Source organism: Halomonas sp. AOP25-F1-15 (assembly GCF_052378675.1).
GTDB lineage: Bacteria > Pseudomonadota > Gammaproteobacteria > Pseudomonadales > Halomonadaceae > Vreelandella > Vreelandella casei.
Map to the genome: position 1 here is coordinate 111,190 of NZ_JBQSXV010000002.1, position 57,522 is coordinate 168,711.

50 protein-coding genes and 2 tRNA genes (2 of these 52 cut by a window edge) are annotated in these 57,522 nt (G+C 54.3%); 27 read left to right on the top strand and 25 right to left on the bottom strand.

Annotated features, from left to right (window positions below; translation table 11 throughout):
• From ACT3TF_RS03895 to ACT3TF_RS03910, 4 genes are all read left to right on the top strand, one after another.
• Nucleotides 1-1,160, top strand: partial view of a TolC family outer membrane protein gene (locus ACT3TF_RS03895; protein ID WP_096281482.1) — the 3' portion only. Its footprint begins 328 nt before the window's first position; only the last 1,160 of its 1,488 coding nucleotides appear in the window; its start codon lies off the left edge, out of view; it ends in the stop codon at nt 1,158-1,160.
• 77 nt (nt 1,161-1,237) lie between these two features.
• Nucleotides 1,238-2,506 carry an efflux RND transporter periplasmic adaptor subunit gene (locus ACT3TF_RS03900; RefSeq protein ID WP_096281480.1) on the top strand — a complete coding sequence of 423 codons (1,269 nt, stop codon included), beginning with the start codon at nt 1,238-1,240 and terminating at the stop codon, nt 2,504-2,506.
• Entirely contained in the window at nt 2,506-5,694 is a 3,189-nt protein-coding gene (locus ACT3TF_RS03905) for an efflux RND transporter permease subunit (protein WP_096281477.1), read from the top strand. Before ACT3TF_RS03900 ends, ACT3TF_RS03905 begins: the two co-directional genes overlap by 1 nt.
• A 163-nt stretch (nt 5,695-5,857) precedes the next feature.
• Nucleotides 5,858-6,544 carry a hypothetical protein gene (locus tag ACT3TF_RS03910; protein ID WP_441684568.1) on the top strand — a complete coding sequence of 229 codons (687 nt, stop codon included), beginning with the start codon at nt 5,858-5,860 and terminating at the stop codon, nt 6,542-6,544.
• Nucleotides 6,545-6,584: 40 nt separating this feature from the next.
• Here ACT3TF_RS03910 and ACT3TF_RS03915 read toward each other — a convergent pair whose 3' ends face one another.
• Nucleotides 6,585-6,785: an alpha/beta fold hydrolase gene (locus ACT3TF_RS03915; RefSeq protein WP_444671623.1), complete on the bottom strand. Its 201-nt coding sequence runs from the start codon at nt 6,783-6,785 to the stop codon at nt 6,585-6,587.
• A 19-nt stretch (nt 6,786-6,804) separates the two neighbouring features.
• Nucleotides 6,805-7,416 (bottom strand): TetR family transcriptional regulator, encoded by a 612-nt coding sequence (locus ACT3TF_RS03920; RefSeq protein ID WP_441684565.1) that lies wholly within the window; start codon nt 7,414-7,416, stop codon nt 6,805-6,807.
• Nucleotides 7,417-7,628: 212 nt separating this feature from the next.
• Here ACT3TF_RS03920 and ACT3TF_RS03925 point away from each other — a divergent pair, with 212 nt between their 5' ends.
• Together ACT3TF_RS03925 and ACT3TF_RS03930 are read left to right on the top strand one after the other, a co-directional pair.
• On the top strand, nt 7,629-8,663 hold the full coding sequence (locus ACT3TF_RS03925; RefSeq protein ID WP_444671624.1) for a succinylglutamate desuccinylase/aspartoacylase family protein: 1,035 nt from the start codon (nt 7,629-7,631) through the stop codon (nt 8,661-8,663).
• A 201-nt stretch (nt 8,664-8,864) separates the two neighbouring features.
• Complete coding sequence (locus tag ACT3TF_RS03930) at nt 8,865-10,325, top strand: catalase (RefSeq protein ID WP_096281469.1); 1,461 nt, start codon at nt 8,865-8,867, stop codon at nt 10,323-10,325.
• 38 nt (nt 10,326-10,363) lie between these two features.
• On the opposite strand, the gene dusA is transcribed toward ACT3TF_RS03930, so the two are convergent.
• Both dusA and ACT3TF_RS03940 read right to left on the bottom strand, forming a co-directional pair.
• Nucleotides 10,364-11,401 (bottom strand): tRNA dihydrouridine(20/20a) synthase DusA, encoded by a 1,038-nt coding sequence (dusA, locus tag ACT3TF_RS03935; RefSeq protein ID WP_444671625.1) that lies wholly within the window; start codon nt 11,399-11,401, stop codon nt 10,364-10,366.
• Nucleotides 11,402-11,728: 327 nt separating this feature from the next.
• The gene (locus tag ACT3TF_RS03940; RefSeq protein WP_441684560.1) at nt 11,729-12,166 is read right to left on the bottom strand and encodes a DUF2501 domain-containing protein; all 438 of its coding nucleotides are present in this window, start codon (nt 12,164-12,166) and stop codon (nt 11,729-11,731) included.
• Between the two features lie 106 nt (nt 12,167-12,272).
• Here ACT3TF_RS03940 and ACT3TF_RS03945 point away from each other — a divergent pair, with 106 nt between their 5' ends.
• Nucleotides 12,273-12,401, top strand: coding sequence for a hypothetical protein (locus tag ACT3TF_RS03945; protein WP_255249108.1), 129 nt, complete (start codon nt 12,273-12,275; stop codon nt 12,399-12,401).
• 100 nt (nt 12,402-12,501) lie between these two features.
• On the opposite strand, the gene ACT3TF_RS03950 is transcribed toward ACT3TF_RS03945, so the two are convergent.
• Entirely contained in the window at nt 12,502-13,308 is an 807-nt protein-coding gene (locus tag ACT3TF_RS03950; protein WP_096281463.1) for a sulfite exporter TauE/SafE family protein, read from the bottom strand.
• Between the two features lie 147 nt (nt 13,309-13,455).
• Between ACT3TF_RS03950 and ACT3TF_RS03955 the strand changes: the two genes are divergently transcribed.
• Nucleotides 13,456-14,040, top strand: a complete 585-nt coding sequence (locus ACT3TF_RS03955; protein ID WP_441684556.1) for a hypothetical protein — start codon at nt 13,456-13,458, stop codon at nt 14,038-14,040.
• A gap of 5 nt (nt 14,041-14,045) precedes the next feature.
• Here the strand turns inward: ACT3TF_RS03955 and ACT3TF_RS03960 are convergent, their stop codons facing one another.
• Entirely contained in the window at nt 14,046-14,570 is a 525-nt protein-coding gene (locus ACT3TF_RS03960) for a helix-turn-helix domain-containing protein (RefSeq protein WP_096281458.1), read from the bottom strand.
• Between the two features lie 283 nt (nt 14,571-14,853).
• Between ACT3TF_RS03960 and gltX the strand changes: the two genes are divergently transcribed.
• From gltX to ACT3TF_RS03975, 3 genes are all read left to right on the top strand, one after another.
• Entirely contained in the window at nt 14,854-16,335 is a 1,482-nt protein-coding gene (gltX, locus tag ACT3TF_RS03965) for a glutamate--tRNA ligase (RefSeq protein WP_096281456.1), read from the top strand.
• Nucleotides 16,336-16,464: 129 nt separating this feature from the next.
• A tRNA-Ala gene (locus ACT3TF_RS03970) sits at nt 16,465-16,540 on the top strand.
• Nucleotides 16,541-16,567: 27 nt separating this feature from the next.
• A tRNA-Glu gene (locus ACT3TF_RS03975) sits at nt 16,568-16,643 on the top strand.
• A 677-nt stretch (nt 16,644-17,320) separates the two neighbouring features.
• Here the strand turns inward: ACT3TF_RS03975 and gltA are convergent.
• Nucleotides 17,321-18,607: a citrate synthase gene (gene gltA / locus ACT3TF_RS03980; RefSeq protein WP_096281452.1), complete on the bottom strand. Its 1,287-nt coding sequence runs from the start codon at nt 18,605-18,607 to the stop codon at nt 17,321-17,323.
• Nucleotides 18,608-19,108: 501 nt separating this feature from the next.
• On the opposite strand from gltA, the gene sdhC reads away from it, so the two are divergent.
• The 9 genes from sdhC to sucD all read left to right on the top strand — a co-directional run bounded on the left by sdhC (nt 19,109) and on the right by sucD (nt 31,011).
• Nucleotides 19,109-19,486 (top strand): succinate dehydrogenase, cytochrome b556 subunit, encoded by a 378-nt coding sequence (gene sdhC / locus ACT3TF_RS03985; RefSeq protein WP_217990287.1) that lies wholly within the window; start codon nt 19,109-19,111, stop codon nt 19,484-19,486.
• A complete protein-coding gene (sdhD, locus tag ACT3TF_RS03990) occupies nt 19,480-19,827 on the top strand; it encodes a succinate dehydrogenase, hydrophobic membrane anchor protein (protein WP_096281448.1) in 348 nt (115 codons plus the stop codon). The genes sdhC and sdhD overlap by 7 nt, the downstream gene beginning before the upstream one ends.
• 3 nt (nt 19,828-19,830) lie before the next feature.
• A complete protein-coding gene (gene sdhA / locus ACT3TF_RS03995; RefSeq protein ID WP_427046949.1) occupies nt 19,831-21,603 on the top strand; it encodes a succinate dehydrogenase flavoprotein subunit in 1,773 nt (590 codons plus the stop codon).
• 27 nt (nt 21,604-21,630) lie between these two features.
• Nucleotides 21,631-22,341 (top strand): succinate dehydrogenase iron-sulfur subunit, encoded by a 711-nt coding sequence (locus ACT3TF_RS04000; RefSeq protein ID WP_096281444.1) that lies wholly within the window; start codon nt 21,631-21,633, stop codon nt 22,339-22,341.
• Between the two features lie 395 nt (nt 22,342-22,736).
• Entirely contained in the window at nt 22,737-25,571 is a 2,835-nt protein-coding gene (locus ACT3TF_RS04005; RefSeq protein ID WP_096282398.1) for a 2-oxoglutarate dehydrogenase E1 component, read from the top strand.
• Nucleotides 25,572-25,609: 38 nt separating this feature from the next.
• Entirely contained in the window at nt 25,610-27,229 is a 1,620-nt protein-coding gene (gene odhB, locus ACT3TF_RS04010) for a 2-oxoglutarate dehydrogenase complex dihydrolipoyllysine-residue succinyltransferase (protein ID WP_444671626.1), read from the top strand.
• Between the two features lie 126 nt (nt 27,230-27,355).
• Nucleotides 27,356-28,795, top strand: a complete 1,440-nt coding sequence (lpdA, locus tag ACT3TF_RS04015; protein ID WP_096281440.1) for a dihydrolipoyl dehydrogenase — start codon at nt 27,356-27,358, stop codon at nt 28,793-28,795.
• 177 nt (nt 28,796-28,972) lie between these two features.
• Complete coding sequence (sucC, locus tag ACT3TF_RS04020; RefSeq protein ID WP_008958560.1) at nt 28,973-30,139, top strand: ADP-forming succinate--CoA ligase subunit beta; 1,167 nt, start codon at nt 28,973-28,975, stop codon at nt 30,137-30,139.
• Entirely contained in the window at nt 30,139-31,011 is an 873-nt protein-coding gene (sucD, locus tag ACT3TF_RS04025; protein WP_193063408.1) for a succinate--CoA ligase subunit alpha, read from the top strand. The genes sucC and sucD overlap by 1 nt, the downstream gene beginning before the upstream one ends.
• A gap of 116 nt (nt 31,012-31,127) precedes the next feature.
• Here sucD and ACT3TF_RS04030 read toward each other — a convergent pair whose 3' ends face one another.
• On the bottom strand, nt 31,128-33,068 hold the full coding sequence (locus ACT3TF_RS04030; RefSeq protein ID WP_444671627.1) for an exoribonuclease II: 1,941 nt from the start codon (nt 33,066-33,068) through the stop codon (nt 31,128-31,130).
• A 161-nt stretch (nt 33,069-33,229) separates the two neighbouring features.
• Here ACT3TF_RS04030 and ACT3TF_RS04035 point away from each other — a divergent pair, with 161 nt between their 5' ends.
• Nucleotides 33,230-34,027, top strand: coding sequence for an HAD family hydrolase (locus tag ACT3TF_RS04035; RefSeq protein WP_444671628.1), 798 nt, complete (start codon nt 33,230-33,232; stop codon nt 34,025-34,027).
• Between the two features lie 54 nt (nt 34,028-34,081).
• On the opposite strand, the gene ACT3TF_RS04040 is transcribed toward ACT3TF_RS04035, so the two are convergent.
• From ACT3TF_RS04040 to ACT3TF_RS04055, 4 genes are all read right to left on the bottom strand, one after another.
• Nucleotides 34,082-35,722, bottom strand: coding sequence for a BCCT family transporter (locus ACT3TF_RS04040; protein ID WP_444671629.1), 1,641 nt, complete (start codon nt 35,720-35,722; stop codon nt 34,082-34,084).
• A gap of 106 nt (nt 35,723-35,828) precedes the next feature.
• Nucleotides 35,829-36,866, bottom strand: a complete 1,038-nt coding sequence (locus tag ACT3TF_RS04045) for a YcjF family protein (RefSeq protein ID WP_444624658.1) — start codon at nt 36,864-36,866, stop codon at nt 35,829-35,831.
• Nucleotides 36,863-38,251, bottom strand: a complete 1,389-nt coding sequence (locus ACT3TF_RS04050) for a YcjX family protein (RefSeq protein ID WP_193063402.1) — start codon at nt 38,249-38,251, stop codon at nt 36,863-36,865. Before ACT3TF_RS04050 ends, ACT3TF_RS04045 begins: the two co-directional genes overlap by 4 nt.
• Before the next feature lie 256 nt (nt 38,252-38,507).
• Complete coding sequence (locus ACT3TF_RS04055; RefSeq protein ID WP_444624660.1) at nt 38,508-39,377, bottom strand: D-hexose-6-phosphate mutarotase; 870 nt, start codon at nt 39,375-39,377, stop codon at nt 38,508-38,510.
• 138 nt (nt 39,378-39,515) lie between these two features.
• Here ACT3TF_RS04055 and ACT3TF_RS04060 point away from each other — a divergent pair, with 138 nt between their 5' ends.
• The 4 genes from ACT3TF_RS04060 (at nt 39,516) to ACT3TF_RS04075 (ending at nt 44,342) form a co-directional block, all read left to right on the top strand.
• The gene (locus tag ACT3TF_RS04060) at nt 39,516-39,758 is read left to right on the top strand and encodes a GlsB/YeaQ/YmgE family stress response membrane protein (RefSeq protein WP_096281423.1); all 243 of its coding nucleotides are present in this window, start codon (nt 39,516-39,518) and stop codon (nt 39,756-39,758) included.
• 175 nt (nt 39,759-39,933) lie between these two features.
• Nucleotides 39,934-42,399 carry a DUF1266 domain-containing protein gene (locus ACT3TF_RS04065; RefSeq protein ID WP_444671630.1) on the top strand — a complete coding sequence of 822 codons (2,466 nt, stop codon included), beginning with the start codon at nt 39,934-39,936 and terminating at the stop codon, nt 42,397-42,399.
• A gap of 200 nt (nt 42,400-42,599) precedes the next feature.
• The gene (locus tag ACT3TF_RS04070) at nt 42,600-43,121 is read left to right on the top strand and encodes a C40 family peptidase (RefSeq protein ID WP_096281419.1); all 522 of its coding nucleotides are present in this window, start codon (nt 42,600-42,602) and stop codon (nt 43,119-43,121) included.
• Between the two features lie 30 nt (nt 43,122-43,151).
• A complete protein-coding gene (locus ACT3TF_RS04075; protein ID WP_427046957.1) occupies nt 43,152-44,342 on the top strand; it encodes an MFS transporter in 1,191 nt (396 codons plus the stop codon).
• Here ACT3TF_RS04075 and ACT3TF_RS04080 read toward each other — a convergent pair.
• The 5 genes from ACT3TF_RS04080 to ACT3TF_RS04100 are packed head-to-tail and all read right to left on the bottom strand — an operon-like array spanning nt 44,335 to nt 49,230.
• A complete protein-coding gene (locus tag ACT3TF_RS04080; RefSeq protein WP_444671631.1) occupies nt 44,335-44,952 on the bottom strand; it encodes an ABC transporter ATP-binding protein in 618 nt (205 codons plus the stop codon). The two genes, ACT3TF_RS04075 and ACT3TF_RS04080, sit on opposite strands and share 8 nt — an antisense overlap.
• Nucleotides 44,945-45,814, bottom strand: coding sequence for an ATP-binding cassette domain-containing protein (locus ACT3TF_RS04085; RefSeq protein WP_096281412.1), 870 nt, complete (start codon nt 45,812-45,814; stop codon nt 44,945-44,947). The genes ACT3TF_RS04080 and ACT3TF_RS04085 overlap by 8 nt, the downstream gene beginning before the upstream one ends.
• A gap of 34 nt (nt 45,815-45,848) precedes the next feature.
• Nucleotides 45,849-46,649 carry an ABC transporter permease gene (locus tag ACT3TF_RS04090; RefSeq protein WP_096281410.1) on the bottom strand — a complete coding sequence of 267 codons (801 nt, stop codon included), beginning with the start codon at nt 46,647-46,649 and terminating at the stop codon, nt 45,849-45,851.
• A complete protein-coding gene (locus ACT3TF_RS04095; protein WP_444671632.1) occupies nt 46,646-47,662 on the bottom strand; it encodes an ABC transporter permease in 1,017 nt (338 codons plus the stop codon). Before ACT3TF_RS04095 ends, ACT3TF_RS04090 begins: the two co-directional genes overlap by 4 nt.
• Complete coding sequence (locus ACT3TF_RS04100; RefSeq protein WP_444671633.1) at nt 47,641-49,230, bottom strand: ABC transporter substrate-binding protein; 1,590 nt, start codon at nt 49,228-49,230, stop codon at nt 47,641-47,643. The genes ACT3TF_RS04095 and ACT3TF_RS04100 overlap by 22 nt, the downstream gene beginning before the upstream one ends.
• A gap of 98 nt (nt 49,231-49,328) precedes the next feature.
• Between ACT3TF_RS04100 and nikR the strand changes: the two genes are divergently transcribed.
• The gene (nikR, locus tag ACT3TF_RS04105; RefSeq protein ID WP_096281404.1) at nt 49,329-49,739 is read left to right on the top strand and encodes a nickel-responsive transcriptional regulator NikR; all 411 of its coding nucleotides are present in this window, start codon (nt 49,329-49,331) and stop codon (nt 49,737-49,739) included.
• A gap of 77 nt (nt 49,740-49,816) precedes the next feature.
• Here the strand turns inward: nikR and ACT3TF_RS04110 are convergent, their stop codons facing one another.
• The gene (locus ACT3TF_RS04110) at nt 49,817-50,299 is read right to left on the bottom strand and encodes an FKBP-type peptidyl-prolyl cis-trans isomerase (RefSeq protein ID WP_096281402.1); all 483 of its coding nucleotides are present in this window, start codon (nt 50,297-50,299) and stop codon (nt 49,817-49,819) included.
• Between the two features lie 175 nt (nt 50,300-50,474).
• Here ACT3TF_RS04110 and ACT3TF_RS04115 point away from each other — a divergent pair, with 175 nt between their 5' ends.
• On the top strand, nt 50,475-50,756 hold the full coding sequence (locus tag ACT3TF_RS04115; protein WP_096281400.1) for a hypothetical protein: 282 nt from the start codon (nt 50,475-50,477) through the stop codon (nt 50,754-50,756).
• Between the two features lie 128 nt (nt 50,757-50,884).
• Here the strand turns inward: ACT3TF_RS04115 and ACT3TF_RS04120 are convergent, their stop codons facing one another.
• The 7 genes from ACT3TF_RS04120 to mnmA form a co-directional block, all read right to left on the bottom strand.
• On the bottom strand, nt 50,885-51,355 hold the full coding sequence (locus tag ACT3TF_RS04120) for an outer membrane lipoprotein (RefSeq protein WP_096281398.1): 471 nt from the start codon (nt 51,353-51,355) through the stop codon (nt 50,885-50,887).
• Between the two features lie 344 nt (nt 51,356-51,699).
• Entirely contained in the window at nt 51,700-53,298 is a 1,599-nt protein-coding gene (locus ACT3TF_RS04125; protein WP_096281396.1) for an isocitrate lyase, read from the bottom strand.
• Between the two features lie 262 nt (nt 53,299-53,560).
• Entirely contained in the window at nt 53,561-53,986 is a 426-nt protein-coding gene (locus ACT3TF_RS04130) for a GNAT family N-acetyltransferase (RefSeq protein WP_096281394.1), read from the bottom strand.
• Nucleotides 53,986-55,173 (bottom strand): cupin domain-containing protein, encoded by a 1,188-nt coding sequence (locus tag ACT3TF_RS04135; protein WP_096281392.1) that lies wholly within the window; start codon nt 55,171-55,173, stop codon nt 53,986-53,988. The genes ACT3TF_RS04130 and ACT3TF_RS04135 overlap by 1 nt, the downstream gene beginning before the upstream one ends.
• Nucleotides 55,174-55,220: 47 nt before the next feature.
• Nucleotides 55,221-56,606, bottom strand: a complete 1,386-nt coding sequence (purB, locus tag ACT3TF_RS04140) for an adenylosuccinate lyase (protein ID WP_444671634.1) — start codon at nt 56,604-56,606, stop codon at nt 55,221-55,223.
• A gap of 96 nt (nt 56,607-56,702) precedes the next feature.
• On the bottom strand, nt 56,703-57,344 hold the full coding sequence (hflD, locus tag ACT3TF_RS04145) for a high frequency lysogenization protein HflD (protein WP_427046960.1): 642 nt from the start codon (nt 57,342-57,344) through the stop codon (nt 56,703-56,705).
• Nucleotides 57,341-57,522 carry the final stretch of a tRNA 2-thiouridine(34) synthase MnmA gene (gene mnmA / locus ACT3TF_RS04150; RefSeq protein ID WP_441685606.1) on the bottom strand. Its footprint extends 991 nt past the window's final position, so the window shows 182 of its 1,173 coding nt (coding positions 992-1,173); its start codon lies off the right edge, out of view; it ends in the stop codon at nt 57,341-57,343. The genes hflD and mnmA overlap by 4 nt, the downstream gene beginning before the upstream one ends.

Sequence of the window (57,522 nt, forward strand, 5' to 3'; positions counted from 1 at the left end):
GTGCGAGTGATGACCGTTACAACACGGTGTCGCTTCAGCTTGAAGCCACTCAGGCGCTATTTGATGAAGTGACTCGCCAACAGTTTACTCAGGCCGAACGACAAATTGATCAGCAGGTTTATCTGCTGGCAGCCACTGAACAACAGCTGTTGATTGATGTGGCTAGTGCCTATTTCGAAATTCTGCGCGCTTACGAAGTATTAGAGGCGCGTTTTGCTCAAGAGCGGGCGATTGGGCGTCAATTGGAGCAAGCCGGTGAGCAGTTCGAAGTGGGCTTGATTGCGATTACCGAAGTAGAAGAGGCGCGCGCTACATTCGATCAGTCACGTGCGGATCGCATTGCCGCAGAAAGCAGTCTGCAGGTGGCTTTTGAAGCGTTAGAGCAGCTTACCGGCCAGCGCTATGCCAGTATCGACGCGCTGGGAGACAGTATGCCGATTGCGCTTCCTGAGCCCAGCAGTCGCGACTATTGGGTAGAGCAAGCCATTGAGCGCAACCCGCAAGTATTAGCGCAGCAGGCAGGCATTGAAATTTCACGCAGTGGTGTGGACATTGCCCGGGCTGGACGTTTGCCAACTGTTCAGGCGTTTGGTAACTATCAATTCGCTGATAACGATATTGACGGCACTACCGGCTACGATTCGTCTAGCCAGGTGGGGGTGAGTGCCAACCTACCTCTTTATACCGGCGGCAGCACGAGCGCCAGGATTCGCCAAGGGACCTACCAACTGGAGAGCAGCCAGTATGATTTCGAGTCCCAGCGTCGGATGTCTATCCAGCAAGTGCGCTCGCTCTATACCCAAGTCAGTAATGATGTAGAAACGGTTGAAGCGCGTCAGCAGGCCATTGTGTCGAACCAAAGCGCGCTAGAAGCAACCCGCGCGGGCTATGAGGTGGGCACTCGTAATATTGTGGATGTGCTGAATGCTGAGCAGAACTTGTACAACGCTATCGCTAATTATGCTGAATCTCGCTACAGCTATGTGGTGAATTTGCTCTCGCTGCGTCAGCAGTCGGGGCTATTGGATGTGGATGCCATTGAAGACCTCAATAATTGGCTAACGGGCGATGAAGTGAACTTTACCTTGCCCGAAAGCGGCGGTGATGACCGCTACCAGCGCGCACTCGACATTGGTGCACCGCCCCAGCCTGGCCGGTAATAACGCCAGGTCGAACGTGAATTAGGCGCGAACCTGCTATCAGTCGATCTTAAAAAGATACATGGGAATTGAAACGTATGAAGAAAATGATTCACTCAAACAGAGCGAGTCTGGTGACGCTGGTAGCCGCGCTGGCACTTGCTGCCTGTGGTCAAGAACAGGCTGAGGCCCCGGAGCAGAGTCAGCAAGAGGCGCCTGCGCATAAAGTGGCAGTGGCAGAGATGGCTCGTCAAGATATAGCGCTGAATAAATCGTATCCTTCGCTGTTACGCAGCGATAACGAAGTCACTCTCGTCGCGCGAGTGAATGGTTCTCTGGAAGAGCGTCATTTCGAACCCGGGCAAATGGTAGAAAAAGGCGACCGTCTTTATACCATTGAGCCGGATCTTTATCAGGCCACCGTCAATCAGCGCGAAGCCGATTTACAAAGTGCGCAGGCTCAACTGTCTCGCGCTCAGCGTGATGCCCAGCGTTTTGAGCAACTGCTGAGCCAAAACTCGGTGAGTCGTCAGCAGTATGACCAAGCGTTAGCCGACCAGCGCGTTGCCCAGGCAAGCGTGGCACAAGCAGAAGCGGTATTGACCAGCGCCAATCTAGACCTAGGCTATTCCCAGGTGACCGCGCCCGTCTCGGGCATGATCGGCTTGAGTCAGATCAACGTGGGCAATGTGGTGACGTCTGGCACGGAGCTTGCCACCATCACACCCCTGGACCCGCTAGAGGTGCGCTTTCAACTGCCCCAGCGCGATGCTTTTGAGCTGCGTCGGCAGTTGAGCCAGGGCGGTGATCCTTCTGATATCCGCGCCCGGTTAAGCATTCCCGGTGTGAGCGGTGGCACTGACTCTGAGCTTGAAGGGCACTTAGACTTTCTTGGTTCGCGAGTGGATAGCGGTACGAGCACGGTACAAGCATCCGCCACGTTCGAGAATCCTGAGGCTACCGTACTACCAGGTCAGTTTGTACGCGTTAGCATTGAGGGCTTAAAGCGCTTTGATGTTATGGCCGTGCCTGAAATTGCCGTTACTCAGGGCTTAATGGGCCCGCAGGTACTGGTGTTGGATGACGAGAACAAGGCTCGCGCACAAACGATCTCCTTAGGTGAAGTGGCAGGCCCGTGGCAGCTGATTCGCGAAGGGGTTGAGCCAGGTGATCGAGTGATTGTCGGTGATCCTGCCGGTTTATCACCGGGTATGGCGATTGACCCGCAGCCGTTCGATGGTGATGCGGCAGCCGTTGTTGAAGATGTTGAGCAGCAAGAAGCACAAGAGCAGGCTGAAGCAGCACAAGCAATGGAAGCGGGTGCTGCCGATGGACAGCCCGCTGAAGGAGAAGAGGGTGCGCAATAATGAACTTCTCTAACTTCTTCATCAGCCGCCCGATATTTGCCACGGTACTGGCAATTATCGTGACGCTGGTAGGCGTTATGTCCATGCGAGTGCTGCCTATTGAGCAGTACCCTAGCGTGGTGCCGCCTACCGTGTCGGTGCAGGCGCAGTTTCCTGGTGCCGACGCAGAAACCGTTGCCCAAACGGTCGCGGCACCGCTAGCAGAGGCTATAAACGGCGTTGAGGACATGCTGTACATGACCTCAAACAGCGCTGATAACGGCATTATGAGCCTGAGTATTGCGTTCAATATCGGCACCGATGGCGACATTAATACCATTAACGTCAATAACCGTGTGCAGGGTGCGCTGTCGCAATTACCCGAGGCCGTGCAGCAGCAAGGCGTTACCGTCGAGCTGCGTTCAGACTCTATTTTGATGTTTATTGCGTTGACCTCACCCAATGGGGACTACAACAACGTCTATATGCAGAACTACGCCACGCTCAATATTCTGGATGAACTGCGCCAAGTGCCGGGTGTGGGTAATGCGGAAGTGCTGGGTGGCGGTGAGTTTGCCATGCGTATTTGGATGGACCCAGACAAGCTGGCTCAGTACGACATGACGCCTAGTGAAGTGGCCAGCGCTATTAGGTCGCAAAATACAGAAATCCCAGCGGGTAGCTTGGCATCCACGCCCCAAGGCGAGCCGCGTGCTTATACGTATACGATTACCGCAGGCGGCCGACTGAATAATGTGGACGACTTCCGCAATATTTACTTGCGCACCAATAGCGATGGTTCGTCACTGCGCTTGGAAGACGTGGCACGTATCGAACTCGGGGCGTCTTTCTACGGTATTGACGCGCGCCTGAACGGCTCTACGATGACGCCGATTATCATCAACCAGCAGCCTGGAGCCAATGCATTAGCGACAGCTAATGGTGTGCGCACCACTATGGATGAGCTCGAGAGCCGTTTCCCACCAGGGCTTGAGTATGTCGCGCCTTATGACACTACGTTGTTTATTGATGCCTCGGTCGAGACGGTTCTACACACGTTTATTGAAGCCTTTCTGATCGTTATCGTCATTCTGTTTATATTCTTACAGAACTGGCGCTTTACCGTGATTGCGATGTCGGTGGTGCCGGTCGCCGTGGTAGGTACTTTTGCCGGTTTCTATCTACTTGGTTTCTCAATCAATCTACTGACGCTGTTCGCGCTGGTGCTATCGATAGGTATCGTGGTTGATGACGCCATCTTGGTGGTTGAAAACGTCGAACGTGTACTCAGTGAAGAAGAAGATATAAGCGTTCGCGATGCTACCATCCGAGCAATGAGAGAGGTCGGAGGGCCGGTCATTGCGACATCGCTGATTATGGCTGCCGTGTTTATCCCCGTTGCTTTCCTGGGCGGATTTACCGGGCAGATTTATCAGCAGTTTGCGATTACCGTGGCCATTTCCGTCGCGCTATCGGCAGTCATGGCGCTGACCTTTACGCCGGCGCTCTCTGCGATCTTTATCAAGCACAAAATCGCAGGGGCGGGTGAGTCTAAATTTAAACGTGCCTTGAATACGCCTTTGCGCCTGTTTGATCGCATGTTCGCCGGTATCACTGCCGCTTACATGTGGGTGGTGAAAGGTTTGGTGCGTCTATGGGTGTTGGCATTAGCGCTCACGGTGCTGGTCGGCGTTGGCTCTTACTGGCTTTACGCCAATACGCCTTCAACGCTGGTGCCAGAAACCGATCAGGGTATCGTGTTGGTGAGCGTGTCGCTGCCGGATGCCGCGTCGCTTGATCGTACCCAGCGTTACATGGAAAAGCTCAGTGCTGAAATTGAAGCGATTCCGGGCGTTGAGTATTCCTCAGCTATTGCGGGTTACGACATTCTGTCGAGCGCAGTGAATACGGCTCGAGGGATCATTTTCGTCAACATGAGCACTTGGTCTGAGCGTGATCTGACGGCCAGTGGCCTTGTCGGGCAAATCATGCAGCTGGGGGCGAGTATTGACGGTGGCTCTGCCATGGCGTTTAACGTGCCGCCGATTATGGGTCTCTCGACGACCGGCGGTTTTACCGGTTACCTGCAGTCGTTTGATGGTGCATCAACGCGGGAGTTGTATGATGCATCGCTGCAAATTATGCAGAAGGCCAATGAACATCCTGCTTTAAACCAAGTGTTTTCAACGTTCAACGTTAACGTGCCTTCGTACCGCGCGAACATTGATCAGCAGAAGGCCTTGAGTTACGGCGTGTCACTGGGGGATATTAACTCAGCACTAGGCAATACGTTTGGTAACGGTTTTGTGAACTACTTTAGCTATCAAAACCGTAATTTCCAGGTGTACCTGCAAAACGAAGATGACTTCCGTAAGACGCCAGATGACGTTAGCAGCGTGTATGTGCGCGGCGGTAACGGCGAGCGTATACCGCTTTCCGAATTCGTCGAACTTGAGCGCCAAACGGGGGCTGCCGTGGTATCTCGCTTCGGTGTTTATGCAGGCGCCCAGTTCCAGGGTAATCCTGCGCCCGGCTACAGTTCTGCTCAAGCGATTGAAGCGATGGATTCAATCGTACAAGAGACGCTAGGCACTAACTGGGGGATGGGCTGGACCGGTACTGCTTATCAGGAGGCCAATCTAGGTAATGCGGCTACTATGGCGATCGTGTTTGGTATGCTGATGGTGTTCTTGATACTCGCGGCCCAGTATGAAAGCTGGTCACTGCCGCTGGCGGTACTAACGGCGACGCCTTTTGCTTTCCTTGGCAGTATCGGGGGCATTGTACTGCGTGGCCTAGACACCAGCGTGTATGTGCAAATAGGCATGCTGGTGGTCATAGGGCTGGCGGCGAAGAACGCTATCTTGATCGTCGAGTTCGCTGAACTTCAGCGTAAAGAGCATGGTAAATCAATCCGCGAAGCGGCGATTATTGCGGCAGAACTGCGTTTCCGCCCGATTGTTATGACCTCGCTAGCGTTCATCTTTGGTACTCTGCCGCTGGCGCTAGCCACCGGCGCCAGCGATGTGAGCAGTCACCACATTGGTACCACGGTTGCAATGGGTATGCTTTCTGTCGCAACGCTGGGCAGCCTGTTTATTCCGAGCTTTTACGCCATGATTGCGACAGCGTCGGATTGGCTAGGCCGTAAGACGCGAGGGCATAAGCACGAACCCTCCAAGCCAGCGCTTGAGCACAATCAAGACTAATTAGCCCCCTGAACGATGGGTAAGCAATAAACGGGCGTCACTTTCGGGTGATGCCCGTTTTTTTATCTGACGAAAATAGCCTGAAAAGTGGTACTAAAAAGCTAATGTAGACTAAGCTTTAAATAATAATACATCGCCGGCTAAGTATCGGAGGAGCGCCACTATGGAACATGTACTGCACGCTGCCATGCAATTTCCGAGCATTGTGCTCGTTGTCTTACTCGGGTTACTGGCGTTCTACTGGCTATTAGTGCTGATTCGAGTAGCCCCGCTAGATTTATTTGAACGTGATAGCTTAAAAGAAGACCACCTCGCCAGCACGCTGGTCTCGCTAGGCTTTGCCGGTGTGCCTGCCATACTGGCATTGAGCGTTATTTTGGCTATTTCAGCGGCGCTCACGTTGACGATAGAGCTATTAGTCTTGCGCTGGCTGCCACTTGGCTTAATACGTATTCCGGTGGGCGTACTGGTGTTGTGGTTGTCAATGGTCGCTGCTTCCCCTATCGCCGCATCGATTTGCCACGCGCTACACCGTGGGTTGCACCGCTATCGTCCGTTTACTCGCCGGTGCTTGTTGGGAGAAACCGTGGTGGTGACTGAGCGCCAAGGCCGCGGTGAGTTGGCATTTGCAGTGATTGATAATGAGCCGAACAGCGCAGTAACGCTGCATAGCAAAGAGGGGGCGTTGCCACTTCAAGGCGAGCGTCGTGTGCTGGTGAAGTACCTGCCCTCAGAGGGCGCTTATCGGAGCGTGTCAGAGCAAGACTACCTAGAAACACGCGTTCATTTGAACAAGCTGCGGCTCAACCGAAAAAAACGCCACTCGGCGCCGTACTCTACTTCGCATTGATAGCAAACAGCTGGGCGCATTGCCTACAAGCGTCGCTCAGCTATTGCCACCACTTCCGCCACTGCTGGGTTAGCCACTGAGTGATAGTAGGGCTAACCTTGGTCGCTTGAGTTTGCTTGTTGGGTACTACATCAGCCTTTGCAGTCCGTATTAAAAAGCGCTCAATGGGCATGACCTGTTCAGGTCGGTCTAGCATGGGGGCGTGCCCGCAGTTAGGTACGCTGAGTGTCACCAGCTGCATTAAGAGTGGCGTTAAATAATTAGCGCTGCATCATGCGGATGGAAGTGTCGATCATTTCTCCACCGCGTTCCCGAATAGAATAAGCACCGGGGTTGCGTAGCCAGTCGTGGAAGAGACCACCTAGCATTGACTGCATCAGCCGCGTGGCAACGGCTGGCGAGAGGTCTTCACGCAACAGCTGCTGCTGTTGAGCGATTTCAAACACTGACAGCATTTCATCGAAACACTCGTTACCAATTTTATCCTGCATTTCGAGCGGGTTGATATCACTGAAGAACTCGCAGCGATGCAGCAAGATGGACAGTATGCGTTGATATGAGGGCTGTTCAATACGAGCCAAGCCGGCATGGCAGGCTAAGCGGATGGACTCAAGGGGCGATTTTCCCGCCTCGGTTTTCTCCACTTCTTCCATGAGCGATTGAAAGGGCATGCGGACTTGTTCGACAAGCGCCATGAACAAATCGCCCTTATTTTTAAAATGCCAATAAACAGCGCCTCGAGTAAGGCCTGCATGGCGAGCAATTTGTTCTAGTGATGTGCGTGCCACGCCTTTGGCAAAAAACACCTCTTCGGCAGCCTCTAACAGTGCTTCCCGAGTGGCAGCAGCTTCAGCTTTAGTTTTTCTTGCCATGGCGCGCAACCTTATGATCGAAACGTAATGGTCACATTTTAACCTAAGCTGGCTGATATTTACATTCAAAACTGTATGGATAATTCAGCTATCGCATAGAGAGAAGGGTTAGGCTCGTTATTTTGCAGCGTCAGGCGTATAAAAAGGCAATGGAATGGATCCGTATTCACTGAGACAGCGTGAAGCATCATCGTTAAAACAGGACTTTAAGCATGCCGCGAGCACCTTTTCAACTGGGCGAGCACACCATTATGCCCGGCCAGCGTTTACAAATAGATGTGCCAGTCGCGCGTTTATATACCCATACGCCGCTTCATATCCCTGTGGAGGTCGTGCACGGGCGCAAGGATGGCCCTGTTTTGCTGGTTTGCGGTGGTATTCATGGCGACGAAATCAACGGCGTGGAAATTGTTCGCCGGGTACTGCGCGCCAAAGCGATTAATGGCATTCGTGGCACACTGATCGCAGTGCCGGTGGTCAATGTATTTGGTTTCTTACAGCAAACGCGCTATTTGCCTGATCGGCGTGATCTTAACCGCTGCTTTCCGGGCAGTGAGTCAGGCTCGTTAGGTGCTCGGATTGCCGCTTTATTTCGCGAACAAATTGTTGATCACGCCACGCATATTATTGATCTGCATACCGGGGCGATTCACCGTACGAACCTGCCGCAAATTCGTGCACAGCTGCGCCCAGGCAGTGAAACCGAGCGCATGGCAGATGCTTTTGGCGCTCCCGTGGTGCTTAACGCTGAGCTGCGCGAAGGTAGCCTACGCCACTACGCGCAGAGCCGTGGTATTCCAGTATTAACCTATGAAGCCGGTGAAGCGCTGCGCTTTGATGAGTGGGCGATTGCACCCGGTGCCCGCGGTGTACTGCGCGTTATGCGGCGTTTAGGCATGTTGGCCGGTGAGCAGCGCCGCCGCACGCCAGCGCCTGCTGAACTGGCCAACGGCTCAAGCTGGGCAAGGGCGCCTATCGACGGTATTTTGCGCCCCAAGGTGCGCCTAGGCGCGCGCGTTGCCAAAGGTGAGGTGCTGGGCAAAGTGGCCGACCCTTTTGGCAATGAAGAGGGCGAAGTACGCGCGGTGGCAGATGGAATTGTGATTGGGATGAGCCGCTTGCCGCTGGCTAACGAAGGTGAAGCGCTATTTCATATTGCCCGTTTCGATGAAATTGAGGAGGCTGAAACGGCCATCGAAAGCTTTAACTCAAGCTTGGTGCCGCCCACGGATTCTTTTTCTTTTTAGCTGCCTATACATAAAAGCTATTGGTTTGATAGAGAAGTGATAGCCGCCATACATGGAAAGTTGGCGGCTGATTGGCTATACCTAAGGGTGGGCTTTGTTAGCGGCTACATTGATAACAATGAAAATTAATAGCCAAGCTTTCATCGTACTCGAACGAGTGGCGGTCAAACGCCACGTCTACCGTGACATGGAGGAAAAGCGATGACGAGCGATAAACCTAAGCACACCACAACGGATGCGGGCATACCGGTTAGCAGTGACGAACATTCGCTCTCAGTCGGGCAAGATGGCCCTATTGTGATGCACGACCACGCCCTGATGGAGCAAATGGCGGCGTTTAACCGTGAAATGATCCCTGACCGTCAGCCGCATGCCAAGGGCAGTGGTGCCTTTGGGCATTTTGAAGTCACCCACGATGTTAGCAAATACACCAAAGCCAAGTTTCTGCAGAAAGGCACTAAAACCGATGTGCTGATCCGCTTTTCGACGGTAGCAGGTGAAAGCGGTAGCCCTGATACATGGCGTGATCCACGCGGTTTTTCGGTGAAGTTTTATACCGAGGAAGGCAATTTCGACATGGTGGGTAATAACACCCCCGTGTTTTTTGTGCGTGATCCCATGAAGTTTCAGCACTTCATTCACTCACAAAAACGTCGCGCCGATAACGGCCTGCGTGACCATGATATGCAGTGGGATTTTTGGACGTTGTCACCTGAATCGGCTCACCAGGTAGCTTGGTTAATGGGAGACCGTGGCGTGCCTGCGACATGGCGGCATATGAATGGCTATTCTAGCCATACCTATATGTGGGTTAATAATGAAAGTGAGCGGTTCTGGGTGAAGTATCACTTCAAAACCGACCAGGGCATCAAGTGCATGACCCAGGAACAAGCGGATAAAATGGCCGGCACCGACGCCGACTATCATCGCCGTGATCTATTTGAAGCCATTCAACGTGGCGAGCACCCCACCTGGACACTGCAAATGCAGATCATGCCCTTTGAGGATGCCAAAACCTATCGCTATAACCCCTTTGATCTCACCAAGGTGTGGCCCCACGACGACTATCCATTGATGGAAGTGGGTAAGTTAACCCTTAACCAAAACCCCACCGACTTCCATACCCAAATCAATCAGGCCGCGTTCGAGCCTAACAACATGGTGCCGGGCACCGGCCTTTCACCCGACAAGATGTTGCTGGCGCGTTCTATCTCGTATGCCGATGCACATCGGGCGCGTTTGGGCGTTAACTACAAGCATATCCCCGTCAATATGCCCATAAGCCCAGTCAATAGCTATACCCAGGGTGGTGCCATGCGTATGCATCACGCGACAGACCCTGTCTATGCGCCGAACAGCAAAGGTGGCCCTAAAGCCGATGTTGAGCGTTTTCCAGAAGATGCCGTATGGGCCACCAGCGGTGAGTTGGTACGTGCAGCTTATACCCTGCGCAAAGACGATGATGACTGGGGTCAGCCCGGTACGTTAGTTCGCGATGTAATGGATGATGCCGCGCGTGATCGTTTAGTGTCCAACGTCGTTGGGCATCTTTCAGGCGGCGTCAGCGAGCCAGTGCTTGAGCGTGCGTTTGAGTATTGGCGCAATATCGACCAAGACGTAGGTGATCGCATCGCTAAAGGCGTGAAAGGCGGCCAGCCGTAATGCTGTAAATACTCGGCCCGCCGCCTGAACGTTGGTCGCTAAACAGGCATGGGGGCGGGCTGGGTGTCTTCGGTCTCTGGCTCACGCACTAAGCTTAATGCTTCATCAAATAGGCGCAATCCTGCGCCTTCTTTATGTGCGTGTTCTGACAAATGACGCCGAAACCGCCTTCCGCCTGGGCAACCTTGAAACAGGCCCAGCAGGTGGCGGGTAATATGATTCAGCTTGGCGCCTTCGTCTAAGCGCTGCTGAATATAAGGCCGGAAAGCGTTCGCGGCATCCAAGCGGCTCTCCGCCGGGCCTTTCTCACCAAACAGCTGCTCATCAACACCGGCCAGTAGCCATGGGTTTTGATACGCCTCGCGGCCCACCATAACGCTGTCCACAAGGGTGAGCTGCTCTTGGCATTCGGCGAGTGTTTTAATCCCGCCGTTAATACCGATATGCAGTTCAGGGCGGCTCTGCTTTAAACGATGAACTCGGGGGTAGTTAAGCGGCGGTATATCACGGTTCTGCTTAGGTGATAAACCTTGTAGCCACGCCTTACGGGCGTGAACGGTAAATACCTCGCAGCCAGCGTCAGCGACAATCGCAATAAACCGCTCAAGATCTGCGTCTTCATCCTGATCATCAATGCCAATACGGCACTTCACCGTGACAGGAATAGACACCGCCGCCTGCATTGCCCGCACGGCGTCCGCTACCTTTTCGGGGTAGCCCATCAAGCACGCGCCAATCATGTTGTTCTGCACGCGATCGCTTGGGCAACCCACGTTCAGGTTCACCTCATCATAACCCCACGCCTCAGCAATCGCCGTGCACTCCGCCAGCTCACCGGCATCGCTGCCGCCTAGCTGCAGCGCAAGCGGGTGCTCCACCTCGTTATAGCCTAAGAAGCGCTCACGGGGCGTCCCGTGCAAAATCGCACCAGTCGTGACCATCTCGGTATACAGCAGCGCACGCTTGGTTAGTGTGCGGGCAAATGCTCTGTAGTCGCGGGTCGTCCAATCCATCATGGGGGCCACAGAAAAAAGCCGGCCCCGATCTGCACTATTTTCTTTAATTAAATTAGTCATTTAGTAATGCTTTGGCCGCACGGAATGCAGCATTATTGCCTCTTTAAGCCGTAATTAACGCATTGGGTGTGTCTACAGTGTACCAAGTAAGGATACTGGGCGAGGTCCCAAAAAAACTGGGTACATTTTGAGATCTTTTCAGCAATGGCGCTTTGTATACGCGCCATTGTACGTAAGAAAGGGTGCCCAGCACAGAGCAAGGGATACCGTTAATCTAGGGTGTTGAGGAGGGCTAATTGATCTTCAAAGGGTATTGGGCTTGCTGTTTTTCGGCAAGCCCGCTTTACGCATTATCTTGTAGAACAAAGTATTTGTCGTTGAGGTGGGTTATCCACCAGCAAACGACATTGCTTGGTCTGCTGCCATGCCGCAGGCGCGTTCGCCGACTTGGTCGCCTAAGGCGCTTAAGTTGAAGGACTCACCGTCGCCTTGAAGCATACCAGACAGGCCCTCTTGGTAGCTTTGGTTTTCTTCCGGCTCAGATTCAAGACCTAGACGTGACATAACCTGACTTTTGGCGATATCTGCATTACTACCTAAATACCCGTTTTCCTGACAATAGTTTAAAACGCCGGTGAGGTTCTCAAGATTAGCGAAATTGAACGAGCCACTTGAAAGTGAACTTAATAGGTTGCTGCTGCCTCCGCTGGAAGCCATATTGCTTGCGCGATCAGTTACGCTATTGATATCGAAAGCGTATGCTTGGCCCGCTAGAAGTATGCTTACTAATCCTGTGGTTGCGATAGATTTAATGCGCATAGCCATATAGTTCTCCGATCATATTGAAAATTCTAAGGTTGGTTATGTTTGATGGACATTTCGAACCGAGGAACAGTTCCATCATGCTAACCTACTGGTGACCCATGATGGTGTGATTCGACTGCTTTGTCGTGAAGTGCTGACCATGGAGAATGTTGATGTGGGCGGCTATGGTTATCTGGTACTGCGAATTGAGGCGGGCCAATATCAAACCCTGGAGAAGCATGACATCGCTTTTTAGACACGCTAATAACAAAAAAACGATGCCGGTAAGTTCTTCCTCTGCTTGAGTGAGCTAGTGGTTAGTGTAGGCATCTGTACTAAACGTCGCATTATGTGCATTAAGCCGTAAACACCGCATATACCATCTGCAGGGCCAGCCCCATCAGCAGGAAGGCGAATACTCGTTTGAGTAGCGCCACGGGCAGCTTGTGGGCGAGCTTTGCGCCGATAGGTGCCATGAGGATGCTGAAGGGCGCCATTAATAGAAAGGCGGGCAGATAAACAAAGCCTAGCGTTGCGTCGGGTAGGCCCGAAACGCCCCAGCCATTGATGATGTAGCCAAGAGCACCCGCCAGCGCGATGGGTAAGCCTACGGCTGCCGAGGTACCTATGGCGCGGGGAAGCGTGACGTTGCACCAGGTGAGGAAGGGGACCGTCAGCGAGCCGCCGCCGATGGCGACCAGCGCCGAAATGCCGCCGATACCTAACCCCACTCCGCTTACGCCAACGGGGCTAGGCAGGCTGCGGCTGGGTTTAGGCTTAACGTTTATCAGCATTTGAATCGACATCAATACCATAAAGCAGGCGAAAAAAATCGCCAGGCTGCGAGTAGGAATAAGTGCGGCAACAAAGGTTGCAAAAAAAGTACCCGCTAATATGCCTGGGGTAATAAAACGCACGATATCCCATCGAACCGCCCCGTGCCGATGGTGGGAAAGTAAGCTTGCGGTGGAGGCTGGGATAATAGCCGCCATAGCGGTGCCTAGGGCTAAGTGGGCAAGGTGCTCATGAGGCACGCCTTGAAGCACGAATAACGAGGTGAGAATCGGCACCATAATGCCGCCGCCACCGATGCCTAATAAGCCCGCCATGAGGCCAACAAAACCGCCCAAAGCCACATATGCCACCCACCAAATGATATCCAAAGCTGCTGCTCCTGAAAGTGTCTTGTTAGCACGATAAGCACATTGTACCGGAAGTAGAGCGTGCCGCGGATTCAAAAAGGCGTATTCCGCTGTGGCGGCCGCTATGCAGTGGTAAGCTGCAGGCTAGGTAACGTTTTGGGAGTTCGTATGGGCAATATAATAAATCGCGCTGGCGTATTGATCGTGTCTGCTGCGCTACTGGCTGGCTGTGGAGAAACTGAGCCGCCGGCCAGTGACACGGTAGCGACTGCGCAGCCTGAGCAAGCACCCCCTGAGTCATCCGCGGTAGAAGAAGACGTTGCGCCGCTTATTGTCGAGCTATCTACACATGTATCGCTGCGCACCGATCGGCGCTTAATGGTCGAGGGTGAAAGCAATTTGCCTGACGGTACTCAGGTACGAATTATTGTCGAACGTGAGATCAGCCGAGTGCGCTGGCAAGCACGCACCCAGGTAGAAGGCGGGCTATTTTCAGCGGGGCCATTTGGTTCAGGTAGCGGATTACCCGATGGTGGTTACGACGTGCGTGTTGATGTTTCAGAGGGCAGTGTTCAACCCGTCGCGGTACAAGCAGTCATTGGTCACAATGGCCAGCACCTGGCGGGAGAGCTTGTCAGTCAATCCCGCCATGGGCTGGGCCAAGTGGCCACCTACTCACGGCGCTTTTTGGTAGGGAGTGAACCAAGACGCACGCGTGACCAGGTGGAGGTGCTAGAGAGTCCGGGGAGGTAGACGCTTTAGGCAGGATGCCAGTGGGCTAACAGTACTGCGTGGATGGCAGTATCGCTTGGAGCCTTGGCGAAGTGCTCGATCACGAAACGATCGTCGCGCTGTACAACGTAATGCCCCGCTTTGTGGAATACATGCGTTGGGCCAAGCAACAGTAAATCACCCGGGGTGGCCGGTGAAAAATCTGTATCAGGACCCGGCGTGGTCATAACGCACGGTGCTTTCCAATCAATCGTCATGGGCAGGTGATTGGGGACTCTTATTTTCGTTGCTTGTACCTGTTCCCAGGGGAGTGGGCCGGTATGCGTCAACGTTAAAAGCTCAGGAGCACTATCACCTTCTAAGAGCGTTGCCAGGGAACAGTCAAGGGCATCAGCAAGCGCAACTAAGCGTTCGTGACCGATCTGTTTGATCGCCCCGGATTCCCAATAAGAAATGGTGACATCTGACACGCCAACTTTGCGTGCCAGCGCTGCTTTGTTGAGCTTGGCTCGAAGCCGCAATTGCTTTATTCGTGAGCCTAGCGATTCCATTTCATCTTCCTGTTGAATGAGCTAACAAGCTCGTTGAGTTCCATCCACTAAGAATAGTGGCACTATAACCAAGCGTTATATCTTAACTCACTCTTGAGATGCTCACTCAAGATGTTGCTGCAGTGCCGTATTAATCGATCTTTACTTAGCACGTATTAAGGGGCATGCAACATTGAGCCCACCTTATGACGCTTTTGGACGCCAATTGTTCCCTGCGCGACGCTGTAGGTTGTGGCTAAGGTGGGTATAATATGGCCATGCATATTTGCCATAGGACGTTTTCATGACCGTACGTACTCGTATCGCACCTTCTCCCACCGGGGATCCACACGTTGGTACGGCATACATAGCGCTTTTTAATCTATGTTTTGCGCGTCAGCATGGCGGCCAATTTATTTTACGTATTGAAGACACGGATCAAGTGCGCTCCACGCCTGAGTCGGAGCAGATGATTCTCGACTCTTTGCACTGGCTGGGCCTTGAATGGGACGAAGGCCCTGATGTCGGTGGCCCTCATGGCCCGTATCGGCAGAGCGAGCGTGGCGAAATTTACGCGCAGCATGTTCAGCAGCTCTTAGACGCGGGGCATGCGTTTAAGTGCTACCGCACCAGTGAAGAGTTAGATGACCTGCGTGAGGCACGCAAAGCGGCGGGTATGCACTTGGCATTGAAATCCGCTGACTTAGCGCTCGATGAGAGTGAGCTAGCGCGCCGCCGGCAAGAGAACTGGCCTTTTGTGGTGCGTATGAACGTGCCTGCTGAAGGTGTTTGCGTCGTCAATGACATGCTGCGTGGCACTATTGAAGTGGATTGGGCCCAGGTCGATGCACAGATACTGCTTAAGTCAGATGGCATGCCGACCTATCATTTGGCTAACGTTGTCGACGACCATTTGATGGGCATTACTCACGTACTGCGCGGTGAGGAGTGGATTAATTCCGCACCTAAGCATCAGTTGCTGTATGAGTATTTTGATTGGGAAATGCCGGTGCTGTGTCATATGCCGCTGCTACGCAACCCTGATAAATCTAAGCTTTCTAAACGTAAAAATCCGACGTCGATTAATTATTATCGCCGTATGGGCTTTTTGCCCCAGGCCGTTACCAATTATTTAGGTCGTATGGGATGGTCAATGCCTGACGAGCGTGAAAAATTTAGCTTGTCAGAAATGATCGCTGATTTCGATGTGACGCGTGTGTCGCTGGGTGGCCCGGTCTTTGATTTAGAAAAATTGACGTGGCTGAACGGTGTTTATATCCGTGAAGACTTGGATGACGATGCATTGTTGAAAGCGCTGCGCGAATGGGCCTTCAACGAAGCGTACGTGAAGCAAATCCTGCCTCAGTTGCGGCCCCGGGTCGAAACGCTTTCCGAAGTAATGCCGCTCGCCGGTCATTTCTTTGCAGGCCAGCCAGCGTTAACAAAGCATTCATTTGATAGCGTGAAGCTTGATGAAGAAGAGCTGGTTAAGCTGCTTCAGTTCCTTGTTTGGCGCTTTGAGGGCGTTTCAGCATGGGATAAAGAGGCGTTGCTTGACGAGGTAAAAACGCTGGCCGAGCATTTTGAGTTGAAAATGAAGGTGTTCCTCGCGCCGGTATTTATTGCTATCACTGGCAGTACTTCCAGTACCTCGGTGATGGATGCGATGGCGATTCTCGGCTCTGACATTACTCGAGCCCGCTTGCGTGGTGCCATTGACGTGCTAGGCGGCGTTTCGAAAAAGCAGGCCAAGCGTTTTGAAAAAGAGTTTCGTGATATTGCGTAACAACTCATTAAGATAGCCATGGCGAAAGCGCCTGTTTTTGTCACTGATCTTGTCAGAACTAAATAGACGTTTTCGCTGTTGACCAAGATGATCATAATCAGTATTATACGCTCCGTCTTCGCGACATGTGGGGCCTTAGCTCAGCTGGGAGAGCGCAACACTGGCAGTGTTGAGGTCAGCGGTTCGATCCCGCTAGGCTCCACCATCTTGATTCGTGAATTCACGTAGTAATGTCCCATTCGTCTAGTGGTCTAGGACACCGCCCTTTCACGGCGGTAACAGGGGTTCGAACCCCCTATGGGACGCCATCAAATCGATATCCCCTGATTCCTGTTTGTTTTTTCTAGCAATGAGTCTCCTCATCTGCTGGTTTTTGGCATCTCTGTCGTTCACAAAAAAGCTACAAATCGATCTTTTTTAGACGATTTTATGCTTGACTTGTCCACTTTTTCTGATCCCTTCTAAAAGTTGTGCACAACTCGTTGTTGTTGACGCAAAAAACTTGAACATAACTTTAAAATGTTAAAAAACAACAACTTACCATAGGTCAAAAAATGACCAATTTAAGGTTGGCCCACTGTTCATGGCGATTTCGGGACGTTTTGTAGTGGTTGTGAACAGGGTTATCCACAGATAGTGTGGAAAACATTTTTCTGGATGCTAGCCCTCAAAAGTCAAGCGCTATTGATGCTTAAAAGTGCCTTAATCGCGTGGCCCAATAGTCTAATGCCGCTGGCTGAAAAAGATGATGGGCTATGCTGCTTAGGAGTCGCAATGGCTGTTGCGTTAACGGGCGAAAGGCGGGCTCTAAGAGGCGATCGTGTTAAAGGCGTGCAGCCGGTAGCGATTTATCCTGCATAGCCTCTGGTGAAAAGAAGGGCTTGAATGTCGGGTGGTGGGATCAGCTCATGCGAAAAAGGCCACCCGTAGGTGGCCTTTTTCGCATTGCTATCAACCTAGCAGAGGTCGATTTATTTTTGCTGGCTTATTTCGTTGGGTAGTCACGCTTATCGTGGCCGATATACAGTTGGCGCGGACGACCGATTTTGTAGCTTTCACTCAGCATCTCGTGCCAGTGTGAGATCCAGCCAACGGTGCGGGATACCGCAAAAATCACGGTAAACATATTGGTTGGAATGCCCATCGCTTTCAAAATGATGCCGGAATAGAAATCAACGTTCGGATACAGCTTGCGCTCAATGAAGTATTCATCTTCCAGGGCGATCTGTTCCAGGCGCTTGGCGATTTTGAGCTGTGGGTCGTCAGCCATGCCTAGCTCGGCGAGTACCTCGTCACAGGTTTCTTTCATCACCTTGGCGCGCGGATCGAAGTTGCGATAAACGCGGTGACCGAAGCCCATTAGCTTGAAGGGGTCTTCTTTATCCTTGGCCTTATCAACAAAGCGCTGGATATTCTCTTCGGAATCGTCACCAATTTCGTCAAGCATTGCTAGTACGGCTTCGTTGGCACCGCCGTGAGCAGGGCCCCACAGTGCAGCGATGCCGGCGCTAATGCAGGCGAACGGGTTGGCGCCTGTGGAGCCTGCAAGGCGTACTGTCGAGGTAGAGGCATTTTGCTCGTGGTCCGCATGCAGCATGAAGATGCGGTCCATGGCTTTCGCGTATACCGGATTGATCTTGTACTCTTCGCACGGGTTGCTGAACATCATGTAGAGGAAGTTCTCTGCATAGCTCAGGTCATTGCGCGGATAGTTGAACGGTTGGCCAACGTTATACTTGTGTGACATGGCCGCCAGCGTCGGCATTTTCGCAATGAGACGGATGGCACTAATCTCGCGGTCTTCTTGCTGAGTGATGTCCATATGGTCATGGTAGAAGGCCGCTAAGCCGCCTACAACGCCGCACATAATAGACATCGGGTGCGCGTCACGGCGAAACCCTTTGAAGAAGTTATTAATCTGGTCATGAACCATGGTGTGATTGCGAATACGTGATTCAAAATCTGCGTACTGCTCTTCACTGGGCAGCTCGCCAAATAGCAGGGTGTAGCTAAGCTCAACAAAATTGGATTCTTTGGCCAGTTGATCAATGGGGTAGCCGCGATGCAGCAGTACGCCCTGACCACCATCAATATAGGTAATGGCAGACTGGCAGGAAGAGGTGGCCATAAAGCCGGGGTCGTAGGTGAACAGGCCTTCAGCACCGAGCTCACGTACGTCGATGACGTCGGGGCCAAGTGTGCCGGAGTACATAGGTAGCTCGATCGGTTTGTCGATGCCGTCTACCGTCAGTGTCGCTTTCCTGTCAGCCATGCAGGCCTCCTTTCGAATTCGGGTTGGGACGTAAAGTCATTGCTGCGCATGCCGCGCCGGCGAAAAGGCCTGCCCACTATAGAAGTGTGCGACATTTTGTCAATTATCCGATGCGCTAGGCGTAAGCTGTGCAGATATAATTGTTGTGAATGGTTTTTGTATAAGATTGAAAAAAGCCTACAATATGTGAAGGCGTCAAAAATCACGAATAGATTATCATAGTACGTTAACAAGCTTATCAATCTGCTAATCTATGGACACTATAACCATGCTGCAGCGCAAAATCGACTCGGTCTAAACGGATTTTTTTCCTACAGAGTCGACTTATGCCTGAGTTCGGTTTGTAAGCGAGGGCGAAGGTTCTTATAATCCACGGCGCGCGACCGGCAGGTAGGTGGTCGTGCCCGACTTGGCAACGGCCGAGCCCCTTCCAGCAACCACTGCCCGCTCGGGCCATGCCCGACCTGTCGCAGAGCGGGCCAAGAGAGTGTGTATAAAGCCGTGAATAGCAAACGACCCGTAAACCTAGATCTATCTACAATACATTTCCCACTACCGGCATTGACGTCGATCACACACCGCATCACGGGTGTCATCCTGTTCGTTGGCCTGATTTTCGCTTTTTGGGCGCTAGGTAAGTCATTGTCATCTCCGGCGGGTTTTGACGCCGTTAGCAATGCGTTAGCCAATAATTTCTTGGCTAAGTTCATTGCTTGGGGGCTGTTGTCCGCCTTGGCATTCCATTTTGTCGCCGGTATTAAACACCTGCTGATGGATGCCGACATTGGTGTGACCCTTGAGGGTGGCGTGAAAAAGGCCCAGATCACCGTCGTGGTCAGTGCCGTTCTGATTATTTTGGCAGGAGTTTGGGTATGGTAACTAACATCACTAGCTTTGGCCGTAGTGGGCTTTCTGACTGGCTGATGCAGCGCGTATCCGCGGTGATTCTGGCTCTTTATACGGTCTTTATCGTCGGCTTCTTGCTGTTTAATCCGAACCTTGATTATTACGCATGGAGCGGCCTGTTCAACCAAACGTGGATGCGAATTTTCTCGCTATTGGCCTTTATCGCCATCGCGGCACACGCCTGGATCGGCCTGTGGACCGTAACCACTGACTATCTTAAGTCTACTTGCCTGCGCATGGGTGCCCAAGCTGTCATTATTTTGGGTATTTTCGTGTATTTGGTGTGGGGCATTCAAATTCTGTGGGGAGCTTGATACATGTCTAATCTGCGTAGCCTGACGTTTGACGCCATTATTATTGGTGGCGGTGGCGCTGGCCTGCGAGCCGCTCTAGAGCTTGCGAAGTCCGGCAAAAAGACGGCCGTGTTATCAAAAGTTTTCCCGACGCGCTCTCACACCGTTTCTGCCCAGGGCGGCATTACTTGCGCGATTGCATCTGATGATCCGAACGATGATTGGCGCTGGCACATGTACGATACCGTTAAAGGCGGCGACTATATTGCTGACCAAGACGCGGCTGAATATATGTGTTCCGAAGGCCCGAAGGCGGTGTTTGAGCTTGAGCACATGGGGCTGCCGTTCTCGCGCTTAGATAACGGCCGCATTTATCAGCGTCCGTTTGGCGGCCAGTCTAAAAACTTTGGTGAAGGTGGCCAGGCTGCACGCACCTGTGCCGCGGCTGACCGTACCGGCCACGCGTTGTTGCACACCCTGTATCAGAACAACTTGAAGAACAACACAGTGTTCCTCAATGAGTGGTACGCGGTAGATTTGGTTAAAAATGCTGACGGTGATGTGGTTGGCTGCATCGCTATGTGCATCGAAACCGGTGAAGTGGTTCACGTTAAATCGAAAGCCACCGTACTGGCGACCGGTGGTGCGGGCCGTATTTACGCCTCCACGACCAATGCCTTGATCAATACGGGTGATGGCATTGGCATGGCAATGCGCGCCGGTTTTCCGATGCAAGACATGGAAATGTGGCAGTTCCACCCGACCGGTATTTACGGCGCGGGTACGCTGGTCACAGAAGGTTGTCGTGGTGAAGGTGGCTACCTGATCAATAAAGACGGCGAGCGCTTTATGGAGCGTTATGCACCGAACGCCAAAGATTTGGCCGGCCGTGACGTGGTTGCTCGTTCGATGGTCATGGAAATTTTGGAAGGTCGTGGCTGTGGTGAGAAGGGCGATCACGTCTTCTTGAAGCTTGACCACTTGGGCGAAGACGTTCTTGGTAAGCGCTTGCCGGGTATCGTTGAGCTTTCTAAGACCTTTGCTCATGTCGATCCTGCTACCGACCCGATTCCGGTCGTACCGACCTGCCACTATATGATGGGCGGTATTCCCACCAACATTCATGGCCAGGCGATTACACAAGACGAAAGCGGTAACGATCATATCGTTAACGGCCTATTCGCTTGTGGTGAGGCAGCGTGTGTATCTGTTCACGGTGCTAACCGTCTGGGCGGCAACTCACTGCTTGATTTGGTGGTCTTTGGCCGTGCCGCGGGTATGTTCATCGAAGGTGCACTGAACGAAGGGATCGACTACCTGGATGCCTCTGAGTCTGACGTTGAGTTGGCAATGAAGCGCATCAATCGCTGGAATGAGTCGGAAGGCGGCGAAAGCATTCCTGAGCTAAAAGCTGAGCTTCAGGAAATCATGCAGACCTCCTTCGGCGTATTCCGCGAAGAGAAAAACATGCTAGAAGGCGTCGAGAAGCTAGCGCAGCTGCGTGGACGGATCGGTAATGCCTACCTGCCGGATAAGTCCAATGCCTTCAACACTGCACGTGTGGAAGCGCTGGAGCTTGATAACTTAATGGAAGTGGCAGAAGCGACGGCGATCGCTGCCCTTGAGCGTAAAGAAAGCCGTGGCGCCCACTCGCGCTATGACTATCCAGACCGTGATGATGTCAACTGGCTGAAGCACTCGCTTTACTTCCCGCTGACTAAGCAAATGAAGCAGCGCGACGTTAACTTCAAGCCGAAAACTGTTGATACGTTCGAACCGAAGGTTCGTACCTACTAAACTCCGCATTGACGAGAGGGAGTCACTATGTCCAATCTTCAGGTATCCGTATACCGCTATAATCCGGAAACCGACTCCGCACCTTATATGCAGGAGTTTCAGGTCGATACCAAAGGCCGCGATGTAATGGTGCTGGATGTTCTTCATCTAATGAAGGAGCAAGACAGCGGTCTGGCGTTTCGTCGCAGCTGCCGTGAAGGCGTTTGTGGTTCAGACGGCATGAACATGAACGGCAAAAACGGCTTGGCTTGTATCACGCCGCTGTCAGACGTTGTGAAAAACAACAAGCTGACCCTGCGCCCACTGCCTGGCTTGCCAGTTATCCGCGACATGGTCGTTGATATGGGCTTGTTCTATAAGCAGTACGAGCGTATTCAGCCTTACCTGCAAAATGATACGCCGGCGCCGGCTATTGAACGTCTACAGTCTCCGGAAGAGCGCGACAAGCTAGATGGCCTGTATGAGTGTATTCTGTGTGCATGCTGTTCTACGTCGTGCCCGTCATTTTGGTGGAATCCTGAGAAGTTTGTGGGTCCTGCTGGTCTGCTGCAGTCATATCGCTTCCTGGCCGATTCTCGTGATACGGCCACCAGTGAGCGCCTGAGCAACCTGGAAGATCCGTTCTCGGTTTTTCGGTGCCGTGGCATCATGAACTGTGTGGCGGTATGCCCAAAAGGCCTGAATCCTACTCGTGCGATTGGTAAAATCCGCGAAATGCTACTCGCCGATGCTACCTAAACGTATGACATTTGAGTAAAAAAGCGGGCGGCGCTTAAGTTGAGCAACAATGCCACTTAAATCATCGCGCTTCGCTTGTTATCATAGGGTTCGTCACGTGGTGCGGCGTCGCGTCGCACTACTGACCAGGCAAGTTTGAAAGCCGGTGCCTTGGGTACCGGCTTTCGAGCATGAACTGAAGATTAAAAGCCTTATGAACCGTTAGGTGATGAATTGCTAGACGACGAATTGCTTGATGAAGAATTGCTTGATGAGAAATCGTTAGATGAATAGGGTTTCCGGCCGCTGGCCGGCGCCGCCGGTAAATGTATCGCCCCGCCGGCAGGGCAACAGCGATGTCGCCGCACGCTTGCGACGATACCGATACCACCCCATCAGTGCAGGGTGACCGAGAGATGCAACAAGGCATAATGGAGTTGATGTGGCGTTCCTCTCACGTTAGTGGCGGCAATGTTCACTACGTGGAAGCGCTTTACGAGCAGTACCTCGCAGATCCTGAGTCTGTCCTTGACGAATGGCGCAGCTATTTTGATCAGCTGCCTCGTCCCGAGGGCGGCGCCTCCCACGATGTCCCACTAAGCCCAGTACGTGATCAGTTCTACCAGCTGGGGCGTGAAAATCGCCCGGGCCGCGTAGTTGCCGCTGCCGATAGCGGAGAGAACAAAAAGCAGGTGAAAGTCCTGCAGCTGATTAACGCCTATCGCTTCCGTGGTCATCAAAAGGCCAATATTGACCCGCTAGGGCTGCGTAATCCCACCCCCGTACCGGACCTCGATCTGTCGTTTCATCAGCTTTCAAAAGCTGATTTGGATACCGAGTTCCAAACCGGTTCTTTCTTTCTGGGCATCGACAAAGCACCGCTGCGCGATATCGTGGATGCGCTGGAGCGCACGTATTGCCGCTCCATCGGCTGCGAAATCATGCACATTGTCGATACAGAAGAAAAACGCTGGTTACAGCGGCGTTTTGAGTCGGTTCGCAGTGCGCCCGAATTCAGTGCTGACGTGCGCAAGCACGTTTTAGAGCGCTTGACGGCGGCTGAAGGTTTGGAGAATTACCTGGCATCCAAATATCCAGGTACCAAGCGTTTTGGCCTTGAAGGCGGCGAAGCGTTTGTGCCAATGATGGATGAGCTCATCCAGCGTGCCGGGGGTTATGGCACCAAGGAAGTGGTCATCGGTATGGCACACCGCGGGCGACTCAACCTGTTGGTCAATATTTTGGGTAAAAACCCAACTGACTTGATCGACGAGTTTGATGGTAAAAAAGTTATCGAGCGTGGTTCAGGCGACGTTAAGTACCATCAGGGCTTTAGTTCTAACGTCATGTCTCCGGGTGGCGAAGTTCACTTGGCCATGTCGTTTAACCCATCGCACCTAGAAATCGTGGCGCCGGTGGTAGAAGGCTCGGTTCGCGCTCGTCAAGATCGCCGCAAAGATGAAGATGGTAGTAAAGTGCTGCCTATCAACGTCCACGGTGACGCTTCCTTTGCTGGTCAGGGCGTAGTGATGGAGACATTCCAGATGTCCCAGACCCGTGCTTATAAGACCGGCGGTACCGTCCACGTTGTGATTAATAACCAAGTGGGCTTTACCACGTCACATCCGCTGGATGCACGTTCTACCGAATACTGCACTGATATTGCAAAGATGGTTCAAGCGCCTATTTTTCATGTTAATGGCGATGATCCGGATGCAGTACTGCATGCTACACAGGTCGCTCTCGACTATCGCCAGCAGTTCAAAAAGGACGTGGTGATCGATCTGGTTTGTTACCGCCGTCGCGGTCACAACGAAGCTGACGAGCCGTCCGGCACGCAGCCAATGATGTATGCAAAAATCAAAGGCCATCCCTCTGCACGCACGCTGTATGCCCAGCGCTTAGTTGATCAGGGCGTGCTGTCAGAAGAATCCGCCAAAGAAATGGTGGAAACATATCGCAATGATTTAGTCGCAGGCAACCATGTTGCCAATGCGCTAGTGCAAGAACCCAATGAGTCTCTGTTTGTCGACTGGGCACCCTACCTGGGTCATGAGTGGTCGGGCGATGCAGACACTACCTTCGAGATGAAGCGTCTGCAGCAGCTAGCCGCACGCATGTGTGAGGTTCCAGACGGTGTCGAAGTCCAGCGCCAGGTCGCTAAGATTTATGAAGATCGGCGCAAGATGCAGGCCGGTGGGCTGGCACTTAACTGGGGGTTTGCAGAAACTCTCGCTTACGCCACGTTGCTAGAACAAGGTCACCCGATTCGTATTACCGGGCAGGACGTAGGACGCGGTACTTTCTCTCATCGCCATGCGGTGGTGCACAACCAGAAAGACGGCTCGACCTATGTTCCGCTGCAGAATATGACCGATGGGCAGCCGTGTTTCACCATTCACGACTCCTTCCTGTCGGAAGAAGCGGTGCTGGCATTTGAGTATGGCTACTCAACGACCGCGCCGAATGACTTGGTGATCTGGGAAGCTCAGTTTGGTGACTTCTTTAACGGTGCCCAGGTGGTAGTGGACCAGTTCATCTCCTCAGGTGAGACGAAGTGGGGCCGTGTGTGTGGTTTAACCATGCTGCTACCCCATGGCTATGAAGGCCAGGGCCCGGAGCACTCCTCAGCACGCTTAGAGCGTTTCTTGCAGATGTGTGCCGAGCACAATATGCAAGTATGTGTGCCGACGACGCCTGCGCAGATTTATCATTTGCTGCGTCGTCAGGTGATCCGTCCGCTGCGTAAGCCTCTTGTGGTGATGACACCTAAATCGCTGCTGCGTCATAAAGAAGCGATCTCGAGCCTTGAAGATCTTGCCCACGGCAAGTTCCACATGGTGCTTGCTGATCAAGCGGACCTGGCACCGGAAAAGGTCACACGTGTTGTACTGTGCGCTGGCAAGGTTTATTACGACTTGGCAGCTTCGCGCGCGGAGAATGAGCGTGAGGACACGGCGATTCTACGCCTTGAGCAGCTTTATCCCTTCCCGAAAGAAGAGCTTCTGGAAGCGCTTAAGGACTATACCAACGTAGAACACATTGTGTGGTGTCAGGAAGAGCCGCTGAACCAAGGCGCCTGGTACTCTAGTCAGCACAATATACGTGCGGTGGCCGATATGTTGAAAGATGGCTTCGGGCGCGATTTGAAATTCGCAGGACGTCCTGCCTCTGCTGCTCCGGCAGCCGGCTATATGTCCGTCCATACTGAGCAGCAGCGCCAGCTGGTGGAAGACGCTTTTAATCTATAAGCGGCCACTGGATTTAGAGAACACATAAGGGAAACGACATGGCTACTGAGATCAAAGCGCCAACCTTTCCGGAATCCGTTGCCGAAGGCAGTGTGGCGGCGTGGCATAAAAAGCCGGGTGATCGCGTTGAGCGTGACGAACTGATTGTTGAAATTGAAACTGACAAAGTGGTGTTGGAAGTCGTCGCCCCAGAAGCTGGCGTTCTGACTGACGTAATGGCCGAAGAGGGCGATACCGTTCAGTCAGAGCAGGTGCTTGGCAAAATTGGCGAAGGCAGTGCGTCTGGTGACAGTGGCAAAAAAGAAGAGAAATCTTCTGACGATGACAGTGCTGAAAAACCCGCTGAAAAATCTGACGACAAGTCGTCTGAAGAGAAGCAAGACAAGTCGTCTGAAGAGAAGCAAGACAAGCCTGCCAGTAGCGGTAACGGTGGTGGCAAAAAGCACGATGTAAAAGCTCCCAGCTTTCCTGAGTCGATTCAGGAAGGCACCGTGGCGACGTGGCACAAAAAAGTAGGCGAAGCGGTTAAGCGCGATGAAGTGCTTGCCGACATCGAAACCGACAAAGTAGTGCTGGAAGTCGTTGCACCGGCAGACGGCGCCCTGGCTGAAATTAAAGCCGAAGAGGGTAGCCAGGTAGAATCCGAAGCGATTCTGGCCGTGTTTACTGAAGGTGCTGGCGGCGATAGCAGTGGTGCTGATGCAGCGCCTGCTAAAGCAGACAGTGGCAGCGATGATGATGGTGCCGATGAGAAAGTGGGCGACAAAATTCTCGCGCCGTCTGCGCGCAAGATGGTCGCTGAGCACGACTTGGATGTCGCCAAGATCGAGGGCACCGGTAAAGGTGGCCGCATCTTGAAAGAAGACGTTCAGAAAGCAGTGAAAGACGGCTCCGCTAAGAAAGCTGCTAAGGCTGCTGCACCGGCGAAAGCGGCCGCTGCACCGGTGGCTGAAGGTGAGCGCGTTGAGAAGCGCGTACCCATGACCCGCCTACGCAAGACGATTGCTAAGCGTTTGGTTGAGGCGCAGCAAACCGCGGCCATGCTGACCACTTATAACGAAGTGGACATGACCGCAATCATGGCCCTGCGTGCGCAGTACAAAGATACCTTCTTAAAAGCCCACGATATCAAGCTGGGTTTTATGGGCTTCTTTGTAAAAGCCGCTTCAGAAGGGCTTAAGCGTTTCCCTGACGTGAACGCGTCTATCGACGGCACCGATATCGTTTATCACGGCTACCAAGATATCGGCGTTGCGGTATCCACTGACCGTGGCTTGGTTGTGCCGGTACTGCGTGATACCGACAGCATGAAAATTGCTGACGTCGAGCGCTCGATTGTCGACTTCGGTAAGCGTGGTCGTGATGGCAAGCTGGGCATGGACGACATGATCGGCGGCACCTTTACCATCACCAATGGCGGCACCTTTGGCTCTTTGATGTCGACACCGATTATCAATCCGCCACAAACGGCCATTCTGGGTATGCACAAAATCCAGGATCGCCCAATGGCCATCAACGGTAAGGTTGAAATTCGTCCGATGATGTATCTGGCGCTTTCCTACGACCACCGTATGATCGACGGCAAAGACGCCGTTCGCTTCTTGGTTACGTTGAAAGAATTGCTGGAAGATCCCGCACGTCTGCTGCTGGATGTCTAATAAGTCTTTGCGCCGTTGTTAACGCCGGCGCTTAAGCTTAATCAGGATGTATTTGCAATCGCACACTGCCTCTCGCCCGATTTAAGTCAATAGCTGGTGAGAGGCTAGCAAGCTAAAGGAGCCAACATGGCTGATAAGTTTGATGTGATCGTCATCGGTGCCGGCCCTGGTGGTTATGTTGCCGCTATCCGCGCAGCCCAGATGGGCTTGAAAGCGGCTTGTGTCGAAAAATGGATCGGCAAAGAAGGCAATGTCGTCCACGGCGGCACGTGCTTGAACGTAGGCTGTATCCCGTCTAAAGCGCTGCTTGAAGCCTCGCATAAATTTGCCGAAGCCAAGCACGATTTTGATGATATGGGTATTCAGGCAGGTGACGTCACGATGGACGTTGCCAAGATGGTTGCGCGCAAGGACAAGATCGTTAAGAACTTGACCAGCGGCATCTCTGGCCTCTTCAAAGCCAACGGTGTAACGGCTCTCGAAGGCACCGCTAAAGTGATTTCTGGCAAGCAGGTTGAAGTCACCGATGCTGAGGGCAACACCTCTACTTACGACGCCGATAACATCGTTATTGCCGCAGGCTCTGTGCCGGTTGAAATTCCGCCGACGCCGTTGACTGAAGGCCTGATTGTTGATTCTACCGGCGCGTTGGAATTCACCGAAACACCTAAGCGTTTAGGCGTTATTGGTGCAGGCATTATCGGCCTTGAGCTGGGCAGCGTATGGAACCGTTTAGGTTCTGAAGTGACCGTGCTTGAAGCGATGGACTCCTTCTTGCCAATGGTGGATGCCACCGTTGCCAAAGAAACTCAGAAACTGCTCAAGAAGCAGGGCCTGGATATTAAGCTTGGCGCGCGCGTGACCGGCTCTGAAGTCAAAGGCGAAGAAGTCGTTGTGACATATAGCGATGCCAACGGCGAGCAGGAAATGACGTTTGATAAGCTCATCGTTTGCGTGGGTCGTCGTCCGTACACCAAAGGCGTGATTGCCGATGGCGTTAGCATTGAGCTTGACGAGCGTGGCTTCATTTTTGTCGATGACCAGTGCCGTACTAATGTGCCGGGCGTTTACGCTATCGGTGACTGCGTACGTGGCCCGATGTTGGCACACAAAGCGTCTGAAGAAGGCATTATGGTCGCCGATATTATCGCGGGCCATAAAGCCGAGATGAACTACGACACTATTCCTAGCGTCATCTATACCTACCCGGAAGTGGCGTGGGTCGGCATCACTGAGCAAGATGCCAAAGCTAAGGGTATCGAAGTCAAAACCGGTACCTTCCCCTTCGCGGCCAGCGGCCGTGCGATGGCTAATAACGCCACCGAAGGTAGCGCCAAGATCATCGCTGATGCAGAAACCGACCGTATTCTCGGTATGCACATCGTGGGTCAGCACGCCGGTGAAATGATAGCCCAGGGCGTGATTGCAATGGAATTCGGCTCTAGCGCTGAAGACCTGGCCCTAACCTGCTATGCACACCCGACTATGTCGGAAGCTGTGCACGAAGCAGCGCTTGCAGTAGACGGCCATGCGATCCATATGGCCAATCGCAAGAAGCGTAAATAATTCAGTAAGCAACAACGAAGCGCCACCTATGGGTGGCGCAACACTTTCGGCTTTGTCGTCATACGCAAAGATCGAAAGAACGGGGATGACCAGTTCTTTTAAGACCGTTCTTGTAAGACTGCTCTTAAAAGAAAACTGATCATCGTTCGAGTCACATGCAACCAATGGCATGAATCGATGAATCTTCACGAGTATCAAGGTAAACAGCTGTTTGCCGACTATGGTCTACCAGTGTCTAAAGGCTTTGCTGTCGACACCCCCGAAGAAGCGGAAGAAGCTTGCAAAAAAATCGGCGGAGACATGTGGGTTGTTAAAGCCCAGGTTCACGCTGGTGGCCGCGGTAAAGCGGGTGGCGTTAAGCTGATCAAAGATCCGGCTGAAGCCAAAGCATTCGCAGAAAAATGGTTAGGCAAGAACTTAGTAACCTTCCAAACTGACGAAAAAGGTCAGCCGGTTGCCAAGATTCTGGTTGAAACCTGCACTGACATTGCTGATGAGCTGTACCTCGGCGCTGTTGTTGATCGTACTACCCGTCGCGTTGTCTTCATGGCTTCTACCGAAGGTGGTGTAGAGATCGAGACAGTTGCCGAAGAAACGCCGGAAAAAATTCTTAAAGCAGAAATCGATCCGCTGGTCGGCGCACAGCCGTACCAAGCGCGTGAACTAGCGTTTGCACTGGGCCTGAAAGGCGACCAGATCAAACAGTTCACCAAGATTTTCCTAGGTCTGTCGCAGTTGTTCCACGACAAAGACTTGGCGCTGTTGGAAATTAACCCGCTGGTTGTCACCGAAGAAGGCAATCTGCACTGCCTCGACGCCAAACTGGGCCTCGACAGCAATGCGCTGTACCGCCACCCAGACCTGCAAGCTATGCGCGACCCGTCTCAAGAAGACCAGCGCGAAGCCGATGCGGCGAAGTGGGAGCTTAACTATGTGGCGCTTGATGGCAACATCGGCTGTATGGTAAATGGCGCAGGCTTGGCCATGGGTACGATGGATATCGTTAACCTGAGCGGCGGCAAGCCAGCAAACTTCTTGGACGTCGGCGGCGGCGCAACCAAGGAACGCGTAGCTGAAGCGTTCAAAATCATCCTGTCTGACGACAATGTTAAAGCCGTACTGGTTAACATCTTCGGCGGTATCGTACGTTGCGACATGATTGCTGAAGGCATTATCGGTGCCGTTGAGCAAGTCGGTGTCAATGTGCCGGTTGTCGTACGTCTAGAAGGTAACAACGCCGAGCTGGGTGCTGAAAAATTAGCGTCTAGCGGTCTGAATATCATCGCGGCTACCAGTCTGACCGACGCGGCTCAGCAGGTCGTTAAAGCGGCGGAGGGCAAGTAATGAGCATCCTGATCGATAAGAACACCAAGGTCATCTGCCAGGGCTTTACCGGTGGCCAGGGCACGTTCCACTCCGAGCAGGCGATTGCCTACGGTACGCAAATGGTCGGTGGTGTTACGCCGGGCAAAGGCGGCCAAACGCACCTCGGTCTGCCCGTGTTTAACACCGTTAAAGAAGCGGTAGAAAAAACCGGCGCGGAAGCTAGCGTTATTTACGTACCGGCGCCATTCTGTAAAGACTCAATCCTTGAAGCGGCGAATGCCGGTATCAAGCTGATTGTGTGCATCACGGAAGGCATTGCTACGCTAGATATGCTCGAAGCAAAAGTTAAATGCGACGAGCTGGGCGTACGTCTGATCGGCCCTAACTGCCCAGGTGTTATTACACCGGGTGAATGCAAAATCGGCATTATGCCGGGCCACATTCACCAGCCGGGCCGCGTCGGCATCGTATCGCGTTCAGGTACTTTGACCTATGAAGCCGTTAAGCAGACAACTGATCACGGTTTTGGTCAGTCTACCTGCGTTGGTATCGGTGGCGACCCGATTCCTGGTTCTAACTTCATCGACATCCTTGAGATGTTCGAGAAAGACCCGAAAACCGAAGCCATCGTTATGATCGGTGAAATCGGCGGTACGGCTGAAGAAGAAGCGGCGGCTTACATTAAAGACCACGTTTCTAAGCCAGTGGTTTCTTACATTGCCGGTGTTACTGCACCTCCTGGCAAGCGTATGGGCCATGCGGGCGCGATCATCTCTGGCGGTAAAGGCACCGCTGACGAGAAGTTTGCGGCCCTTGAAGACGCCGGTGTTAAAACCGTGCGCTCTTTGGCTGAAATTGGCGATGCGCTAAAAGAAGTCACTGGCTGGTAAGTGCCGGTCGGTTAGCGTTGACGCTTCAAAAGAGCACCTTCGGGTGCTCTTTTTTTTTGCCTATAAAAAAACGACGCTTAAATAAGCGCCGTTTTGACTAACGTCGTGTTTTGTCGTTAAACAGCAGGCTTAGCGACCAGTGAGCGAGTCTCTTCGCGGGCTTCGGTCAGCACGACGCGAAGCGGATCGCCCAGCTTATAGCGTTCTTCTCCTTCGATCTGAATACGGCCCTCTTTATCATCAATCACCACTTTGCTGCGATCACTGTGCATTAAGGGGGCGGGCACAAACGCCGTTGCGCCATTTTCAAGCAGACGAACGCGCATGCCGCCACGATTGATGGCCATAACTTCGGCTTCAAACGTGTCTTGATTCTGCGCGGCAGGCGTTAGATAGCGGACGTAAAGCCAGTCTTTAACATCGCGCTCGGCCATACGATTCAAGCGACGGCGCTCCGTCAACTGCTCGGTGAGCTGCTGAGTAGCTTCGGTGGGGGCCTGTTCGCCTTTAAGCACAAGTTTGATGAGGCGGTGGTTGACCATGTCGCCGTACTTACGGATTGGCGAGGTCCAGGTGGCGTAGGCCGCAAGACCCAGGCCAAAGTGCGGGCCAGGCTGTGCCGACATCATCGTGAAGCCTTGAAAGCGGCGCAGGCGAGCGTCTAGCCAAGCGTCATCGCGGCTTTCCAGTGCGCGCTTAAGCTCGGTGTAGCGGGCAAGCTCGGTTAACGCTTCGCGATCTACCACGATCTCCTGGCCTGCCAGGAATTCCTGGGCGGCTTCGGCTTTTTCCGGTTCAAACGCGCGGTGCACGTTAAAGATCCCGTGGCCGATGTTGTTTGCCAAGAAGTCGGCGCAGCAGGCATTGGCCACAATCATCGATTCTTCGATCATGCGGTTGGCAATGCGGCGCTCTTCGGTGCGCACTGCCAATACGTTACCGGCCGCATCCAAATCAAAGACGTAGTCCGGGCGGTCTTTAAACACCAGTGCGTGTTCGTTGCGCCAAGCGGTACGCGCTTCGGTTAAGTCGCGCAGCGCTGAGAGCTGCTCGGCGATATCGTCCGCCGGTGCCCAGTCGCCTTGGCCTTCAATCCAGTCAGAAACGTTGTCATAAACAAGCTTGGCGTGGGACTTAACATTGGCTGCAAAGAAGCGATACTCGCCCAGGCTGCCGTCGGCATTGATGTCCAGCGTGCAGGCTAGCGCGGGGCGATCTTGGTTTTCCCACAGCGAGCAGAGGTCGTCGGCCAGCTGTTCAGGCAGCATGGTGACATTCTGGCCAGGCAGGTAAACGGTAAAGGCGCGAACGCGGGCTTCTAAATCAGCGGCATGGCCTTCTTCCACGTAGGCGGTGGGGTCGGCAATGGCCACGCTTAAACGCCAGCCGCCTTCGGCACGGATGGCGACGTGCAAAGCATCATCCATATCGCGGGTTTTCTCACCATCAATGGTGAAGAAGGGCGTGGACGTTAAATCTTCGCGGGTAAGGCCTTCATCATGCAAAGGCCATTCGCTGCCTGCATCGGGGCATTCTTGCTCCAGCGCGTGGCGGGCCAGGGTAACGCGCCACGGCACGGCCGGGTTATCACTTTTAGCAACCAGCTCATCAATCTGGGCAAAGAAGGCGCGGTCATCGGCTTTGAGTGGATGACGCACCAGGCGAGCAACGACCCAGTCACCGTCGGCAATGCTGTTTTCATCAAGGCTGTTTTTAATCCGCGCCTTGATCACATTTTTAATCGACGGATGATCGGGTACCACGGCAAGCCGACCTTCACGCTTTTGCACGCGGGCCACAAATCGATCCAGCCCAGCCTCAATCAGCTTTTCGGGCTCAACGGATTTTTTGTCACCGTTCTCGTGGATAACCGCTTCCACGCGATCACCGTGAAGCACTTGCTTCATGGCCGGCGGCGGCACGAAATAAGATTCACCGTCGTCGGTTTCGAGAAAACCGAAACCTTTGTCGGTGGCTTTGATCACCCCTTCAGCGCGGGGGGTGGTTTGACGAATCTGTTGCTTGAGCTGGGCAAGCATGGAGTTATTCTGAAGCATGAGCTCAATCAGTTGGCGAGAGTTAGGGTGCCACTATACGGATTCCCGCAGGCCGCGCCAATTGTCGCCATGCGAAGTTGGCGCTGATGACGGCGAGTCAAAGGCTTACAAGCGCTCAGCCGAATCGGTTAAGCTAAACAGCCACGCCCATGGAGCGCGCTATGACACCTCGCCTGATTGTTTCTGACCTGGATGGAACCCTGTTAGGGGGCGACCACACGCTACATCCCAGCACGGTTGAGGTACTGCGGTCGCTGGTCAAGCAAGGCCATCATGTGGCGCTTGCCTCGGGCCGTCACTATGATGATATGAAGGTGTTTCGCGATCAGCTAGCGATCCCTGCGCATCTGATCAGTACCAACGGTGCCTATGTTCACGATCCGGCAGGCAGGCTGCTGGCGTCATCTCACTTGGCGGCTGAGCACGCGCAGGCGCTGATCAATCTGCCGCGTCCGCCGGAAGTGCGGCTTAATCTGTACCGCGAAAGCGGCTGGCATATTGACCAGGATGCTCCGCAGTTGCTCACCCTGCACGCGTCCACCGGTTTTCGCTATCAGGTAGTTCCCCCCGCACAGATGGATAGCAGTGGCGTCGGCAAAGTGCTCTATTTAGGCGACCCTAATGCGCTAAAACTCCTTGAAGCGCAGGTTGCAGAGGCCTATGGCGACGCGCTGCACATTACCTATTCAACAGATTATTCGCTGGAAATTATGGCGGGTGGGGTCAACAAAGGCGTGGCGTTAGCAGCGCTGCTTGAACGATTAGATTTAACCCCGGCGGCGTGCCTAGCCTTTGGAGATAATCTCAACGATACCGAAATGCTCAACTTGGCAGGGGAGGCACAGGTAATGGCTAATGCCCACCCGGCACTATTTGATCGCGTAAAGGGTGCCGAGCGTATCGGCCATCATGGGGAAGCCGCTGTTGCCAAGTGGCTGCAACAGCGGTTTAAGCTTTAAGCGTTGAGGAACACATTAAACATCCCTGCTGATCTCTCCGCAGGGATGTTCTTTTCAGGAGCGTATCAGACGCAGTTCGCTATTAAGCGCTTTGATGATTGAATAACACATCAGCAGCATCACGATCGAGAACGGAATGGCCGTCGCGGTGACGCCTGCCTGAAGTGCGGTCAGGCCACCGCCGATAAGCAGCACAATCGCTATCAGACCTTCAATGATCGCCCAGAACATCCGCTGTGGGCGGGGGGCATCAATTTTCCCACCGGCAGTGATGGTATCAATTACCAGAGAGCCTGAATCTGACGACGTGATAAAGAAAATCAGCGCCAGAATAATGCCAAGCGTCGACATCAGGCCTGTCAGTGGTAACTCATTCAGCATGCCGAACAGCGAAAGCTCGGGTCTGTAATTGTCGATCACGTACTCTTTGACCAGGCTGGTTGTCGGATCAGCATAGAGCTGTTCAAGCGCCGTTGAGCCAAATACACCCATCCAGATAAAGATAAACAGGCTGGGAACCAGCAATACACAAAGTATGAATTCACGCACCGTACGGCCCTTTGATACACGGGCGATAAACATACCGACGAAAGGTGCCCAACTGATCCACCAAGCCCAGTAGAAAATTGTCCAGGCCTGGCGATAGGCATCGTCGTCACGACCAAAGGGCGCTGATAACGGCAGAAACTCAGTGACATAGGTGGTGAGTCCCGACCAGAATCCGGTTAAGGCTAGCAAGGTCGGACCCGCAAGCAGTACGAAGAAGAAGAACAGGACCGCCAGCACCATATTAATTTCGGAGAGCTTTTTAACGCCCCCCTCTAGTCCACGCCAGACCGAGACCAGAGCCGCCGCCGTGACCAGTACGATCACGATGACCTGGGTCGTGGTGTTTACTTCCATACCGAAGACGAAGTTCATCCCCGCATTGGCCTGCTGTGCCCCTAACCCAAGCGATGTAGCCAACCCAAATAAGGTGGAAAATACCGCCAGGATATCGATCACATGGCCCCACCAGCCCCAGACACGATCACCCAGTATCGGAAAAAATACCGAGCGAATCGAGAAGGGTAGACCCTTATTATAGGTAAACAGACCTAGCCCTAATGCCATGACTACATAAACTGCCCAGCCATGTATACCCCAGTGAAGATAGGTGCCTGCAAGGCCCATCGCACTGGCGTTAGCAACAGCTTCAGGGTTCAGCTCGCCATTGGCGCCGAACGGTGGCTCAATGCCCAGTGGCAGCGAAACGTTGGCATGATAAACCGGCTCCAGTACGCCAAAGAACAGTAGGCCAATGCCAATGCCTGCGGTAAATAGCAGCGCGAACCAGGAGAGGTAGCTATAGTCGGGTCGTGCATCGGCACCGCCCAGCCTGACTGATCCATAAGGCAGAACAACCAGCGCTAAGCAAAACAGAATAAAGAAATCGACCAAAATCATGAAATACCAGTCCAGCGTGCCCGTTGAGAAAGCGACAATGGACTGGAAAATACTTTCCGCTCGTTCGGGAAACAGCAGTGTGAGTATGATGAATGTGGCCGAGGCCAGTGCCGATACCATAAAGACGCGGTTGTGGATATCGAAGCCGATGGGGCCAAACTGCCCCTTAATATTGTCCTGGCCGACGACGTAGTCGGTTTGCATGTCATCTGCAACCGAGTACGGCTCCGACTCATTGGGAGTGCTCATAACCAATTATTCCTCATTGGAGCATGCTAACTAAAACCCCATCATGAAGTTACGCAGCGTTGAATCCCAGCCTGTTGGCGAAAAAAGTTGGCTGCTGTTTACCTTCTCAGCGGCTCTGCGCAACGGTTTCTTTATCTAAGCGCTTGATCTGACGCCACAGGTCTTGGCGTAGATCAGCCAGCCTGGGTTGCTCCTCGGCCGTGAAAGGTATCGGGCGGCAAAGGCGCTGGGCGCGTAGTCCTAAGCGAGCACTCAGCAGCCCGGTGGCGAGCCCTTGCCCCGCACGGGCAGAAAGGCGGCCGGCTAAATCGAGCGAAAGCATATCCATGCTGGCCTCGGTGGCCAATTCACTAGCACCGGCGAAGGCCATATTGTGTAGTACGTTGCGAAACAGCCGCAGGCGGCTGGCATAGCCTAGTTCAAGCCCGTAAAGACGGCATAATCGATCGACCATCGCTAAGCTGCGCCAGGCCACTAGCGCCATATCAACAAGTGTTAGCGGGCTGATCGCCACCATAATCGCGGTTTCACCCGACATGCGGGTAATCAGTCGCTGGGCCTCACGATCACGCGGTGCCAGAAGGTGATAGCGCAGCAGCGTTTGAATTTCTTCCCCACTATGATGAGGCTGGCTGGCGCGTTGAAAAGCCAGCCAGTGGGGATCATCATCGGCGAGCTTGAGCTGGCGTTTAAGCTGCTCAGCCATGGCGAGCGCTTGGCGGGGGGAGCGTAAGGGCAGCTCAGTAAGATCACCGCGCAGTTTGTCGTGGCGTTTTAAGCGACGCAAACGGCCCAGTTCTTTGAGCAGTGAAAGGCTGCCTAAACCAATCAGGCTAATGCCAAATAGCTGCCACGCAATGGCCAGCCACTGAGACTGGGCCAGCGCGTCCGGAATGCCGGTGACCAGCTCTGCCGTACCCAGTCCAGCACTGCCTACTAAGGCAAAAAGCATCCCCCAGCGGCGCTTGCGCGGAGCGCCTAGGCTGGCGGCAGGCAGTGCTTTCTCTTCCGCAACCGGTGCCAGCGGATGATGCTCACTGGTGCCCGCAAAGGCTTCGCGCTGACGCAGAGCGGGGTCTACTTCCGGGGTGTTATCTGGCCTGTCATCCAGCGTGAAGTGACGGCGTGGCTGAGGGGTGGTCATGTCAATTTGTCTCCAATCAGCCAGTCGATGGCGGCGTCCATGCGAATATGATCTAGCGCTTCTGAGTGGCTCTGCATTGGGCGAAAACCTGGAAAATCAAAGCCCTGCTGTTGCCAGAAATCAGCGGTGGGTAGTCTAGCGGGCACATCGCCGGGATAAACCAGCACGTCTTCGCCTTCAAGCGTCGTGCCGCGAAGTGCAGGCGATCGCTTACCTTCGTGAGTCACTTCACGTGCTTCTGTGGCGCGTATCGACGCTAGCGAAAGTGCTTTGACAGGCACGTTGGCGAAGCGCAGATCTTTCAGCGGCTCTGCCAAAAGGGCTTCAAGCAGCTGTATCACGTGACCATGTTGGTCGGGTGTGACGTGATCGGCCTTGGTCGCCGCAATCGCTAGGCGATCAATTCTTGGTGCGAATAGGCGCGTGAGCAGGCTACGCTTGCCGTAATCAAAACTGTGCATTAGTTGGCGCAGCGCGCGGGAAAGGTCTTCAAACCGTTCAGGCCCCGCGTTGAGCGCACCGAGCACATCCACCAGTACAATTTGACGATCAAAGCGGCGAAAGTGATCGCGGTAAAAGGGCTTTACTACCTGCTGTTGATAGTAGCGAAAACGCGCGGCCAGCGTGGCGTAGAGGCTGTTAGCCGGCAATGCTTCTAGCGCCTCTTTGGAAGCGCTTAGCTGCGGCAGAGGGAAAAATTGCAGCACCGGGGCGCCTTCTAGCTCACCCGGCAGCAAAAAGCGGCCTGGCTGAAGATCAGAAAAGCCGGCCTGCTTGGCACGGCGTAATCCTTGCGCGTATTCCTCGGCTAGCGCGGCGAGCTGGGCTTCATCGGCTTCGCTGGCCGGGTCGAGCGATGCCACGGCTGTCAGCCACTCGCTAAATAGGCCGCGGCGTTGTTCGCCCTCATGCATTGCCTGCGCTTGGCTCCAGCTGTAAAAGTCGTGCTGTAATAACGGTAGATCGAGCAGCCATTCGCCGGGGTAGTCAAAAAGATCCAGGGTAAGGTGAGCAATCTCAGGCGTAAGCCAGCCGCTGCGGGCAGGGCGGTAGCGCAGCTGTAAGCGTAATTCACTGATGCCACGGGTGGGTTCTGGCCAGCGTGGTGGCGTATCGCGCAGTGCGGCCATGCCCGGATCATAGGGGAAGCGGGGCACGCCCAGGTCGGGCTGATTAAGCCGCTGTGCGCCGAGTAGACGGCCTTCGCGGGCGGCAGGTAGCAAGTCAAGCCGTGCTTCGATGCCGGCATGGCGTAGCTGATTGACCAGCGAGGTCAAAAAAGCAGTTTTGCCCGCTTGAGAGAGGCCCGTGACCGCTAAGCGCAGCTGGCGATCGCGCCCTCGCTCTAGCAAATTGCTTAGTTCGCGACTTAACGGTTGGCGCATCCTATCGATCCCTTTTATGTTGCTTTCCTACGTTGGCTCTGCCACTCATCGTCAAAGCCGCTATCTATTGTGGCATTCACTAGTCGCAGTATGCGCTATGTGGTCAATCATAGCGCTGGCACAGATTAGCCATGTGTAGAGTAGCCCTGTCTAGATTGACGATGTCTAGATTAACGGTGTCTAGATTAACGGTGTCTAGGTTAATAGCGTCGAGATTAACAGCGTATAGCGTAGCAACACATTGATGAACGGACGATTAACCGCGGCTCAAGGTGGTGCCTAGCAGGTGCTGGGCAGCGGGCACGAGCCAAACAGGGTCCAGGCGCGTATTGGCGGCTTCGACACAGATAAAATGACGTGCTGCCTCGGCGGGGGTATCGCTAGGGAGGTCGTTGTTGGGATGCCATACTACGGTTGAGTCGCTCGACTGCTTGCTGATGCGCAGGCTGCGCTCGCCGTCGCTTAGCAGCACTGCTGCGTTGGTATGATAGATGCGGTCTACCGCCCCCTGAACCGCCAGCGTGCCTTGCTGTTCGCTTTCGGCAAAGTCGCGCAGCTTGTCGAGATAGCGCGCTCCGGAAAGGCCTTCCAGACGGCACTGATGGACATCGGCAACGGCTAGGTAAGTGTGCAGTGCGGCGCTCGTTTTGACCGGCGTTTCGCCAATATTCTCACTAATGAGCTCAACGTTGAGCCGCTGAGCATTCGCTTGAACGACCAGCCGCGCAGTCAACTGAGTATGCAGGCGCTGCTCTGGAGAAAGATGCACTTCAATGCCTTCGGCATGCTCGTCAACGGCGTCTAAGCGCCAGCCGGCGTGGCGTGCGAGGCCATGAAAAGGGCCATCATGATTAGGGCTTTCATCGGCATAGCGTTCGTCGGCAAACCACGGCCAGCAGACCGGAATGCCGCCCCGTATAGCGCCTGGTAACGCCTGCGGCGTGGGCGTCAACCATAGCCAATCAGTGTCTCCCATGGGGCGAAAATGCAGTACATGAGCCCCCTGTAGGCTGATCACCAATTCGCCCCAAGGCATATTGAAAAGTACCACGTCGCGGCCTTCCCACTGGGCCGTTTGTTGGCCCTGTGTGCTGTTAAGCAGCTGTTTGAGCGAGTCGGGGATCATGAGTTTTCCTTTAAAAGTTGCCAAGCATCTATACTGACTAGGCGCAGAACAGTAGCGCTGTGTGCTATGGTAGAACAAGCGCGACGGCTAGGTAAAACGCGTAACTAAAACCTGTAATTGAAATAGTAAGGAGACTATATGGGCTTTATTGCATGGTTAATCATTGGTGGTTTAGCTGGTTGGATTGCTGGCAACATCATGCGTGGTGGCGGCTTTGGCATCCTCGGTAACATTGGTGTGGGTATTGTTGGCGCGGTCATTGGCGGTTTTCTGTTTAGCCTGATAGGCCTTTCCTCAGGTGGCTTCATCGGTTCACTGGTTACCGCAATAGTTGGTGCCGTGGTGCTACTGTGGGTCATTAGTAAGGTCAGAAAAGCGTAGCCATTTAACGGCTCGCTGCATGACAACCGCCTGGCCCTGTGCCGGGCGGTGTTGTTTTACGCCTACCTCTACCCGCGGGCGCCTCTGACTCTCGGTGTTTGCGCCACTTTCCGTTACACTAAGCGGCTTTATTCCAGCTCCTTGCTGGCGACATTGTGTTTTCTCGAGGTGCCTCTTGACCGACGCGTTAAATGCCTGGTGGGCCCAGCAGCTTTTGCTGTGCGATTGGGCGGTTACTTCTCATCCGCTGGCGGTCGACGCAGGAGCGGCGGAGCAGCGCCTGCTGCAATTAGGGATTACCGGGCGTGGAGAGCTGGCTGAACAGCTGTTTCACGGCCTGGGTGCCCCTGCAGGTCGCGCTGACCGTTTACTTGGCGGCCTGGAGTGGGCAGCCCTAGCAGGCGCCGCAGGCTGGCTTGAACCCAGCCAAGCGCAAGCCTGGGCGCACCATTTAACGCGTCGCATCACCAGTGACTACAACGATTTGCGTGCTTGGCTGGCCGACCTGCGTCGTTCGCTAGGTGCACGAGGCTGGGAATTTGGCGCCGACGATCGCTTTATGGATGCCTGCCAGACATTGGCGAACCTTGAAACTAATGGCGAAGGCATTACGTGGGGCTCGCTTGAGCGTGCTTTAAGCCAATGCTCGGCTCCGTCGCCGCTATGGCCCCAGCAGCCTCAGGCGCAAAGCTGGCGGCTATGCGCGCTATTTCGGCCGATCATTGCCTATCCTGCTAGTCAAACGGACTGGCCTGATGCCACCGAGTGGCTGGCCCACGTGTGGGATGTGCGTGATCGTGACGCACTGCTCGGTGCGATGCTTTGGCTCGGCGCGCAGGGCGAGCGTCAGCGCTGGGATATCGAAGCGCGTGAGCTATTGGGTATGGATAATGCGCAGCGCATGGAATGGCAGCGTAGCGTGGTAGAAGAGTCACCCTATGCGCCGGTGTTGAATCAGTTTGTTACCCAAGCCGAGCCATTAGAGTGGGCGGCCTGGGACTGGATGCGTTTGGTGGAACTCGCTTGGGCGGGCGCCTGCTGTGGCTGGCTTAGTCAGGAGGAAGCCGATGACCTGGCGGGCCACGCCGCCGATTTAATTAGTGTCCGCTACCCTGACTGGCAGGCGCTTGTTGATGCCTACGGGCGAGGGCAGAGCCTGTTTGATGGTATTGATCGGCGTGATAAAACGCCCAGCGAACGGCATCAGCTGCTGCTTCATAGCGACCATAGTCCGTGGCAGACTGCACCCAACAAATTGTTAGATGAGACGACGCGCAAGGCCTCGCAAGCTCGTGTTCGTCAGTGGCGTAATACCTCTCATCACTGGCTTTTAGCGCTGGCAGGCGTTCGCGAACCCGATGTCATGCTGCGTCAGATAGATCCTTCCGCCGCGCTTGCCGAAGAGCAGCGCGCCGATGCGGCGCTGTATCTGCAGGAGTCTTTAGATCTTTATGCCGATGAGGGGGCCGGTGCGTTAGCGCGCTACTGGCTACCGGCGCAGGCGCATCACCTCAATCAGCTAGCCGCCGATGCCGTCCACGGCGTGCTGCCACCGTCGCAAAGCTGGTTTGGGCAGCCGACCCCCGAAGAGCTTAAGCAGCGCAATGCGGTTAAGGGTGTCAGCCGCCATGCGGCGACTATTCACATGGCCGAGAAATTCGCTTTCTACCTGCACATGTCGCTGGATAGCGGGCTGCTAGAGCGTGACCCATTAATGGCGTACGCCAGCGAATTGCGCAGCTGCCTGTGTCGTTTTTATCCCAATGCAAAGCGTCTGCTAGAGGCATGGTTTGCCTGGGAAAGCTGCCTGCCAGAGCCTGAGCACGCCTCGCTAATCAATGAAATTATTTGGCACATTGAAGACCCCGGCAGCCTGTTTCACTGGCTGGACTGGCGCCATGATGCATGGTGCGAGCCGGGCAGTCGGCCCACCTTAAGTCACTTCACTGCCATGTCGTTGGTAGGGCCGTTGAATAGCGCCGTATGGAGCGAGCCTCAGCCTGAGAGCGTCCGCGAGTGCGCTGAAATCCGCGAGTGGGTGGACAGCCATTACCATTTGAACAGCGCTGACGATATGCAAGAGTTCCTGGCCTATATGCTGGAGTCTGGCGATCGTCAGGAATATCAGATTAACTACGCGCCCTACACGCTGAACCCCGAGCGGTTGGATGCCGAAATCGCCATTTTGGAGTCCGGCGACTGCGCTGAAGATGAGCGCCATCATTTGCTGCGCTTACGCCGCGTTCGCGACAATGAAGATAGCTGTAATGATGTCGATATGGCGGCGTGGGATATTGCTCAGCTGGTTGACTTGGCGATTGCCGCCCGACAGCTTGGTTGGCTAGACGGTCAAGCCTTTGCGACGGTGCTGGACAGCGCCTACCAGCTGGCCGCGAACCATTACGCGGGCTGGCAGGAGTATGCGAAGGGTATGTACGCAGGCTTCTCGTTTTTTATGGGCGAAACCCCTGAACGCGAAAGCTTTTTAGCCGGTTTTCGTCAGGCGTTAGTGGCCTGGATCTGCGGTGCGCCCGTTTTGGCAGGGCCGTGGGTGAGCCTGGATTTTCCAGGTAATAAACCGCGCCATTTTGCACCCTTACATATCGATACGTTGCCGGGCGATCAACGTACCTTACATTGATGCTCGCCAAACACATGATAACTAGCTTATAGTCGTGCGTTGAAAAAATTAGTTTTGTCATATCATACTCCTATACATGTCTTGAGGTTAATCGCATGGTTGCGTTGCCACGCCCCGCTGTGACCGCTGTCCGTGTTGCAAGTGTCTGTTTTTTAGTTACATTGGTGGCTGGCTGTGCGGGATCTTCTCGACAGAGCAACATGCAAGCCCCTGAGAACTACTTCTCTATGTCGTTGCCGGGAATAGGGGCCAATCCGCAAATGTCGCCGATTGATCCCATCAATGCTCAACTGCTTAGTCAGCAAGTTCCGCCACCAACGGTTGTTCGCGAGGCACTTCTGGCACAGCACCAGCGATGGGCAGGAACGCCCTACCGAATTGGCGGCACGTCAGAAAGAGGCATTGACTGCTCGGCCCTGGTTCGCAATGTTTACCGAGACACTTTCAATTTAGAGTTGCCGCGCTCCACCCGTGGTCAAGTACACGAGGGACGCTCGATCGACCGCCAAGAGTTACAGGCGGGCGATCTGGTGTTCTTCAGTCCCCCGGGCCGCTATAACCACGTGGGCATTTACGTAGGCGATGGCTATTTTCTCCATGCCTCAACGTCAAAAGGGGTAATTATTTCCAGCTTGGATAATAGTTACTGGCAGCGCTACTACTGGCAGGCACGCCGGGCGCTGGAGCCAACCCATTTGGCTCAGTTAGGCAGTAATTTCTAGTAGCCAAACGCCGCTTACTTTAGGAATGGCATGATTGAAGCCAAAACGCGCGCCTGGTGGCGCGCTACCTTGGCGCTTTGCCTGGGTTCATTTCTCGTTTTTATCAATTTATACGCGCCCCAACCGCTGTTGCCAGGGCTAAAAGAGACCTACGATGTCTCTACCCTCGGCGTTAGTCTACTCATGTCGGTCTCGACGCTTTCTCTTGCCTTGGCACTGCTGGTCTTCGGGCCGCTTTCAGATGCTATTGGCCGCGAAAGCATTATGCGTATTACCCTGCTGCTGGCAGGCGGCTGCTCTCTTGCTTTGGCCTTCGCGCCTACTTTTGAAAGCTTGTTACTGCTGCGCTTAGTGCAGGGATTTGTGCTGGGCGGGCTACCGGCCGTCGCGATTGCCTGGATGGGTGATGAGTTTGAAAAGCCCGCACTGCTAAGTGCCGTGGGGCTTTATATCGGCGCTAATTCGCTCGGCGGTATTAGCGGGCGAATTGTGGGCGGTGCCGCCGCCGAGATAGGCGGCCCTACCGCTGCTTTTTTAGCCGTAGGCATCATTACCCTGATTGGCTGCATGGTGTTTTGGCGCCTGCTGCCTAACAGCCGCGCGTTTGTACCCCAGCGTTTTGAGCTGCGTAAAGCGGCCAGTGATCTACTGGGGCATTTGCGTAGCCCGATACTGCTCGCCGCCTATTGCTTGGGTGGCATCAACTTTTTAATCTTTATTAATCAATACAGCTATATCACCTTCCGGCTGGCCGATGAGCCCTACACGCTGGCGGCCAGCGGCCTGGGGCTGATTTTCTTGACCTATCTGGGAGGCACCTTTGGTTCCATGATGTCAGGACGTTTAGCCGGACGTTTTTCACCCGCGACGTGCATGATGGTAGGGGTGATGATCTTGATGCTGGGTACTGCCATCACGTTGTCGGAATCGCTGGTGCTGATTATCGTTGGACTAAGCGTTAACGCCTTTGGCTTTTTCTTAACCCACTCACTGGCCTCTAGCTGGGTGGGACGCTACGCCCAGGGAGCCCGCGGCAGTGCTTCAGCGCTGTATCTGGTGTTCTATTATACGGGGGCAAGCCTTGGGGGTTTCTGGCTAGAGCCATTCTGGCGCTGGGCCGGTTGGTCAGGCGTTGCCGTAGGGTCATGGCTATTGCTGAGCATTACGCTAACGATTGCTTTTGGACTATGGCGTTTCGAACGCCGTCAGGCCGCTAGCTGATAGGCGTAAGCTGAGCATTGCTTAAGTGATAGCGCTGTGTGCATAGCCGTTTCAGTAGCGCGGTATCGTGGCTAATCACCAGCACACCCAGGCGGCGTTGTTCCGCCTTCTGCTTTAAAGCCTGCCAAAGCTCAACCTGAGTGATGGGGTCGAGCATGGTCGAGATTTCATCGGCAACCAAAAAACGCACCCCTGGTGCCAGGGCGCGTAGCACGCAAACCCGCTGTAACTCGCCTCCCGAAAGCGCGTGGGGAAAGCGCGATAGCCAGTGGGGCTGCACGCCAAACGCTTGGCACTGCGCCTCAGAGGGCGCCCAGGCTTCACGTAATATTTTAGCCACCCGCCAGCGCGGATTAACCGCAAGCTCCGGCGACTGCGGTAGCCACTGTACGGGCTGCACGCCGCTTGTGGGAAGTGTCGCATTGTCCAGGATGACATTGCCCTTGTGCGGGGTTAAATAGCCTGCCAGCAGTTGTCCTAGCGTTGATTTTCCCGCCCCAGAATCGCCGCTTAGTCCTACCCACTGCCCAGCCTCTATCGCTAGGGAAACGTTCTGCAGCAGCGGCACCCCGGCTGTAAATTGAAAACTAAGCTGATGCGCATTAAGCAACGCTGATCTCCTGCTGTGCCTTGATGCCGGCGGCTTTATCGGCGATAGATGCTGCGCAAGGTTTGGGGAGCGTAAACGCATTGTCGGGTAGCGCTAGCCACAGCGCCTGGGAATAGGCGTTGGTGAGCGAGCGGCCGGTGCCCTGAAAGGCGTGAGCCGGAGCGGTTTCAATCAGCTTGCCGCTGCGCATAATAGTGACGCGGTCGGCAATCGGTAGAGCGTGGCGAAGATCATGCGTGATTAAAATGACGGTTTTGCCTTGGTCTGCCAAGTCTCTTAGCGCTGCCAGCACGCGCTGGCGCTGATGTGGATCAAGGCCCACGGTAGGCTCATCGGCAATCACTAGCTGCGCCTGGCTAACGTGCGCCATGGCTGTTAGAACGCGGCGTGCCATGCCACCTGAAAGCTCATGAGCGTAGGCCTGCTGGGCGCGAGTATCTAGCCGGTAGTGGTCCAACGCTTGCCGAGCGGATTGCCGGGCGCTTCCCGAAGACTGGCCTGCGCGCTCGGCTGCCCAGGCCACTTGACGCTGGGTGCGTACCAGCGGGTCCAGAGCGTTCAACGATTGCGGGATAAGCGCTAGTTCACGGCCACGCAGCGTTTTCTGGCTTCGTTTGTCGAGAAGTTGCCCTTGATAGCACAGCTGGCCGTTGAGCCGTGCCGATGCTGGCAGCAGCCCCATGATGGCATATGCCAGTAGGCTCTTTCCGGCGCCCGAAGCGCCTACCAATGCATGTACCTCGCCTGTCAAAAAGTGCAGCGATAAGTTATCTAAGCAGGTCGCCCAGCTACGCTTCCACCAGGCGGCATACCCCGTTCCGTAGTGGGGCAGGCGTAGCGATAGCTGTTCAATGGTTAACATGGCAAGCCTCTTATCAGCCGTTGCTTAAAAAGCGCTATAGCGCTCGCCTTAGATTGCTGCCCAGGCGCGCAAAACACAGCACCATGATGAGTAGACCTAACCCAGGAAATACCCCGAGCCACCAATAGCCGCCCGTTAGGTAACGCATGGCTTCAGCCAGCAGTACGCCAACAGCGGGTTGGCTAGGGCTTAGGCCAAAGCCTAAAAACGTTAACGCCGCTTCGTGCAAGATTGCGTGAGGAAATAGCAGTAAAGCGCCGATCAGACAGTGGGGAAGCAGGTGAGGTAGTAAATGGCTATGCAGCACAAACCAGCGTGACTTGCCTAGCGCACGGGAAATGCGTACGTAGGGAGCCTGGCGTAAGTGCAGTAGCTCAGCGCGCAGCACGCGGGCTAAGCTAGGCCAGTGGGTGGCGGCAACTGCGATAATCACTGCCTGAGTGCCTCCGCCAAGGGCAAAGGCGATGAGCATTAATAGAATAAGATGCGGCACGCTAAGCAGCGTATCTATCAGCAGGCTAACCAGGGCATCCAGCCGCCTAGACAGCGCGGCCAATGCCGCCAGGCTTAATGCAATCAGCGTGCTCAGCAGAGCGGCCAGGCAGCCTACCCAAAAGCTAATGGAAAGCCCCGCCAAAGTGCGCGCCCACAGCTCTCGCCCTAGCGCATCGGTACCAAACCAATGAGCAAGGCTCGGCGGTGCTAGCCGTGCATCAAACTGCATCTGCTGCGGAGTGTCTCCCAGCAGCCACTGGCTGGCGATGAGCCCCATAATGAGCAGTAGGGTGATGCCAGCGCTGAGCAGGGCGCGCAGGCGCGGCTGATGGCGGATCATAGGTCACCCAGCTTGATTCGCGGATCGATAACGCCGTAAAGGCTATCGGCCATTAGATTGCCAATGCTGACAAATAGGGCGGTAAAAAGCGCAATGCCTAGTAGGAGCGGAATATCGCTGCGCAGGCCAGCGGCCACCGTGGCCTGACCCAGGCCAGGATAGGCGAATACTTGCTCAATTAAGATAGAGCCGCCAAACAGCTCACCCAGGGATGCAAACGCTAGCGTCATTGCCGGTAAGCATGCATGGCGTATGCCGTGTCGCCACGCCACATCAAGTCGGCTAGCGCCTTGGGCGAAGGCGTGGGTGGCCACCTCTGAGCGCATAAATTCAAGCATGCGGTGGCGCGTGTGCAGCGTTATATTGGCGATGCCCAGCAGTGCCAGCGTGGCAATTGGCAGCACGAGATGATGCAAGCGCTGAGCGAGCGACACCTGCTGACTCAAGATCCCGGTCGGGCCTGCGCAACAAGTGGGCGTCCAGCCCAAAAATACCGAAAACAACAGCACTGCGAGTATCGCCAGCCAAAAAGCGGGGGTAGAGGCGGTGATATAGGCGTATGTGCTGATGATCTTATCCAGCGTTGAGCCCTCCTTGGCGCCTGCCACAACGCCCAGGCTAAAGCCTAGCAGTGCTGACAATAGCCAGGCGCCGCCGAGTAGGGCAATGGAGCGCTGAAAGCGCTGGCCGATGACTTCGCTGACCGGCTGGTTATACACATGGCTCCAGCCTAGGTCGCCGCTCAATAGTTGGCGCAGCCAGTGGCTAAACTGTACGACAGGCGGCGCGTCAAACCCCCAGCGCTGGGCAATTAGCTCGCGCTGTTCAGGGCTAACCTGAGCCATTTGGGGGCCTAAGTAGGCATCAATGGGATCAACTGGCGAAGCCATCATCAGTCCAAATGACACCAATGCCACGCAGAGTAATACCAGTGTGAGGCGCGCTAAACGCTTGGCTAATTCCTGCGCTAATTCCTGCGTTATGAAATTAATCAGTCGCACGTCCAGCGCCATTCAAGCAGATTGCTAGTGATCGGCCAGCCGTGCCCATGCGGGGCGATGCCCAGCTCACCCACATCCAAGCAGCTGTTGGTAAAGTAGACATGCTCAAGATTGACTAGCCAAGCCCAGCTAGCATCACCGCGAACGCCGTAGCCTGTTGTGCCGTCCCACTGGGCTGCGCGCCAGTAGTCGTTGGCTTGTGCAACGCTTTCTGCCGCTTGGGCGGCGTCAAGGTTCGCATCAACCTCAGCATTGGCGTAGAAACCGCTGTTATAGAAACCGTTGCCCGCATGCTGGCTGTGGAAAAGGTAGTAAATCTCTTGAGGGCTGTGGCTGCCAAAGCCAAGCATGATGGCATCCTGGTGCAGCGCCTCACGCTTAATTTCATCCCAATGACGGCCGGTGGGCTGCATGTCTATGCCCAAAGGGCGAACCATCTCAGCGCTAACTTCCGAAAGTAGCTGCCGGGTGGTATCACTTGAAGGGTAGGTGAGCTTGAACCGTGCAGGCAGGCCATCCTTATGGCGCACGCCGTCATCACCCAGCTCCCAGCCTGCGTCGTCGAGAATCTCGGCGGCGAGGGCGAGGTTTGGTGCTGCTATTTGCTCTTCTTCCGCGCTCCAAGGTAGGCCGTCGGCTGGGCCAAATGCCGGCCGACCAAACCCATGAAGCGCCACGTCGACCAATGTGTCGCGGTCAACGGCTAAATTGATCGCCTGGCGAATGGCAATGTCAGCGGTTACGTCATTGCCAATGGGCGCCCCAGAGGCTGCTTGCTCGCCACTCGCTGGCTGCATGGGAAAAAGAATGCCGCGGTTATCGACGCTTTGCATGATGGTTCGATTCATATGCGCCGGCAGGTTGGAGGCCAGTGCGGCAGGGGCTGAGGCGATATCTACCTGGCCCGCATGGGCGGCACTTAGCGTGGTATCCTCAGCGGTAAATAGAAATACCAGTCGTTCAAAGGTGGGTTCGGAGCCGTAGAAATAAGGATTGCGTTCAACAATCAGCTGCTCACCTTCCTGCCATTCAACCAGTTGATAAGGCCCAGAGCCGATAGGATGCCGACCATAGCGCTCGCTGTAGCCGTTGTCGCGCTTGGCACTGGGCACAATGCCGAGTGTCAGCAGCTGGTCGATAAACGTTATACGCGGAGCCTGCAGGCGTAGCGTCACGGTATGGTCGTCAAGCGCCGTGGCTACTTCAAGGGCGCTGAGGTCAGCCCGGCCACCTGCGCGTGCCGCTGTGTTGAAGGTATAGGCAACGTCTTCAGCGGTGAGCGGCGTGCCGTCAGAAAAGCGGGCATCGTCGCGCAGTATGAGTGTCCAGGTCAGTCGATCGTCTGAAAGTGACCACTCGGTGGCAAGCTCCGCCTGTGGCGATAGATCCTTGCCGCGCGAGAGTAGCGTTGACTGAAACAGTGGATTGCCGTACTGGCCCCAACCCAGCAGCGGGTCGAAGCCTTGCTCGGGCTCTCCACCAATCGCCAGGATTAACTGCTCTTTTGCCTGTACGCCACTGGCGACAGCTAAACAACTTAGCGTAATGCCCAGTAAGATAGGCCTAAATGGTTTAGCCATCGCTTGATCCTTTATGTCGTCAGTATGATGTTTTTACAATAACATCATACTGACGACACCGTCAGGATGTGAACAGCCAATCAGCAAAGGGGGCGTGAATGCAGCGTGTAACGGTAACGCTTGACCAGGAGCTTCTCGCAGAAGTGGATACGCTAATGCATGAGCGTGGTTACCAGAACCGCTCTGAAGCGATTCGCGACTTAACGCGCAGCGGTTTAAAGCAGGTGAGGGAAGAGGCTGCGCCCGACGCGCCTTGTATGGGTGCGCTGGTGTATGTTTATGACCATGCAGCCCGGGAGCTGTCTAAGCGTTTAACGCGTCATTCTCACGACCATCATCACCTGATGCTTTCAACGTTGCATGTGCATATTAACCATGACAGCTGCCTCGAAGTTGCTTTGCTCAAGGGCCAGGGGAGCGCGTTAAAACAGTTTGCGGCCGAAGTGATTTCATCAAGAAGCGTTCGTCACGGGCAGCTAATGCTGATCCCCAGTGATGAAGACGCTTAATCGGGGGTTGCTTAATCATAGGCATAAAAAAAGGTGACCCGAGGGTCACCTTTTTTCTGATCGGTATCGCGAGGCACTTAGTGCTCAACGCCACCTTCACCGTGCACGTGGCCGTGCTCAACTTCATCAGCGCTTGCATCGCGGACTTCAGCGATTTCAACGTCAAAGTTGAGATTCTGCCCAGCCAGTGGGTGATTGCCATCAACAACCACCGTATCGCCTTCAATTTTCTTGACGGTAACCATTAGTGGTCCGCCTTGAGTCTGGGCTTGGAACTGCATGCCCGGCTCAATGCTCTCAACGCCTTGGAAGGCATCGCGAGGCACTTCTTGCATCAGCTCTTCTTGCAGCTCGCCGTAGCCTTCGGCTGGAGATACTGCAACATTAAGTTTCTCGCCCGCTGCACGACCTTCAAGCTCCTTCTCAAGGCCCGGAATGATGTTGCCAGCGCCATGGAGGTAGGTTAGCGGCTCACGGCCTTCGGAACTGTCAAGCACTTCACCTGCATCGTTGGTCAGTGTGTAGTGGAACGCGACAACCGAGTTTTGTGCAATTTGCATGGAATAACCTTTAGCTGAGTGCATGTCCCAATATGGTAACGCGTGTGTGCTGGCTTGTCAGGGGGTAAGGGTGCTTTTTCCTATCCAAGCCTTTAGGCGGTGTTGCGCGTTAGGGTGACCAGGGATACCCTACGACCATCACTTTTTCCTTTGCCCTATTATTTTGGAGCACTCAATGACGATTTTTTTTATTTGGCTTATCGCGTTTTGCCTGATTGCATATTTTGTCAATCAGCGCTGGAGCAACGGCGTTAGCCAGGGGCTAGATAAGGTACTGCCCGGCTTTTTGAAAAGTGACGGTGATAACCGTTACCTGTGGGTAATCACGCTAGCGGTGCTGGGCGCAACGACCCTGGTGCAGCCAGTTGAAATGCTGCTGGTGGCGATACTGCTATGTCTTATCGGCTGGGGCGTCTCGGCGCTAGTAAGCTGGGCCGGCAACAAGGCTAACTTTTAAGCATCGCTTGGTAGCACTCGATAAAAAAGCCCGGCCATCATTGATGGCCGGGCTTTTTGCTAACGTTTAACTGCTAGTGAAAAATCGCCTTCAATAGCCGTCACTATTCGTTAGTAGGGCGCAACTAGTTAGTAGGGCGCAACGCTCATGCTGCCGCCATTACCAATCAAACGTACACGCTGCCCCGCTTGGAAAGGATGATCCGCGCGCTGTACAACGACAACGTCAGTGCCATCGTCGCGGCGAATTTCCATTTCTAACGCGGCTACGCGGTTAGCACCGCCTTCCGCTGCAGTGCCTGCTACTGAGCCACCCAGTGCGCCGGCAACGGTGGCTAGCTGGCGTCCTGAACCGCCACCAATTTGGCTGCCCAGAAGGCCACCGATGATAGCGCCACCACCTGTGCCCAGCAGCCCGCCCGCACGGCTTTCAGCCTGAATCTGTACCTGACGAACCGCCGAGATCGTGCCGTAAGTCACGTTTTGGCCCGTTTGCGCTTGGCTTCCGCGATAGACATCGCCAGAATAACCAGACGTATTGGCACAGCCCGCTAGCGTAAGAATGCTCATTGCGGCAACAGGAAGAAGAAGACGTTTCATTAAAACCTCCAAGGTATATCTATTTGAATAACTATTTTGAATGACTATCTTGAATAGCTGTCTTGAGTAACTGTCGCCCGTATAGCTGCTACCAACAGGTAGGCAAAAGGTGGATTGCAGTTATAGAACAGTGTTCGTTAAAGATAGCCGATACTACCACCTTTGACCAGCTATCATCTAAAAAGATCAATGCGTAAAAATAATAGCCCCTAAATAGCTTAGTCAAGAGTGTAACAGCGTATTAAGAAAGCAGTGTGCAAATACTACACGATAACTATAACAGGAGACCACAAGGCCTCCTGTTATAAGCTCCGATAAGCGTATGAATGCATCAAACGTCTATATTAGCCAAACTGATTCATGGTGTTGTCTTTGCCACCGGCTTTGAGCGCGGCATCGCCGTGGAAAAACTCTTTGTGATCATCGCCAATGTTGGAGCCGGCCATATCCTGATGGCGAACCGTGGCAATGCCTTGGCGGATTTCTTGACGCTGCACGCCCTTTACGTATGCCAGCATGCCTTCATCACCGAAGTAACCTTTTGCCAGATTGTCAGTCGACAGGGCGGCGGTGTGGTAGGTGGGCAGCGTGATTAAGTGGTGGAAAATACCCGCATCGCGAGAAGAATCACGCTGGAAATTGCGGGTCCATTCATCGGCCAGTTGGCCAAGCTCGGTGTCGTCGTACTCGGCGCTCATCAGTTTTTCACGCTGATACGCCGCTACGTTTTTACCTTCTTCTTGCCAAGCATCAAACACCTGCTGGCGGAAGTTGAGCGTCCAATTAAACGAAGGTGAGTTGTTGTAAACCAACTTGGCATCCGGCACGACATCACGGATACGATTCACCATGCTAGCAATTTGCCCAACGTGGGGCTTTTCGGTTTCGATCCACAGCAGGTCCGCACCATTTTGCAGGCTGGTGATGCAGTCCAGAATAACGCGATCCTCGCCAGAGCCTGGCTTGAACTGATAGAGGCCTGAGGCGAGCCGCTTAGGTTTAACCAGCTTGCCGTTCTGTTTGATGACGACATCGCCGTTGTTGATGTCGGCAGCGTTTTCAATCACATCACCGTCGATGAAGCAGTTGTACTGGTCGCCGAGATCACCGGGTTCACGCGTAACGGCAATTTTTTGTGTCAAACCGGCGCCCAGTGAGTCGGTGCGCGCCACGATCACGCCGTCGTCGATACCCAGCTCTAAAAAGGCGTAACGCACGGCGTTTATTTTGGCTAGGAAGTCTTCATGGGGGACGGTGACTTTGCCGTCCTGATGACCACACTGCTTCTCATCAGAGACCTGGTTTTCTAGCTGGATACAGCAGGCGCCCGCTTGGATGAATTTTTTGGCCAGCAGATAGGTGGCTTCCGCATTGCCAAAGCCTGCATCGATATCGGCAATGATCGGCACGATATGCGTTTCATAATTGTCGATTTTGCTGATCAGGCGCTGTTCTTCCTCACGACTGCCCGCGTCTTTAGCATCGCCCAAGGCGCGAAAAAGATGGTTCAGTTCCCAGGCATCGGCTTGTTTCAAGAACGTATAAAGTTCTGCAATGAGATCTGCGACCGAGGTCTTTTCGTGCATCGACTGATCAGGCAGTGGGCCGAACTCGGAGCGGAGTGCGGCGACCATCCAACCAGAAAGGTAGAGGTAGCTACGTTTAGTGGTACCAAAGTGTTTTTTGATCGAAATAAGCTTCTGCTGGCCAATAAAGCCGTGCCAGCAGCCAAGCGATTGAGTGTACTGCGCAGTGTCCGCGTCATAGGCGGCCATATCCTCACGCATGATTTTAGCGGTGTAGCGAGCAATGTCGATGCCGGTATGAAAGCGGTTTTGAGCCCGCATTCGGGCGGCGTACTCAGGTTTAATGGCTTCCCATTTGCCGCCCTGTGCTTCGCGTAGTTGGGCCATGGCTTTGATATCGTCGAGTAGTCCTGACATGAGCATACCCTCTTTAATGATGGCTTGAGTCGTAATGGTCTTGCGCAAATTAGCAACGCATTGCCTTAACGCTGCAGTGCAACAACTATCGGTGAGTATGCTCAATTCAACAATTGACACTTGGGTGCACAGGGCGTTGTAACCCGACAACAGGGGGGTAGCGGAAGGGAGGGTTTGTGGCGGGTTTAGGTAGTTGTTTTTCGCCAAACAGGCATAAAAAAGCACTGCCGAGGCAGTGCTAAAGATTGATTACGGCGGCTTGTTACGTCAGTGAGAGCGTCATATCGAGATGTGGGATGCCCGCATCCATATACTCATCACCGTGAGCGACGAAACCTAGCCGCTCATAAAACGCCAGCGCATGAACCTGGGCACTAAGCGCTACCTGAGAGTGGCCCGCATGGCGTGCCGCCTCAATCGCCGCCTTCATCAGCAGTACGCCAATGCCGGTGCCTCGGGCGTTAGCGAGCACGGCAACGCGACCAATATGCGCATCTGGCAGCAGCCGGGCAGTGCCTGCTGGCTGCCCGTCAAGCATGGCTAGAAAGTGCCGGCACTCAGGGTCAAGGCCGTCCCATTCCTCTTCCTGTGGCACGCTTTGCTCGTCAATAAAGACTCGGCGGCGGATCTCACTGGCAGCCGGGCCGAGTGTTTCCCAATCGCCAGAGTTAACGTGGGCAATCGCCATTAATACTCCTCGTCGTCGCCTTCATCGCTCATAAAGCCGAGGCTGCCGGTGTTTACCAGCTGTGTAATCAGCGCTGCTGCAGCGTCAATTTCAAGGTCTTCGGCGTAGATCGGGGTTGCGTCAGCTAAGCGCTGGGCTAGCTCAGCAGAACACGCGTGGCTGTCGCCATCGACAAACAGCGTGGTGCCGCCTGCTTCGCTGCGCCAAGCAAAGCGCGAGCCGGGCATGTGATAAAGCGGTTCGCCGTCTTGTAGTTGAGCAACAAGCGCCGCCTCGGTCAGCGGTGTTTCAAGCGGTACAACTTGATCAACATATTTTGGCTGGGTCATGACGCGGCCAAACCATTGCGCTAACTGCACCGGGTTATCGAGTGTCGACACAATCAGCTGACGCATACGCTCAATGGCTGCATCGTCCAGCTCGCCGGTCAAATTTGCAGGCGCCATGCCCGCATCGCTATAGCGCTGGGATGCGGGAAGCTGTTCGCCCAAAAAATCCGCATAAGAAGTGATGGCTTCGTCGGCAGAGGGCGCGCGAAAGCCGAGCGAAATGGTCATGCAATCATCGCTTTGGCTGACACCGTGGTGCGCCCAGCCGGGGGGAAGGTACAGCATGTCGCCCGGTTCAAGCACCCAGTCGGAGTCGGGCTCGATGGTGAATTCTTGCAGGATGCGCAGATCAATACCGGCGATGATCGGGGCATCTTCGGTTAATTTGCCACCTAGCTGCCAACGACGGTGCCCGCTGGCCTGAAGCAAAAAGACATCGTATTGGTCAATATGCGCGCCCACGTTGCCGCCAGGAGGTGCATAGCTGATCATGACGTCATCAAGGCGCCAGCGCGGTAAAAAATCAAACTCATCCATTAGCGCTGCAACGGCGGGCACGTAGTGGTCAACCGCTTGAACCAGCAGGCTCCAGTTAGTTTCCGGCAGCCGTGCAAAGGTGGCTTCATCAAAGGGGCCGTGAGATACCTGCCAAGGGCCGTCCGGACCTTCTTCCTCGACTAGGCGAGCCTCTACGCCAGGCTCACAGGCAAGCCCTGCCAGTTCGTCGGCCTCGATGGGGCTGATAAAGTCTGGCATGGCGCCACGAATCAGCAGCGGTTTTTGCTGCCAATAATTGGCTAAGAAATCTGCGGCGGTAAGATCGCCCAGAAGGGTTAGCGGCTTATCGTGATGGTTCATGGCGTATCCTGTCGTGCTGGAGAAAGAGGTGGTCGCAGCAAAGGGTGTTACAAGCAACCGAGCTGTTTTGTCAGCGCTTCGGCCTGTGCCTGAGCGTTGCCAATGTAGCTTGCCGGTGACAGCGCTTTCAGTTCGGTTTTGACATCATTAGGTAGCTCAAGAGAGTCAATGAACGCGGCAAAACCGGCCTGGTCGATGCGTTTGCCACGCGTTAACTGCTTAAGTTTTTCATAGGGCTTTTCGATGCCGTAGCGGCGCATGACTGTTTGGATCGGTTCTGCGAGCACTTCCCAGCTGTTATCCAGGTCAGTGTCTAGGCGCTCCGGGTTGGCTTCAAGCTTGCTGATGCCTTTTAGGCTGGCGTGATAAGCAATTAAACCATACGCCAGGCCCACGCCCAGGTTGCGCAGTACGGTGGAGTCCGTCAGGTCGCGCTGCCAGCGAGAAATAGGCAGTTTTTGAGAAAGGTGGCCAAGTATCGCATTGGCGAGCCCCAGGTTGCCTTCAGAGTTTTCAAAATCAATCGGGTTAACTTTATGCGGCATGGTGGAAGAGCCAATTTCGCCTTCAACCGTGCGCTGCTTAAAGTAGCCCAGTGAGATATAGCCCCATACGTCGCGATCAAAGTCGATCAGGATTGTGTTGAAGCGGCAGATGGCATCAAACAGCTCGGCAATGTAGTCGTGTGGCTCGATCTGAGTGGTGTAGGGATTGAACGTCAGTCCTAAACCTTCCACAAAGGTGCGCGCGTTGGCTTCCCAGTCGACTTCAGGATAGGTTGTCAGGTGGGCGTTATAGTTACCCACGGCACCGTTGATCTTACCCAGCATTTCCACTGCTTCAATCTGCTTTAGCTGGCGCTTAAGACGGTACGCCACGTTTGCCATTTCTTTACCCAGCGTTGTGGGCGTAGCGGTTTGACCATGGGTGCGCGACAGCATCGGCTGGGCGGCATGGGCAATGGCCAATTTGGCAATGTCGTCAGCCACTTCATGCATGGTGGGTAGCATGGCCTTAAGGCCGTCGCTGAGCATCACGCCGTAGGAAAGGTTGTTGATGTCTTCGCTGGTGCAGGCGAAGTGGATGAACTCGGTAACTGCATGCAGCTCGGACTGATCCGCAATCTTCTCTTTAAGGAAGTACTCAACCGCTTTGACATCGTGATTGGTGGTGCGCTCGATTTCTTTGATGCGCTCGGCATCCTGGAGCGAGAATTCGGTAATCAGCTGCTCAAGAAACGCCGTCGCATCAGTGGAAAGAGGCGGCACTTCAGTGATTTGAGCTTGCTCGGCCAGGCGCTGTAGCCAGCGAACTTCCACAATCACACGGGCGCGGATCAGGCCGAATTCGCTGAAGTGTTCGCGCAGTGCGGCAGCTTTAGAAGCGTAGCGGCCGTCAACGGGGGAGAGAGCGGTCAAAGCGGAGAGTTGCATGGCATCGTTTCCAGGTGGTTCGAGAGCAGGTTATTCAAAAACGAACAGTTCAAAAACAAACCGTTCAAAAGCAGGTTAGCTAATGGCATCAGCAGCCTAACTGAGGCTGTCCAGCGCGCGGCGAAGCGCCTTGCGTTGGAACACAAGCTTCCAGCGCCGCCCGCCTTGCTGATGCCATAATAGCCCAAAACGGATGCCGCCCATTAAGCAGGCGCGTACGCGTTCGGGCATCATGCGGCTTTGCAGCAGCGACGGGTCGCCCTGCACCACAATGCGGGTTTTAAAGGTCGAGAGCGTCTCTTGATACGCTTCGCCTAGGCTGGCAACGACGTTTTCATGGGTAGAGCCGAAGTGCTCGGCCTGCCCCTGAATGCGCGTTAATTTTTGGCCGAGCGAATCCATCATCGCGTTATTGGTGCGCAGCTTATTCATCAGCATTAGCAGTGAAAAACCGTAGCGCAGCACCACAGGGTTGGCCTGTTTGCGGCCCACCAAGGCTTCTAAGGTTTCCAGGCCACGGCGAAGATTGTTGGGATGCCCGCCATAAATGGCTTCGAAGCTCGGTGGGTTAGTATCCACAGTGGCTTCAATGAGCGTGTCCCAGGCGCGCGTGTCGACCTGGCCGGTGCGAGCAAGTTCGTCCACCAGGCTGGCGGCTTGAAATACGCCCGCCAGGGCTAGCGCTTGGCGCACGGCGGGAGAGTCGGGCGCACGATGAATCGGCGTAGTGGAATTCATGCCGCAACCTCCGCGTCTTTTTTCCAGATAGCGCAAATAACGCCACCGCCTAAACAGATATCGCCATCATAAAGCACCAGGGACTGGCCTGGCGTTACCGCCCATTGCGGGTCATCGAAGGTAACCTCGACGCCGCCGCTGGGTAGAACGCGCATTTCACAGCCACAGTCACTTTGCC

Coding starts and splice junctions, on each gene's coding strand:
- ACT3TF_RS03900 (WP_096281480.1), top strand. CDS start 1,238: ATGAAGAAAATGATTCACTCAAACAGAGCGAGTCTGGTGACGCTGGTA.
- ACT3TF_RS04070 (WP_096281419.1), top strand. CDS start 42,600: ATGCAAGCCCCTGAGAACTACTTCTCTATGTCGTTGCCGGGAATAGGG.
- ACT3TF_RS03925 (WP_444671624.1), top strand. CDS start 7,629: ATGCCGCGAGCACCTTTTCAACTGGGCGAGCACACCATTATGCCCGGC.
- ACT3TF_RS03960 (WP_096281458.1), bottom strand. CDS start 14,570: ATGGAATCGCTAGGCTCACGAATAAAGCAATTGCGGCTTCGAGCCAAG.
- ACT3TF_RS04075 (WP_427046957.1), top strand. CDS start 43,152: ATGATTGAAGCCAAAACGCGCGCCTGGTGGCGCGCTACCTTGGCGCTT.
- ACT3TF_RS03915 (WP_444671623.1), bottom strand. CDS start 6,785: ATGCAGCTGGTGACACTCAGCGTACCTAACTGCGGGCACGCCCCCATG.
- ACT3TF_RS04115 (WP_096281400.1), top strand. CDS start 50,475: ATGACGATTTTTTTTATTTGGCTTATCGCGTTTTGCCTGATTGCATAT.
- lpdA (WP_096281440.1), top strand. CDS start 27,356: ATGGCTGATAAGTTTGATGTGATCGTCATCGGTGCCGGCCCTGGTGGT.
- ACT3TF_RS04110 (WP_096281402.1), bottom strand. CDS start 50,299: ATGCAAATTGCACAAAACTCGGTTGTCGCGTTCCACTACACACTGACC.
- ACT3TF_RS04030 (WP_444671627.1), bottom strand. CDS start 33,068: ATGCTTCAGAATAACTCCATGCTTGCCCAGCTCAAGCAACAGATTCGT.
- ACT3TF_RS04035 (WP_444671628.1), top strand. CDS start 33,230: ATGACACCTCGCCTGATTGTTTCTGACCTGGATGGAACCCTGTTAGGG.
- ACT3TF_RS04135 (WP_096281392.1), bottom strand. CDS start 55,173: ATGAACCATCACGATAAGCCGCTAACCCTTCTGGGCGATCTTACCGCC.
- purB (WP_444671634.1), bottom strand. CDS start 56,606: ATGCAACTCTCCGCTTTGACCGCTCTCTCCCCCGTTGACGGCCGCTAC.
- ACT3TF_RS04055 (WP_444624660.1), bottom strand. CDS start 39,377: ATGATCCCCGACTCGCTCAAACAGCTGCTTAACAGCACACAGGGCCAA.
- gltA (WP_096281452.1), bottom strand. CDS start 18,607: ATGGCTGACAGGAAAGCGACACTGACGGTAGACGGCATCGACAAACCG.
- sdhD (WP_096281448.1), top strand. CDS start 19,480: ATGGTAACTAACATCACTAGCTTTGGCCGTAGTGGGCTTTCTGACTGG.
- ACT3TF_RS04050 (WP_193063402.1), bottom strand. CDS start 38,251: ATGCGCCAACCGTTAAGTCGCGAACTAAGCAATTTGCTAGAGCGAGGG.
- ACT3TF_RS04045 (WP_444624658.1), bottom strand. CDS start 36,866: ATGACCACCCCTCAGCCACGCCGTCACTTCACGCTGGATGACAGGCCA.
- nikR (WP_096281404.1), top strand. CDS start 49,329: ATGCAGCGTGTAACGGTAACGCTTGACCAGGAGCTTCTCGCAGAAGTG.
- ACT3TF_RS04000 (WP_096281444.1), top strand. CDS start 21,631: ATGTCCAATCTTCAGGTATCCGTATACCGCTATAATCCGGAAACCGAC.
- ACT3TF_RS04085 (WP_096281412.1), bottom strand. CDS start 45,814: ATGTTAACCATTGAACAGCTATCGCTACGCCTGCCCCACTACGGAACG.
- odhB (WP_444671626.1), top strand. CDS start 25,610: ATGGCTACTGAGATCAAAGCGCCAACCTTTCCGGAATCCGTTGCCGAA.
- ACT3TF_RS04090 (WP_096281410.1), bottom strand. CDS start 46,649: ATGATCCGCCATCAGCCGCGCCTGCGCGCCCTGCTCAGCGCTGGCATC.
- ACT3TF_RS04040 (WP_444671629.1), bottom strand. CDS start 35,722: ATGAGCACTCCCAATGAGTCGGAGCCGTACTCGGTTGCAGATGACATG.
- ACT3TF_RS03955 (WP_441684556.1), top strand. CDS start 13,456: ATGGGCAATATAATAAATCGCGCTGGCGTATTGATCGTGTCTGCTGCG.
- ACT3TF_RS04100 (WP_444671633.1), bottom strand. CDS start 49,230: ATGGCTAAACCATTTAGGCCTATCTTACTGGGCATTACGCTAAGTTGT.
- ACT3TF_RS03920 (WP_441684565.1), bottom strand. CDS start 7,416: ATGGCAAGAAAAACTAAAGCTGAAGCTGCTGCCACTCGGGAAGCACTG.
- ACT3TF_RS03910 (WP_441684568.1), top strand. CDS start 5,858: ATGGAACATGTACTGCACGCTGCCATGCAATTTCCGAGCATTGTGCTC.
- sdhA (WP_427046949.1), top strand. CDS start 19,831: ATGTCTAATCTGCGTAGCCTGACGTTTGACGCCATTATTATTGGTGGC.
- ACT3TF_RS04060 (WP_096281423.1), top strand. CDS start 39,516: ATGGGCTTTATTGCATGGTTAATCATTGGTGGTTTAGCTGGTTGGATT.
- ACT3TF_RS04125 (WP_096281396.1), bottom strand. CDS start 53,298: ATGTCAGGACTACTCGACGATATCAAAGCCATGGCCCAACTACGCGAA.
- ACT3TF_RS03930 (WP_096281469.1), top strand. CDS start 8,865: ATGACGAGCGATAAACCTAAGCACACCACAACGGATGCGGGCATACCG.
- gltX (WP_096281456.1), top strand. CDS start 14,854: ATGACCGTACGTACTCGTATCGCACCTTCTCCCACCGGGGATCCACAC.
- ACT3TF_RS04130 (WP_096281394.1), bottom strand. CDS start 53,986: ATGGCGATTGCCCACGTTAACTCTGGCGATTGGGAAACACTCGGCCCG.
- sucD (WP_193063408.1), top strand. CDS start 30,139: ATGAGCATCCTGATCGATAAGAACACCAAGGTCATCTGCCAGGGCTTT.
- ACT3TF_RS04120 (WP_096281398.1), bottom strand. CDS start 51,355: ATGAAACGTCTTCTTCTTCCTGTTGCCGCAATGAGCATTCTTACGCTA.
- ACT3TF_RS04005 (WP_096282398.1), top strand. CDS start 22,737: ATGCAACAAGGCATAATGGAGTTGATGTGGCGTTCCTCTCACGTTAGT.
- ACT3TF_RS03905 (WP_096281477.1), top strand. CDS start 2,506: ATGAACTTCTCTAACTTCTTCATCAGCCGCCCGATATTTGCCACGGTA.
- ACT3TF_RS03940 (WP_441684560.1), bottom strand. CDS start 12,166: ATGGCTATGCGCATTAAATCTATCGCAACCACAGGATTAGTAAGCATA.
- dusA (WP_444671625.1), bottom strand. CDS start 11,401: ATGACTAATTTAATTAAAGAAAATAGTGCAGATCGGGGCCGGCTTTTT.
- ACT3TF_RS04095 (WP_444671632.1), bottom strand. CDS start 47,662: ATGGCGCTGGACGTGCGACTGATTAATTTCATAACGCAGGAATTAGCG.
- sucC (WP_008958560.1), top strand. CDS start 28,973: ATGAATCTTCACGAGTATCAAGGTAAACAGCTGTTTGCCGACTATGGT.
- hflD (WP_427046960.1), bottom strand. CDS start 57,344: ATGAATTCCACTACGCCGATTCATCGTGCGCCCGACTCTCCCGCCGTG.